Origin of the sequence: Methylobacterium sp. WL119 (assembly GCF_008039875.1) — a bacterium.
Classification (GTDB): Bacteria; Pseudomonadota; Alphaproteobacteria; order Rhizobiales; family Beijerinckiaceae; genus Methylobacterium.
The window spans coordinates 1-55,949 of sequence record NZ_VRUU01000003.1; the positions used below are offsets into that span (position 1 = coordinate 1).

Below are 55,949 nucleotides of genomic sequence, written 5' to 3' on the forward strand. Positions count from 1 at the left end.
GGGCGGGTCGGGTCCGGAGGGGCGGCGACCCATCGCATTCCTTGGCCGGCCCGTCACCCTCTCAACCCGTCACCTCATCAGCCAAGCAGGGCCGCCTCGGCGCCGGCCGGCACGCGCAGATCGGCCGCCTGGGCGTGGGCGCTCTCGATGTTGCCGAAGAACTCGCGGGCGCTCTCGGCCCAGGTCCGGCGGAGGGCCTCCGCGCGGCATTGCCCGCGCGGAACGGCGAGGGCGGCGAGGCATGCCGCGCGCAGGTCGGCGTCGAGCACCCCGGCCCCGGTCCCGGCGACCACGTCGAGGGGGCCGGTGACCGGGTAGGCCGCCACGGGCAGGCCGCAGGCCATCGCCTCGAGCAGCACGATGCCGAAGGTGTCGGTGAGGCTCGGGAACACGAACACGTCGCTCGCCGCGTAGAGCGCGGACAGCTCCGCGCCGGTGCGGGTGCCGAGGAAGCGGGCCTGCGGGTGGGCGGCCGCGAGCCGGGCGCGGTCGGGCCCGTCGCCGATCACCACCTTGCTGCCCGGCAGGTCGAGACTGAGGAAGGCGGCGACGTTCTTCTCGACCGCGACGCGGCCGACGAAGAGAAAGATCGGGCGCGGCAGCCCCGCGAGCGCAGGGGGAACCTCCGCGGAAGGATCGGCCGGGCGGAACAGGTCGGTGTCGACGCCCCGCGTCCAGCGCATCAGGTTGCGGAAGCCGCGGCCGGCGAGCTCGCGCTCGAGCGAGGCGGTGCTGACCATGGTGCCGCTGGCCGCCCGGTGAAAGCGCCGCAGCCAGGCGTAGCTCCACGCCTCGGGGATCGGCGCCCGGGCGGCGAGATATTCGGGAAACCGCGTGTGGTAGCTCGTGGTGAAGGGGCGGCCCTTCGCGCGGCAGAGCCGCCGCACCGCGTGGCCGATCGTGCCCTCGGTGGCGATGTGGACGTGGGTCGGCTCGATCCGCGCCCAGGCGGCGGCGATGCCGCGCGCGCCCGCCAGCGCCAGCCGGATCTCGGGATAGCCCGGCATCGGCAGCGAGCGGAAGTCGCGCGGGGTCACGAAGAACGGCTCGAAGCCGTGGGCGGGGGCGGCCTCGGCCATGCGCTCGAGCGAGCGCACCACGCCGTTGACCTGCGGCGCCCAGGCATCGGTCGCGACCAGCAGCCTCACGCGACCGCCCGGCGGTCCTGCGCCGGAAGCGCACCGGCGCGCTCGGCCTCCGACGCCTCCGCCGCGCGGGCGCGAAGCACGCTCGGATAGTGCAGCACCTCCATGCGGCCGTCGTAATGCTCGACCAGCGCGGTGCAGGATTCAACCCAGTCGCCGGTGTTGAGGTAGCGCAGGCCGTCGATCCGCCGGTCGGCGGCGTGATGGATGTGGCCGCAGATCACCCCGTCGGCACCCTGGCGCCGGGCCTCGTCGGCGAGAAAGGTCTCGAACGCGCCGATGAAGTTGACCGCGTTCTTCACCTTCAGCTTCGCCCAGGCCGAGAGCGACCAGTAGGACAGGCCGAGCCGGCGGCGCAGCTTGTTCAGGCCGGTGTTGACGAACAGCGCGAAGGTGTAGGCGCCGTCGCCGAGATGGGCGAGCCAGCGGGCGTGGCGCACCACCATGTCGAACTGGTCGCCGTGGATCACCAGGTAGCGCCGCCCGTCCGCCGCCTCGTGGATGCGGCTCTCGGCGATCTCGATCCCGCCGAAGGTGGTGCCGATGTAGTCGCGCAGGAACTCGTCGTGGTTGCCCGGCACGTAGACCAGGCTCGAGCCCTTGCGCACCTTGCGCAGGAGCTTCTGCACCACGTCGTTGTGCCCCTGCGGCCAGTACCAGCCCGATCGGAGCTGCCAGCCGTCGACGATGTCGCCGACGAGGTAGAGCGTGTCGGCGTCGTAGTCCTTCAGGAAGTCCAGGAGCAGCCCGGCCTGGCAGCCGCGGGTGCCGAGGTGCAGGTCTGAGAGGAACAGGGTGCGGACGCGGGTCGTCCCTTCCGTGTCGTCGGCCACGAGCATCTCCCGGCGGTCTTCGGCCGAGCCAAACCGGAAACGCGTCTCAGTTTGATGACGGTGGCGCGCATCCGATGCTGCGATGCAGCAAGCAATGCGAAGATCCTTCGCCGGTTTGCTGCAGTGCACGACAATTTTTTTTCGTCGTCCGGGAAGTTTTTCCAGTTTTGCTTGTGGAGCTTCGGCGTTCATAATGGATTCAAAGCGATCGCCTGCCGTAAGGCCGGCGCCGGCGACGGCCAATGGATCGCCGACCTGGATGGTCGACTTGGATCGTGAACCACTTGGATCGTGAGCCGGGGCGGGACGACGGGGAGGAAGGTGTCGAGGGTCGGCGCAGCGCCGGCGTGCAGGATCCGCATTCCGCGGCTTGCGCGACGGCCACGGCCGACGCATGGAAGACGAGGCTTTTCGGAGGCGACCGGCATGGATCCATGCCGCGACCGCGAGCGGTGCCAGACCGTTCCGCCGCTCCGCATCGCCCGGTGAAGCGACCGACCGACGACGCGGAAGTTCCGCGCGGGACAGCCCTCCCGCGCGCTTCCGGCCGCGCCGGTTCGGCGTCCCCCTCACCAGACCGCCCACGGATCACCACACGCCCATGCGTCGCAAGCCGGCGCATCGTTCCTGAAGCCGGCTTGCCGGCCAACGTTTTTTGGTAATCGGAGGACACACCCCATGGCTGCAACGCGGCGCCCCGGACGCAATCACCTCTTCATTCCCGGCCCGACCAACATCCCGGACCGCGTGCTGCGCGCGATGCACGTCCCCTCGGAGGACCACCGCTCGCCCGACTTCCCGGCGCTGGTGAAGCCGCTGTTCCAGGACGCCAAGATGGTGTTCGGCTCCGAGGCGGGCACGATCATCTTCTATCCGTCCTCCGGCACCGGCATCTGGGAATCGGCCCTGGCGAACACGCTCTGCCGCGGCGACAAGGTCCTGACCGCCCGCTACGGCCAGTTCAGCCACCTCTGGGTCGACATGGCCCAGCGCCTCGGCCTCGACGTCATCGTGCAGGACGAGGCTTGGGGCACCGGCGCCGACCCGGAGAAGATCGGCCAGGCGCTGCGCGCCGACACCGAGCACAAGATCAAGGCCGTGATGGTCGTCCACAACGAGACGGCGACCGGCGTCACCAGCGACATCGGCGCGGTCCGCAAGGCGATCGACGCCGCCGGCCACCCGGCGCTGCTGTTCGTCGACGGCATCTCGTCGATCGGCTCGCTGCCGTTCGAGATGGACGCGTGGAAGGTGGATTGCGCCATCGCCGGCTCGCAGAAGGGCTTCATGCTCCCCGCCGGCCTCGGCGTGCTCTGCGCCAGCGCCAAGGCGATCAAGGCCTCCGAAGGCACCGCCGGCGGCAACGACCGCCTCGGACACGTCTACTTCGCCTGGTCCGACCAGCTGAAGCAGAACCCGACCGGCTACTTCCCCTACACCCCGCCGCTTCCGCTGCTCTACGGCCTGCGCGAGGCTCTCGAGTGCATCAAGGAAGAGGGGCTGCAGAACGTCTACCACCGCCATCACGTGCTCGCCGAGGCGACCCGTCAGGCCGTGGCGGCGTGGGGCCTGAAGACCTGCGCCAAGGAGCCCAAGTGGAACTCCGACACGGTGACGGCGATCCTGGCGCCCGAGGGCGTTGATGCGGCCAAGATCATCAAGCACGCCTACGACCGCTACAACCTCTCGCTCGGCGCCGGCCTCAGCCAGGTCGCCGGCAAGGTGTTCCGCATCGGCCACCTCGGTGATCTCAACGAGCTGTCGCTGCTGGGCGCGATCGCCGGCGCCGAGATGGCGATGATCGATTGCGGCGTGCACGTCACCCCGGGCTCGGGCGTCGCCGCCGCGTCGAGCTACCTGCGCGAGCATCCGCTCACCCGGGGCTGACGCTAAGGCCGACACCATCGCGCGGGGGCGGCGACGCCCCCGCGCCATCCCGGACGAGAGGGGATCATCTCGAACCGGATCGGGATCGCCGCGACCGGCGCGTCGCGGGCAGGGCCCGATCCGGCCGTCGCATGAAAGGCGTTCCATGACGAAGAAGATCGTATTCCTCGACCGCGAGTCCCTCGACGCCACGGTCCGGCCGTTCAACTTCCCGCACGACTACAAGGAATACGATTCGACCTGGACACCGGAGGAGATCGTCTCCCGGCTCCAGGGCGCCGAGATCGCGCTGATCAACAAGGTGCCGATGCGCGCCGACACTTTGAAGCAGCTGCCCGACCTCAAGCTCATCGCCGTCGCCGCCACCGGCACCGACGTGGTCGACAAGGAGCAGGCGAAGGCGCAAGGCATCACCGTCGTCAACATCCGCAACTACGCCTTCAACACCGTGCCCGAGCACGTCATCGCGCTGATCTTCGCCCTGCGGCGCGCGATCGTGCCCTACGCCAACTCGGTGCGCCGGGGCGATTGGAACAAGTCGACCCAGTTCTGCTACTTCGACTACCCGATCCACGACATCGCCGGCTCGACGCTCGGCATCGTCGGCTACGGCGCGCTCGGCAAGTCGATCGGCAAGCGGGCGGAAGCGCTCGGCATGAAGGTCATCGCCTACGACGTCTTCCCGCAGGAGGGCCTCGTCGACCTCGAGACGATCCTGACCCAGTCCGACGTCATCACGCTGCACGCGCCGCTGACGCCCGAGACCCGGAACATGATCGGCGCCGAGCAGCTGGCGAAGATGAAGAAGCACGCGATCCTCATCAACACCGCCCGCGGCGGGCTGGTGGACGAGGAGGCCCTGGCCGAGGCGCTGAAGGCCGGCACGATCGGCGGCGCCGGCTTCGACGTGGTGGTGCAGGAGCCGCCCAAGAACGGCAACATCCTGTGCGACCTCGACCTGCCGAACCTGATCGTCACGCCGCACGTGGCCTGGGCCAGCAAGGAGGCGATGCAGATCCTGGCCGACCAGCTCGTCGACAACGTCGAGGCCTTCGTCGCCGGCAAGCCGCAGAACGTGGTCTAGGTCGAACTCTCCCTCCCCCCGCTGCGGGGGAGGGTGGGCCTCGCGTCAGCGAGGGTCGGGAGAGGGGAGCCACGTTTCCGAACGTCGCGCTGCCCCTCTCCCGACCCGCTTCGCGGGCCACCCTCCCCCGCAGAGGGGGAGGGTGGCTGAGCGACCGACGAGCCCGAACCCAATTTCCAACACGAACGCCATCCGCGCCGAGACGCGGGCGAGAGGACGCACCATGAAGAAGCTTCTGTTCCTGTTCGACACCGATGCGATGCCGTCCGTGTTCGACACCGTCGTCGGCTACGACGGCGGCGCCGACCACATCACCGGCTACGGCGGCGTGACGCCCGAGAACGTCGGCGCGCTCGTCGACGGCACGATCTACACCCGCGGCGGCTCGGAGAAGAAGTCGACGGCGATCTTCGTCGGTGGCGGCAACATGGCGGCCGGCGAGGCGGTGCTCGAGGCGGTGAAGAAGCGCTTCTTCGGCCCGTTCCGCGTCTCGACCATGCTCGATTCCAACGGCTCGAACACCACCGCCGCCGCCGGCGTCGCTCTGGTGGCGAAGGCCGCCGGCTCGCTCGAGGGCAAGAAGGCCGTGGTGCTCGCCGGCACCGGCCCGGTCGGCATGCGCTCGGCGGCGCTGCTCGCCCAGGAGGGCGCCGAGGTCGTCCTCGCCGCCCGTCAGCTCGACCGCGCGCAGGCGGCGGCGGACGCCGTCAACAAGCGCTTCGGCGTCGCCGTGACGGCGGCCGCGACCCCGGACGAGGCCTCGCGCGCCGAGATCGTCAAGGGCAAGAACCTGGTGTTCTCGGCCGGCGCCATCGGCATCGAGCTGCTGCCCGAGTCGGCCTGGAAGGACGAGGCCTCGATCGAGTTCGTGGCCGACTACAACGCCCAGCCGCCGCTCGGCTTCGGCGGCATCGACGCCATGGACAAGGGCAAGGACCGGCACGGCAAGAAGTCGTTCGGCGCACTGGGCATCGGCGGCCTGAAGCTGAAGCTCCATCGCGCCTGCGTCGGCCAGCTCTTCGACAGCACCGAGCAGGTGCTGGATGCCGAGGAGATCTACGCGCTCGCCAAGAAGATGGCCTGAACGGGGGAGTGGGGCGCATGGCCGAGCACGATACGATCGCGACCTTCCTCGACGGGCTGGCCAGCGCCGCCCCGACCCCCGGCGGCGGCGGTGCCGCCGCCATCTCCGGCGCCATGGGCGCGGCCCTGGTCTCGATGGTGTGCAACCTCACCATCGGCAAGAAGAAGTACGTCGAGGTCGAGGCCGAGCTGAAGGACATGCTCGTCCAGTCCGAGGCGCTGCGGGCGCAGCTCACCGGCATGATCGCCGAGGACGTCGCCGCCTTCGACGCGGTGATGGGGGCCTACGGGCTGCCCAAGGCCACCGACGACGAGAAGGCGGTCCGCGCCGAGCGGATCCAGGCGGCGCTGAAGGTGGCGACCGACGTGCCGCTCGCCTGCTGCCGCGCCTGCCGCGCGGTGATCGACCTCGCCGAGGTCGTCGCCGACAAGGGCAACCTCAACGTCATCTCGGATGCCGGCGTCGCCGTGCTCTCGGCCCATGCCGGCCTGCGCAGCGCGGCGCTGAACGTCTACGTCAATGCCAAGGGCCTCGACGACCGCGATTTCGCGCAGGGGCGCCTGACCGAGCTCGAGGCGCTGCTCGGCGATGCCGGCCCGCTCAACGAGAAGGTCTACGACGTGGTCAAGGCCAAAGTGAGCTGACGCGAAGCCCGTCGGCGGTCCCCGATCGGCGGCGATCGGGGACCGCCGACGGGCGAATTGCGAAGTCGGGAAACGATCGTCGCCAGAAGATTGTGCGACGCAACAAGAAGACCGCAAGCATTCCTTCGCCGATCAAGGCGAACTCAACGAGAATGCAAAAAAATTTAATGCGACACTGCTCTCCCCCAAAGTAAAATGAGGGCGTAGAAACGCAGCCAAGAACAGTACCGAAGGAGGCGCCCGATGGACGTGCACGAGTATCAGGCCAAGGAGCTGCTCGCGAGCTTCGGCGTCGCGGTTCCCAAGGGCGCCGTCGCCTTCAGCGCCGACCAGGCCGTCTACGCCGCGACCGAGCTCGGCGGCTCGTTCTGGGCGGTGAAGGCCCAGATCCATGCCGGCGCCCGCGGCAAGGCCGGCGGGATCAAGCTGTGCCGGACCTACAACGAGGTCCGCGACGCCGCCCGCGAGCTGCTCGGCAAGCGCCTCGTCACCCTCCAGACCGGGCCCGAGGGCAAGCCGGTGCAGCGGGTCTACGTCGAGACCGCCGACCCGTTCGAGCGCGAGCTGTATCTCGGCTACGTCCTCGACCGGAAGGCGGAGCGCGTCCGCGTGATCGCCTCCCAGCGCGGCGGCATGGACATCGAGGAGATCGCGGCCAGCGAGCCCGAGGCGCTGATCCAGGTGGTGGTAGAGCCGGCCGTCGGCCTGCAGCAGTTCCAGGCCCGCGAGATCGCGTTCCAGCTCGGCCTCAACATCAAGCAGGTCTCGGCCGCGGTGAAGACGATCATGAACGCCTACCGGGCGTTCCGCGACTGCGACGGCACCATGCTGGAGATCAACCCGCTCGTCGTCACCAAGGACGACCGCGTGCTGGCGCTCGACGCCAAGATGTCGTTCGACGACAACGCGATGTTCCGCCGCCGCAACATCGCCGACATGCACGACCCATCGCAGGGCGACCCGCGCGAGGCCCAGGCCGCCGAGCACAACCTCAGCTACATCGGGCTGGAGGGCGAGATCGGCTGCATCGTCAACGGCGCCGGCCTCGCCATGGCGACCATGGACATGATCAAGCACGCGGGCGGCGAGCCGGCGAACTTCCTCGACGTCGGCGGCGGCGCGAGCCCCGAGCGCGTCGCCACCGCCTTCCGCCTCGTCCTGTCGGACAAGAACGTGAAGGCGATCCTCGTCAACATCTTCGCCGGCATCAACCGCTGCGACTGGGTCGCGGAGGGCGTGGTCCAGGCGGCGCGCGAGGTGAAGATCGAGGTGCCGCTGATCGTCCGGCTCGCCGGCACGAACGTCGAGGCCGGGCAACGCATCCTGGCCGAGAGCGGGCTCGACCTGATCACCGCCGAGACCCTGTCGGAGGCCGCGCGCAAGGCCGTCGAGGCCTGCAACGGCACCAAGCACTGACGTCCGTGAGATAAGCGAAGGATACCGCCATGAGCATTCTCATCGACGAGACCACCCCGATCATCGTCCAGGGCATCACCGGCGACAAGGGCACCTTCCACGCCAAGGAGATGAAGGATTACGGCGCCAACGTCGTCGGCGGCGTCACCCCCGGCAAGGGCGGCAAGACCCATCTCGGCCTGCCGGTGTTCAACACCGTCAAGGACGCCGTGGAGGCGACGGGCGCCACCACGTCGATCACCTTCGTCGCCCCGCCCTTCGCCGCGGACGCGATCATGGAGGCGGCCGATGCCGGGCTGAAGCTGGTCTGCTCGATCACCGACGGCATCCCGGCCCAGGACATGATGCGGGTGAAGCGCTACCTGATGCGCTACCCCAAGGACCGCCGCACCATGGTGGTCGGCCCCAACTGCGCCGGCATCATCTCGCCCGGCAAGTCGATGCTCGGCATCATGCCGCCGCACATCTACCTGAAGGGCAACGTCGGCGTGATCTCGCGCTCGGGGACGCTCGGCTACGAGGCCGCCTCGCAGATGAAGGCGCACGGCATCGGCATCTCGACCTCGGTCGGCATCGGCGGCGACCCGATCAACGGCTCGTCCTTCCTCGACCACCTCGCGCTGTTCGAGCAGGACCCGGAGACCGCGGCCGTGCTGATGATCGGCGAGATCGGCGGCCCGCAGGAGGCCGAGGCCGCGGCCTGGATCAAGGCGAACTTCTCGAAGCCCGTGATCGGCTTCGTTGCCGGGCTCACGGCGCCGAAGGGCCGCCGCATGGGCCATGCCGGCGCGATCATCTCGGCCACCGGCGACAGCGCGGCCGAGAAGGCCGAGATCATGCGGTCCTACGGGCTGACCGTGGCGCCCGATCCCGGCTCGTTCGGCGACACCGTCGCCGAGGTGATGCGGCGGGCGGCGTAGCGCCCGAAGCGCGAACCTGAAGCGCGGGTCCCCTCTCCCGTTCGGGAGGGGGACAGGGTGAGGGGCGTGACCTCTCCGGAATGACCTAGCCCCTCACCCCGACCCTCTCCCGCTCGGGAGAGGGGGCCGCGCGGTGCCACCCCCGCCAAAACGATATCCGCCCCAGGTGGCTTGATCCGATGCCAAAGACCCTTCACGCCTCCCTCGGCCATGCCGACGAGAACGCCTTCGCGCCGCCGGTGATCACCGGCACCTCGTCGAAGGAAGCCCTCGACATCCTGTTCCACGCGCTGCTCGACGTGGCGCGGCGGCACGAGCCGGAGCTGGAGGCCGTGCTGCACGGCACCGCCGACATCTCGACCTTCACGCCCGAGATGCTGGCCCGGGCGCTCCAGGTGCAGGGCATCTGGTTCCAGCTGCTGTCGATCGCCGAGCAGAACGTCGCCATGCGCCGGCGCCGGCACGTCGAGCGCACGGAGGGCCGCTCGGCCCTCGGCGGGTCCTTCGCCAAGGTGTTGGCGGAAGCCTCGGCCGGCAGCATCCCGGCGCCGCAGATCCATGCCCTGCTGAAGGACCTGCGCATCCGCCCGACGATCACCGCCCACCCGACCGAGGGCAAGCGCGTGACCGTGCTGGAGAAGTTCCGGCGCATCTACCTCGTGCTGCGCGAGCTCGAATTGCCGCGCTGGACCACGCGCGAGCGCAACGGCCTGATGAACGAGCTGCGCGACCAGATCGAGCTGGTCTGGATGACCGGCGAGCTGCACCTGGAGAAGGCCACCGTCGAGCGCGAGGTCTCCTGGGGCCTGCACTTCTTCGACGAGACCTTGTTCGAGATGCTGCCGGAGGTGGTCTACTCGCTCGAGGAATCCCTGGCGCAGTACTATCCGGACGAGAAGTTCGAGGTGCCGGCCTTCTTCCAGTTCGGCTCCTGGATCGGCGGAGACCGCGACGGCAATCCCTACGTCACCGCCAGCGTCACCCGCGAGACGCTGAAGTGGAACGCGCTCGCCTCGCTCAGGCGCTACCGCGACGGCGTGCTCCATCTCGGCCGGGTGCTGTCGCTCACCGAACGCTCGATGCCGGTGCCCGAGACCTTCCGGGCCGAGCTGGCCCGGGCCCTGTCCGAGAGCGGCGACGCCAAGGCGATCGCCGGCCGCAACCCCGGCGAGGCCTATCGCCAGTACCTGTCCTGCATCCTGCGCAAGATCGAGGCGACGATCCGGCGCAACGAGGGCGGCCGCACGAGCGGGCCGGACTACCCGAGCGCCGACGGGCTGATCAACGACCTGCGCACCCTGGAGCAGGGCCTCGCGGACGCCAAGTGCACCTCGCTCGCCACCGACCTCGTGCGGCCGGTGCGGCGCATGGTCGAGATCTTCCGGTTTTCCACCGTCCGCCTCGACCTGCGCGAGAACACCACCCGCACCACGAAGACGCTGCACGCGCTCTACGCCCGCCAGAGCGGCGGCAAGGCGCCGCCGGACCTCGAGTCGCCCGAGTGGAAGGTCTGGCTCGTCGCCGAGCTGGCGCGGCCGCGGACCGGCGAAACCTCGTTCGAGGGCCTACCGGACGACGCCCGCGAGACCCTGGCCACCTTCGCGCTCGTCGGCGAGATGCGCGACACCCTCGACCGCGAGGCGTTCGGCGCCTTCGTCCTGTCGATGACCCGCTCGGTGCCCGACATCCTCGGCGCCTACCTGCTGGCCAAGGAGGCCGGCCTCTACCTCGACGCCGCCGGCACCGAGATCTGCCCGCTGCCGATCGTGCCGCTGTTCGAGACCATCGAGGACCTGCGCGCCGCGCCGGCGATCATGAAGGAGCTCGTCGGCATCCCGGTGGTCCGCCGCTCCACCCGCTGGCAGGGCGGCGTGCAGGAGGTGATGATCGGCTACTCGGATTCGAACAAGGACGGCGGCTTCGTCGCCTCGAACTGGGAGCTGTACAAGGCGCAGGCGAAGCTGACGGCGCTCGGCAAGGAAGCCGGCGTGCCGATCGCATTCTTCCACGGGCGCGGCGGCTCGGTGAGCCGCGGCGGCGTGCCGACTCAGCGCGGGATCGACGCGCAGCCGCCCGGCTCGATCAACGGCCGCTTCCGCACCACCGAGCAGGGCGAGGTGGTCTCGTTCAAGTACGCCAACCGCGGCACCGCCGCCTACCAGATGGAGCTGCTGGCGGCCTCCGTGTTCGAACACGCGCTGCAATCCGAGCGGCAGCGTGCGAACCAGCCCCGGCACGAGTTCGACGATGCGCTGGAGGCGCTGTCCGGCGCCTCGCGCGCGGCCTACGTCAACCTGCTCCAGGCCGACGGCCTCGTGGACTACTTCCAGGCCGCGAGCCCGCTCGACGAGATCGCGCTGCTCAACATCGGCTCGCGCCCGGCGCGGCGCTTCGGGGCGAAGTCGCTGAGCGACCTGCGCGCGATCCCCTGGGTGTTCGCATGGTCGCAGAACCGGCACGTCGTCACCGGCTGGTACGGCGTCGGCTCCGGCATCCGCAGCTTCCTCGACGTGCGCGGCGACCAGGGCGAAGCGCTGCTCAAGCGCCTGTTCCAGGAATGCCGGCTGTTCCGCCTGATCCTCGACGAGGTCGAGAAGACGCTGCTGATGGTCGATCTCGGCATCGCCCGGGATTACGCCGGCCTCGTCGCCGACCCGGAGATCCGCGACCGCATCTTCGGGATGATCGAGGCCGAGTACGCGCTGACGCGCGAGATGGTGCTGCGGATCACCGGCGGGCGGGAGCTGGCCGAGCGCGCGCCGCTGTTCCGCGACCGTCTCACCGGCCGCCTGCCGACGATCAACCAGGTCGGCCGCGAGCAGGTCGAGCTGCTGCGCCGGTTCCGCGCCGAGACCGACGAGGACAAGCGCGAGGCGGTGAAATCCGCGCTCCTGCTCTCGATCAACTGCATCGCCGTCGGCTTCGGTGCGACCGGCTGATGCAAACGTATCGCCTAGGCCTGTCGCCGAGAACGCGCAGGCCCATGTTGAAACCGACGGTTCGGGCGGCCTAGCTGAGCCCGCGCTCTGACGGCGGCACCGCAAGCCGCTCGACCTCCCAGGGAAACAGGAGACCCCCCATGAGCTTCACCCTCGTCCAGCAGGCCACCCCGCGGCTCCACCGCTCCGAACTCGCGGTGCCGGGCTCGAACCCGACCTTCATGGAGAAGTCGGCCACCTCGAACGCCGACGTGATCTTCCTCGACCTCGAGGACGCGGTCGCGCCGGACGACAAGGAGAAGGCCCGCACCAACATCATCGCTGCCCTCAACGATATCGATTGGGGCTCGAAGACCATGATGATCCGCATTAACGGTCTCGACACCCACTACATGTACCGCGACGTGGTCGACATCGTCGAAGCCTGTCCGCGCCTCGACATGATCCTGATCCCGAAGGTCGGCGTGCCGGCCGACGTCTACGCGATCGACGTGCTAGTGACGCAGATCGAGCAGGCCAAGAAGCGCGAGAAGAAGCTCGGCTTCGAGGTGCTGATCGAGACCGCGCTCGGCATGGCCAACGTCGAGGCGATCGCGACCTCCTCGAAGCGCCTCGAGGCGATGTCCTTCGGCGTCGCCGACTACGCTGCGTCCTGCCGCGCCCGCGCCCAGGTCATCGGCGGGGTGAACCCCGATTACAGCGTGCTCACCGACAAGGACGAGAGCGGCAAGCGCGAGACCCACTGGCAGGATCCGTGGCTGTTCGCCCAGCAGCGCATGCTGGTGGCCTGCCGCGCCTACGGCCTGCGCCCGATCGACGGCCCGTTCGGCGACTTCTCCGATCCCGACGGCTACACCTCCGCGGCCCGGCGCTGCGCGTCGGCCGGCTACGAGGGCAAGTGGGCGATCCACCCCTCGCAGATCGACCTCGCCAACGAGGTGTTTACCCCGTCCGAGGCCGAGGTCACCAAGGCGCGCCGCATCCTCGTGGCGATGGAAGAAGCCGCCAAGGCCGGCCGCGGCGCCGTCTCCCTCGACGGCCGCCTGATCGACATCGCCTCGATCCGCATGGCCGAGGCGCTGATCGAGAAGGCCAACGCGATGTCGGCCAAGTAGGCCGGCAGAGGCAGGTCGACCGACGCGATCGATCCGCGGCCGCCCCGGGACATCCGGGGCGGCCGTCCTTGTTCTCGGCACCGGGCGCAACCTCGACCGTTGTCGATCGGTATCCCCGCCGAGGCTGCGGGGACGACGCGCCCCGGTCCGGCGGCGCCATCAGGGAGATGACACCATGCACGTCACCATCGAGCAGGCGGAGACCGCGATCGCCGCCGCCAAAGCCAAGGCCGCCGAACTCGGCACGCAGATGTGCATCGCCGTCGTCGATTCCGGCGGAAACCTGAAGGCGTTCTACCGCATGGACGGCGCCTGGGTCGGCTCGATCGACATCGCCCAGAAGAAGGCCAAGACCTCGGTGTTCTTCGGCATGATGACCGGGCAGATCGGCGCGCTGTCGCAGCCGGGCGGCCCGCTCTACGGCATCGAGCACTCGAACGACGGGCTGATCACCTTCCCCGGCGGCATCCCGATCGTCGACGCGGACGGCGAGATGTCGGGCGCCATCGGCGTCAGCGGCTCGACCGTGGAGAACGACCACGTGGTGGCCGAGGCCGGCGCCAGCACGATCGGCAAGACCGAGCTGCCGGCCCACCCCTGGCGGACCTGAGCCGCGCCACGGCCACGCCGATGCCCGGCGCCGAGGGCGCGACCCGCGGACGGGTCGCGCCCTCGGCCCGCAGGAGATACACCGGCGCCGACGCGCGCCGGTCTACTGTTTTCGCGCGTTTCGAATGCTCGATTTCGCGCTTGAAGATTCGACGAAATCGATGGAAGCTGCCGTCCATCCCGGCTGCTTCGACCATGACTTGTCGAGCCACGGATCCATTTGCAACGGACGTGCGCACGCCTTGCCGCCGCGCGCGGGCCTTCGCTTGATCGTCGAGGCGCGACCGATGGCATTGCTTCGCTCCGTATTCGCTGCGTCCCTCCTCGCCGCGATCGGGTTGGCGGCGACGCCCCAGCAAGGGCGCGCCTGCGGCGACGGGGAGGCGCCGGTCTCCTGCGGCGATGCCGGCTCGGAAGCCTCCGCCAAGTGGATGCTGAAGCACGTCGTCGCGGCGATCGCGGCCGACGCGCCGGCGGCGCTCACGCATTTCACCAAGGGGGAGGCGGGGTTCCGCACCGCCGACACCTACGTCTTCTGCGTCGGGCCGGACGGCGTGATGAGCGCGCATCCCAACCCGATCCTGCAGGGCCAGAACGTGCGCGACCTGCACGACAGCAACGGCACCTACTTCATCCGCCAGATGTTGGAGACGGCCAAGGCCGGCACGGTCGCCGAGATCCGCTACCTGTTCCCCAAGCCGGGCAGCACCGTCGCGCTCCAGAAGACCACCTACTACACCCGCGCCGGCGACCAGGTGTGCGGCGTCGGCGTCTACGATTCGGACGGGGCGGGGCCGGCGGACAGCCCCGTCGCCCGGATGGCGCAGCTGCGCGACCGTCTCGACGCCGAGATGCCGCCGGCGCTGCGCGGGAACTGGACCGCCTTCCTCGAAGCGCTGAACGCCGAGACCGGCGCCAAGGCCGCGGCGATGGCGAAGGCGCGGGCCGGCCTGCAGGCGGCCGAGGCCGCGCTGGCGCCGCCCCCGCCGACCGCGCCGGACGACTGATGCGGGCCCGCGCGCGAGGAGGCCCGCACACCAACGGTTAAGCCTGTCGACCTATCACCGAGCATCCCTCATGCGTCGTGCCGGGAGAGGCGCCGTTGACCCGTGACCAAGTCGCCACCGCAATCCGGCGCCTCGCCGCCTCGCAGGTCGAGGACATCGAGCGTGCCGTCAAGGACGGGCACAAGACGATCGCGCTGAACGAGCTGGCGGACCTGAACCGCCAGCTGAAGGCCTTCGCCGCCGCCCTCAAGAAGGCGCCGGTCCGGGCGTGACGTCGATCCCGTGATCCCTGGATCGCAGGATGATCGTCGACACGGCGGGACGTCGCGTTTTCCGCCACGGAGATCTCATTCATCTCAGGCGGGGGCGTCCTCGCCCCCTGGGCTACCAGCGCGGGCCGCCCCAATCGCGATCCGGGATGTCGACCGGCGGCCGCGGCGGGTGATCGAAGACGACCGGGCGACGGGGGCCGTCATCGTATCCGCCCGGCTCGTCGCAGACCCGGACACGGCGCACCACCTCCTCGCCATAGGCGTCGATGCGGCGCTTCACGAAGCTGCGGCAGCGCTCGGGCGGCTCGAAATCCGGGCCGGCGGTGAAGCGCGGGCGGCGGAAGGCCGGCTCGGGCGGGGGCGGCTCCCGGTGGGCGTAGCCGCCGTATTCCGGGTGCGGCGGCGGATAGGGCCCGTCGAAATCCGCGGCCCGTGCGGCGCCGACGGAGGCTTGGCCCGCGAGGACGAGCGCGCAGAGCCCGGCAAGACGGAAACGGTGGAGCGACACGACATGTCCTCGCGCAATGCGTGGCCGGCGGCCATCGAAGCCCGGAGGATGATCGAGGGAGGCTGAACCGTTCGCGAGCGGACGCGTCGGGATCCGTTCAGCTTCGATCCGCGGCGGTCACAGGTCCTTCGGCACCGTGCCGCGCACGGCACAGCGCCACTTCGCGACGTGGAGGTCGGGGTGCGCCGCCTGCCATTCGGCGAGGACGCTCTGGGCGTGGCGCAGGCAGATGAACGGGTTGCTGCCCTCGTAGGACATCGGGATCTGGTCGTCGTGGCACTGCGTCGGTTGCGACAGCAGGCAGGCGGACAGCAGGATCAGCATCGGCAGGACGTCCTCGCAGGGTCCCGGCTCCGCGGCCGGGTTGAGAGGATCTTAAGACGACGCCGAGGTCCGTGGGAAGTGCTGCGGCGAGGACGGCACGTGAGCCTGCCTCCCCCCCCCACTGCGAGGGGAGGCAGGAGCGGCTCTCAGGCCGCCGCCCAGATCTCGCCCTTGGCGATCGTCGCGAGGTCGCCGGAATAGCGCCGCAGCGGGCCGGCGGCGATCTCGGCGTGGCGCGGGCTCAGGGTCTTGAGCGAGCGCGCCAGCAGCCGCAGGAAGACGAGGTCGTGCTCGCCGGTCTCGACGAAGGTCGGCGTCAGGCGCCCGTGGCTGCCGAGGAGGAGCGTGCCGCGGCGCATGCCGTAGCCGGCGTCGTCGCCGACGGACCCGGCGGCGATCGTGCCGGCGATCATCCGCGAGCCGGCGTAATCGCCCGCGCGCTCGACCAGGATCAGCCCGCGCCGCATGCGGTCGCCGAGATGGCGGCCGGCGGTGCCCTTGATGACCAGCGTCGCGCCGTCGAGCCCGGCCTTGGCCGCGTAGACCGCGCCGCCGGCGTAATCGCCGGCATCGCCCGCGATGGTGATGGTGCCGCCGGTGGCGCCGGTGCCGGCGAACGGGCCGGCCGTGCCGGTGACGGTCAGCGTGCCGCCGGCCATGCCCTCGCCGAGCCGCTGGCCGACGTCGCCGACGACGCGGATCGTGCCGGCTGCGAGCGCGCCGCCGACGCGGTCGAGCCGCTCGTGGCCACCCTCGATGGTGAGGCTGTCGCCGCCGTCGAGCGACACCTGGAAGCAGTCGCCGAGCACCAGGCCGCGCCGGGTGGTGCCGATCGGCAGGCGCTCGGCCTCGGCCGGCGAGAGCGCGGCCAGGGTCGCCGGCGCGATGTTGAGGAAGTCGAGGCGCTCGGGGGGCGCCTGCCGCAGGGAGAGGACGCTCACGCTACGGTCTCCTTCGCGGCGGGATTCTTGTCGAGCAAGTCGCGCAGGCGGTAGTGGTGCCGCCCGAGGTTGCCGCCGTAATTGCCGGCGGTGACCGCGACGAGGCCGTGCTGCGCGCCGATCTCGGTCGCGGCGTGGAGCGCCGCCCGCATCGAATCGGAGACGCCCTGCGAGGTCAGCGCGTCGATGACGATCTCCAGGACCACGCCGCATTCGGGCGGCAGCGCCGAGCCGGCCCGGCCTTTCAGCGTCGGGCAGTAGGCGTCGTTGGTCGAGGCCATCATGCCCTTGGTGCGGCCGCCGACCTTCGAGCCGGAGCGGACGATGCCGCCGGGGAAGGGCAGGATCGCCCCGGGGATGGCCTTGGCGGCCTCCACGGCGACCTCGGCCACCGTCAGCGTCTCGGCGTGGGTGCGGCCGAGGAACAGCAGGTTGCCGCCGCCGACCGCGCCGTCGACCGCGAGCACGGAATCCTCGCACAGGAACTCGCCGTCCATCACCGGGATGCGCCAGTAGCGCCGCATCCTGCCGGTGTGGTCCGGCAGGCGCTTGGCGATGGCGAAACCATCGCCGAAGTAGCGGATCGCGCCGCCGAGCTTGATCTTGGTCGGCCCCTCGACGCCGGCGAAGCACGCCGTCCCGGGGCAGGTGAGGATGCACTGCCCGACGCGCTTCAGCAGCTGCTCCTTGAGCCCGTTCGGCTCGAAGCCGAACAGCAGGATGCGCACGCCCGGGCGCCCATCCGGCGTCTCCTCGGGCGACAGCTCGGCGTCGATCCCGGCCTCGGCGCCGCAGCCGATCACCGAGGTGGCGAAGCCGGTCATGGTCGTGGCCGCGATCATCGCCCACTTCGCGGTGTCGTTGGTGACGACGATCGCGGTGCCGGCGACGTCGAACGCCTCCGCGAAGGTGTCCTCGACGCGGATGCCGTTGAGGGTGAGGTCAGACATTCCGGTTCCCGTCCCTCGCGCAAAGCCGCTCGCTCATGCCCGGCATGCCACGTCCTCGAACACCTCAGCCTCGGGGAAGGCCGCGTCCGGCACGGCGAAGCTGTCGAGCCCCTGGCCGAACCGGTCCTGCAGGTAGGCGTCGGTGCGGCGCTCCATCGCCTTGTCGGACTCGACCGTGAGCGACAGCGAGCGGCCGACGTGCCAGTGCACGACCTCGCCGTCCTCGACGATCGCCACGCCGTCCTTGAGCACGAGCTTGGCGCTCGCAAACATCGCGGTGCGGTTCCTGTCCTCGCGGTAGACCGCGATGTCGGCGCGCGCGCCGGCGCGCAGGTGCCCGCGATCGGAAAGGCCGAGGAGCTTGGCCGGCCCCGAGCGGGTCAGCTCGGCGATCTCGGAGAAGGAGTATTCGCGCTCGATCTCGGGCAGCGACGAGCGCTCGCCGACGACCTTGGGCAGCGTCGCGATCTCGCGGTCGCGCTCCTCCTTGTCCATCAGCAGGTGGATGATGCGCGGATAGGCGGTGAACGGGCCGCCGTTCGGGTGGTCGGTGGTCAGGATCGTGCGCTCGGGCTCGTTCGAGAGCAGCATGATCTCGAGGCCGATCGCCCATTGCAGCGAGCTCGTCGGCCCGCGCGGCTTGTACAGGAACGGCACCACGCCGCCGCCCTCGGCATCGCCCGCGTTCAGCACCCACTTCTTCGGGTTGGCGCCCTTGCGGCCGCCGAACTGGCGCAGGATGTCCATCGAGACCGTGACGGTCTGGCCGAACACCACCTGCCCGATGTCGAGGGTCGCGTTCGGGTTCGCGTGCATCGCGTCGACGATGCGGCGCGCCGCCGAGCGGAAGCCGCCTGTGCCCGGGTTCGCGGGGTCGGCCGCGCCGTAGGCGTAGAACTGGGCGTGGGCGAAGTGGATGCGCCGGCCCTCGGCCGCATCCAGCGTCTCGACGAAGCTGTCGTCGGCGCCGGGCAGCCCGAGGTTGTTGCAGTGGACGTGCAGCGGGTGCGGCACGCCGATCGCCTCGACCGCGTCGAGGAGCGAGCCCATGATCGTGCGGGTCGAGAGCCCGTAGACCGGGATCTCGTCGTCGAGGCTGAGCTTGAGCACGCCGTCCTTGAAGGCCGAGGCGCCACCGGCGTTGATGCACTTGACCCCGAGCGCCCGGCTTTGCGCCACGTTGAGCGCCACGAGGTCGCGGACCGCGTCCCGGCTCTCGCCCGCGCGCAGCAGCTGAAGCAGCTGGTCGTCGTTGCCCATCACCGCGAGCGCGCCGCGGTCGAGCAGCGGGATGTCGGCCAATTCGAGCTGCGTCGCGAGCGCGTGGGTCGGCGGCATCGCCGGCTCGACCGCCGTGGTGTAGCCCATCTTGGCGTAGGCCGCGCCGATCCAGGCCGCCGCGCCGCCGGCATGGGCGAAGGGGTGGCCGTTCGGCGCCGTCTCGCTGACGTAGAGGTCGGGCAGCAGCAGCCGCGAGGTGATGACGTTGCCGCCGGCGATGTGCGAGTGCACCTCGACGCCGCCGGCCATCACCACGCAGCCCGTCGCGTCGACGGTGCGGTCGGGGGTCCGCTCGGAGGGGGCGACGACGCGGCCGTCCTCCACCCAGACGTCGCCGACGCCGTCGCGGCCGGCCGTCGGGTCGACCACCCGGCCGCCCTGGATCCGGATCAGCATCAGGAATCCTTCCCAGCGAAATGGTGTTCGATGCGGGCCAGCACGTCGGCGGCCGAAGCGCCGCCCCCCGTGCCGGGTCGGTAGGTGAGGGCGGCGCGGCCCTCGTTCCAGAGGACGCCGCCGGCGCTCGCGCCGGGCACGCCGACCGCGATCACGACCTCGGCGGTGCCGGGGGCGGCCTCGGGGCTGCCCGTGCCGACGATCGCGATCGAGGGCAGGGCGCCGAGCCAGTCGGGGCGCGCGGCCGGAAGCGTCGAGAGCCACAGCGCGGCGTCGGCCTCGCCGGTCGAGACCTGCCGCGCGGCGTCGAAGCGCCAGGGATCGTGCTCGGGGACCTTGCGGCCGAAGCCGGTGCGCGGGGCCTGGCCCGTGGTCCAGGCCGCGACCTGCACCACCGAGCGGTCCTGGTCGGGGCCGCCGAGCGAGAGCGCGAAGCAGCGCGTGATCTCGTTCACGTCGCGCACCAGCCCCTGCACCGTCTCGACGCCGAGCTCGCCGAGCTCGGCCGGGTCGTAGAGCACCGCGCCGTACCGGGCGGCGTAGAGCGCGCGGGCGATCTCGTTGAGCGGGGTGGCGTCCGCGAGGTGCCCCTTGGCATGGGCGCGGAGCAGGGCGAGGTCGGAGGCCAGCGCCTGAGCGGATGCGCCGGCGACGGCGAGCACCTGGCGGTCGGCCCCGGCCGCGAGTCCGCGCACCGGCTTGCTGCCGCGCAGGGCCGAGGCAAGGGTGCTGGTGCCGGCCTTGGCGCCGACGACGAGCACCACGTCGGCGCGCCCCTGGACCTCGGCCGGCGTCGACGTCATCGCGCCGACGCGGCTGAGCGCTCCGAGGTCGGCGTAGGTGCCGGCGGCGCCCTGCGTATCAAGGGAGGCGCCGATCGTGCCGGCGAGGCGGTAGGCAGCGCGAATCGCGGCGACGTCGGCGTTCAGTCCGGCGAAGACCGGTGCATGCGCGGCGGCGAGCAGAGCGGCGGCGGCCGCGATGGCGCCCTCCGCATCGGTCGCGTCACCCTTCACCCAGGCTGTCATGCGTCCTCACCCGAACCGTTTCTTGAGGCGTCGCAGATCGTCGCCGTAAGACCGGGGAGGACGGCCGAAGGACCGTCGCAGCCGGAATGGCCTGCCCGGACGGGATACGATCCCGACCCGGCGGCACTCGGAATGCCTGCGCTGGAGGGCACGTTTGCATCGCTCGGACGCCGCAGGCAACCCTGTCGCCGCGATTTGCGGCCGCTTCGCCCCGACAGGCGGTTGCCCGGCGGGGCGCCTCCATGGGAGAAGCCGGCTCCCGCGGGGACCGATTTCCCGAGAGGTCCGCCGCGACGGCAGGATGAAGCGGCGTGGCGAAGGCGGAGGGGATCGACGTGTCTGAACCCGCACGCGGCCGCTCCGAGGCCGCCTCGCGCTCCGTCCACGTCCACGCGCCGGCGCGCCTGCATTTCGGGTTCCTCGACCTGCATGGCGGCCTCGGCCGCCGCTTCGGCAGCATCGGCCTGGCGATCGACGCCCCCGGCGTCCGACTCACCGCGAGCGCCGCCGACGGGCTGTCCGTCTCGGGACCGGAGGAGGGCCGCGTCCGCGGCTACGTCCACGCGGCGGCGAGCCATCTCGGCGTCGCCGAATCGGTCGCGATCCGGGTCGAGGAGGCGATTCCGGCTCATGCCGGGTTCGGCTCGGGCACGCAGCTCGCGCTCAGCGTGGCCGCGGCCCTGGCCCGCCTCTGGGGCAAGCCGTTCTCGGCCGAGGATTTCTCGAACGCGCTCGATCGCGGCAACCGGTCCGGCGTCGGGCTGTCGGCCTTCACCGAGGGCGGGTTGATCGTCGACGGCGGACGCGACGCCACCGGAGCGCCGCCGCCGGTGATCGCCCGCCTGGCCTACCCCGACCCGTGGCGCGTCGTGCTGATCCTCGACCGCGACGCCACCGGCATCCATGGCTCGCGCGAGCAGCGCGCCTTCGCCGAGCTGCCGCGCTTTCCCGAGCGCCAGGCCGCCGAGATCTGCCGGATCGTGCTGATGCAGGTGATGCCGGCGGCGGTGCTCGCCGAGCCGCAGGGCTTCGGCGCCGGCATCACCCAGATCCAGCGCCTGATCGGCGACCACTTCGCGCCGCACCAGGGTGGGCGCTACGCCAGCCCCGCCGTCGCGGAGGCGCTGCGGACGATCGCCGACCAGGGCGTCGCCGGCTACGGCCAGAGCTCCTGGGGGCCGACCGGCTTCGCGCTGATGCCGTCGGAGGCCGACGCCCGCGCGCTCGTCGCCGGGCTGGACCGGCCGGGCCCGCTGCGCTTCCTCATCGCGCGGGGCCGGAACACGGGCGCCGAGATCACGACCGCTTGAACCGGCACGCTTGACCGCGGGCATCGATTGCGACTCTCAACGACACCGACCGACGATCCTCGCACCAGACAGGGAATCCCCATGGCCCGCTCGATCCTGCACATGCTGACGCCGCTCAAGCACATGAGCCCGTTCGACGTGAACATGGCCGTCGATGCCGGGTTCGAGACCATCGTCACCTACACCGACGTGACGCTGCCGGACGTGGTCTCGCTCACGCAGGATTCGATCTTCTCGCGCGCGCCCGGAGACGGCGTCCGCACCGGCATCTTCATCGGCGGCAAGAACGCCGAGGACGCCCTCGACATGGTCGACCGGGCCAGGAAGGCCTTCGTGCCGCCCTTCGCCAACCACCTGTTCGCCGACCCGGCCGGCTCCTTCACCACCGGCGCGGCGATGGTGGCGCAGGTCTCGCGGGCCTTGCGCCAGAAATTCGGCACCGGCCTGAAGGACAAGCGCATCGTCATCTTCGGGGGCGCCGGCGTCGTCGCCTACGTCGCCGCGGTGATCGGCGCGCTCGAAGGCGCCAGGACGGTGCTGGTCGGCCATGACGGCGAGGAGCGGGTCTCGAAGATCGCCTTCACGATGAAGTGGCGCTTCGGGATCGAGGTCGGCGCCATCGACGGCACCATGCCGGACGACCGCCGCAAGGCGATCGCGGATGCCGACGTGATCCTTTCGGCCGGCCCCGCCGGCATCCCGATCCTCTCGGCCGAGGACCTGCGCGCGGCCCCGAACCTGCTCGTCGCCTCGGACGTCAACGCGGTGCCGCCGGCGGGCATCGCCGGGATCGACGTCAACGCGGTGGACGTGGCGCTTCCGGTCGGCAAGGGCGTCGGCATCGGCGCGCTCGCCGTCGGCAACGTGAAGTACCAGACGCAGAAGCAGCTGTTCGGGCGGATGCTCGCGGCCGAGGCGCCGCTCTGCCTCGATTTCCGCGACGCCTACGCCCTCGCCGTCGAGATTGCCGGCTGAGACCGGCGAGGCCGGCGGGGCGATCATGGCCGGCGCGGCGATCCTGATCGCGGCCCAGTCGGGGCGGGCCCTGGCCGAGGCCGCCCGCCGCGCCGGGTTGCGCCCGTTCGTCGCCGACCTGTTCGCCGATTCGGACACCCTGGAACTCGCCGCGGCGCATCGCCCGCTCGAGGGCCGGTTCGGCACGGGACGGCTCGCGGAGACGGTGCTCGCCCATCTCGACGCGCTGTCGGCGATGGCCGGCGGTGCTCCGCTCGGCGTGGTGCTCGGCAGCGGCTTCGAGGCCGCACCCGCGCTGATCGCTGCGATCGCGCGGCGCCATCGCCTGGTCGGCGCGGGGGCCGAGACCGTGTCCGCGCTGAAGGACCCGCTGCGCTTCGCGGCCCTGTGCGCGACGCTCGCCATCCCGCATCCGGCGGTGACGCGGGCGCGGCTCGACGACCCGAAGGCCTGGCTGCTCAAGCGGGCCGGGGGCTCGGGCGGGAGCCATATCCGCGCGGCGACAAGCGGGCCGGCGCCGGCGGGCGCCTATTTCCAGGCCCGGGTCCCGGGCCGCGCCTTCGCGCTCAACATCCTGGCCGACGCCTCGGGCGCGCGCATCCTGGCGCTGACCGAGCAGTGGAGCGCGCCGTCTCTCCTGCGCCCGTTCCGCTATGCCGGCGCGCTGGCGCCGGGGCGGCGGGAGACCTCCGCGCTCCCGGACGCCATCGTCGCCGCCGTCGCGGAGGCGGCCGACGAGCTGGTCCGCGCGACCGGGCTGCGCGGGCTCGCGAGCGTCGACTTTCTGTCCGACGGCGAGGCATGGTGGCTGACCGAGATCAACCCGCGCCCGGGCGCCACCCTCGACGTGCTCGACCGGCGCGGCGTGCCGCTGCTGCACGCGCATGTCGAGGCCTGCCTCGACCACGCGCCCGAGATCGGGCCGGCGCCGGAGGATGCGGCGGCCTCGCAGATCTGTTACGCGGCGCGGGATCACGCCGTCGTCCCGGCGGTCGCATGGCCGGACCACGTGCGGGACCGGCCCCGCGCCGGGACACGGGTGATGCGGGACGCCCCGCTCTGCACGGTCCTGGCGGGGGGGCCGGACGGGCCGGCGGCACGACAAGAATTGGGGACCCGGATCGCCAGCTTGCGCGACCGGCTGTCCGAGGAGGAAACGCATGAGCACCAACCAGCCGAGCCTGAACGCCATCGCGACGCCCCTGGTGGAGCGCTTCGTCGCTGACGCCGACGTTCTGCGCCTGTCCGTGACACAGGCGCCGGGCGGCGCGCGCATGGTCGACGCCGGCGCCTCGGCGCGCGGCTCGATCGAGGCCGGCCGCCGGATCGCCGAGATCTGTCTCGGCGGCCTCGGTACCGTCTCGATCAGCCCGTCGGGCCCGATCCCGTCCTGGCCGTACTCGGTGGTCGTCCACGCCGCCGACCCGGTGCTGGCCTGCCTCGGCAGCCAGTATGCCGGCTGGTCGCTCGCCGACGAGGACGGCGATTCCGGCTTCTTTGCCCTCGGCTCCGGCCCGGGCCGCGCCGTCGCCGTGGTCGAGGACCTCTACAAGGAGCTCGGCTACCGCGATTCGGCCACGAAGACCGCCCTGGTGCTCGAGGCCGCCGGCGGGCCGCCGGCCAGCGTCGTCGCCAAGGTCGCCGAGGCCTGCTCCCTGCGCCCGGAGGACCTGACCTTCATCTTCGCGCCGACCCAGAGCCTCGCCGGCGCGACACAGGTCGTCGCCCGCGTGCTCGAGGTCGCCCTCCACAAGGCGCACACGGTCGGCTTCGACCTGCACCGGATCGTCGACGGCATCGGCTCGGCGCCGCTGTCGCCGCAGCACCCGGACTTCATCAAGGCGATGGGCCGCACCAACGACGCGATCATCTACGGCGGCCGGGTCCAGCTCTTCGTCGACGCCGACGACGCGGAGGCCAAGCAGCTCGCCGAGCAGCTGCCCTCGACCACGTCGAGCGACCACGGCGCGCCCTTCGCCGAGATCTTCTCGCGGGTGAACGGCGACTTCTACAAGATCGACGGCGCGCTGTTCTCACCGGCCGAGGCGATCGTCACCTCCATCCGCACCGGCGCGACCTTCCGCGGCGGCAAGCTGATGCCGGAGCTGGTCGAGGCGTCGTTCTCGTAGCGGCAGTCGAGGCCGGCTTTCACGACACGAAGGCCATCGCCCGCGGCTCTCCCGGGGTTTCCCCACCATCGTCATTCCGGGGCGCCGCAGGCGAGCCGGACTCCAGATCCGCCGTGGGGGCAAGCTCGGGCACCGTTGGCGGCTCTGGATCCCGGGCTCCGCTTCGCGGCCCCGGGATGACGGCGTGGAGCGGGAGGGCAATGCGTGTCGGCGGAACCGGCGGCTTGAACCATCCTTGGGGTGACCGACAGAATGCGCATCGCGCTCGCGGCCGACAACGGCAATTGGCACAAGGCCCGGCTCCTGGCGGCGCTTCGCGCGCAGGGCGTCGAGCCGGTGCTGTTCTCGCTCGCCGACGTGGCGATCGTCACCGGCGGCGGCGAGCCCCTGCAGGTGCCGGGCTTCGCCGGGACGCTGCCCGACGGCGTGCTGCTGCGGACCATCGCCGGCGGCACCTTCGAGGCCACGACGATGCGTCTGGGCGTGCTGCATGCGCTGGTGGCCTCGGACGTCACCGTCTGGAACGGGCCGGTCGCGATCGAGCGCTCGGTCGACAAGGCGGCGACCAGCCTGATGATCGCCCGCGCCGGCCTGCCGACGCCCGACACCTTCGTCTGCTCGAAGCGCACGGCCGCCGCCGAGATCGTCGCGCGCGAGGCCGGCCCCGGGCGTCCCCTGGTGCTGAAGCCGCTGTTCGGCTCGCAGGGCGAGGGGCTGCAGCTGATTGAGCGGCCGGACGACCTGCCGCCGGAGGATGCGGTCTCGCGGGTCTACTACCTCCAGCGCTACGTGCCCCGCAGCGACGGTCTGTGGCGCGACTACCGCGTCTTCGTCTGCGAGGGCAGGGCCATCGCCGGGATGATCCGCGAGGGCGACGGCTGGATCACCAACGTCCACCTCGGCGGCCGCCCGCTGCCCTGGGCGATGCCGGCGCGGGCGGCCGAGCTCGCCGAGGCCGCCGCCGCCGCGGTCGGCGTCGACTACACCGGCATCGACCTCGTCGAGGACGGGGAGGGCGGCTTCCTCGTGCTCGAGGTCAACTCGATGCCGGCATGGTCGGGGCTGCAGAAGGTCTCGGAGGTCGACATCGCCGGGGCGGTGGTGCGCGGCTTCCTCGCCGCCGTCCGGTCCGCGCGCCGGCCGCGGCTCGTGGTCGCCTGATGCGCCTCGCGCCGGAGGCGATCGCGGCCTCGTACCAGGCGGCGTGCCTGGCCGAGCTCGACGCCCTGAAACCCGGCAACGTCCACGCCTACGCCGCCGGCCATCGCATGGCGGTGGCCGATTTCACGACGAGCGCCGCGGTGTCGGCGCCCGCCCTGGCACGCGGCGGAGCCGCGCTCGGCGCACGGGTCCGCGACTCGGTCGCGGCGACGGTCGCGGCGGTAGGACAGAACACTAACCTCGGCATCCTCCTGCTCTGCGCGCCCCTGGCGCTGGCCGCCGAGCGGGGAACCACCGTGGCCGAGGTGCTGGCCGGCCTCGAACCGGCGGATGCGCAGGGCGTCTTCGACGCGATCTGCCTCGCCAACCCGGGCGGGCTCGGCCGGGCCGGACGGCACGACGTAGCCGCGCCGGCCCCGGATTCTCTGGTGGCGGCAATGCAGGAGGCTGCTCCGCGCGACCGCATCGCCCGCGCCTATACCGACGGCTTCGCCGACCTCGTCCGGGTCGGCCTCCCGGCTCTGGCGGCCGCGCGCGAAAAGGATCTCGAACCGGCCTGGTGCACCACCGCCGTGCACCTCGCCTACCTGCAGGCGTTTCCCGACAGCCACGTGGCGCGCAAGCACGGCGCCGACCGGGCGGAGGCCGTGCGGTCCGAGGCCGTGGAGGCGCTTACAGGCCTCGACCTGCGCGCCCGACCTGTGGAGCGCCTGCTGGCGCTGGACGCGGCGTGGAAGGCCGCCGGGATCAATCCCGGCACCAGCGCCGATTTCACCGTCGCCACGCTGTTCTGCGATGCCCTCGCATCCGCGGGCGCCCGCGTCGCGGACCCTGTGGGCGTCCTCTGAAAAAGTTCCCGCCGTCAAGCGCCGGGCCGCACTTTTAATATCGATTTCAGCGCGTTGCCATGGGTTGTGACGGGCCGGACCGCGCTGTAGGGTCCGCGCCGCTATCCGGGCTAACCGGCCCGGCTTTTCCAAGGCCGGGCGTCGCGAACAAGGATGGCTTCCGGCCGCGCCCGTTTCGACGGGCCGCGGTCCTTGAGTTTGGAATCCAGGGAGAAAACCCGAATGGCAAAGATCACCAAGGTCCAGGTCGGCGAAGCCCTCGTCGGCGACGGCAACGAGGTCGCCCACATCGACCTGATCATCGGACCGCGCGGTTCGCCGGCCGAGACCGCCTTCTGCAACGGCCTCGTGAACAACAAGCACGGCTTCACCAGCCTGCTCGCGGTCATCGCGCCGAACCTGCCGTGCAAGCCCAACACCCTGATGTTCAACAAGGTGACCATCAACGACGCCCGTCAGGCCGTCCAGATGTTCGGCCCCGCCCAGCATGGCGTCGCCATGGCCGTGCAGGACGCCGTCGCCGAGGGCATCATCCCCGCCGATGAGGCCGACGACCTGTTCATCCTGGTCGGCGTGTTCATCCACTGGGAAGCGGCCGACGACGCCAAGATCCAGAAGTACAACTACGAGGCCACCAAGCTGTCGATCCAGCGCGCCGTCTCCGGCGAGCCGAAGGCCGCCGCGGTCACCGAGCAGCGCAAGTCCGCGACCCACCCCTTCGCCGCGAACGCTTAGATCGGGGACAGTCCTGGGCAGAGCGCGCCTCCGCCCGCACCGCGGGGCCTGCTCCAGCGACTGGCCTCTATCTTCCTCGGACGATAGAAACACGAAGGCGGGACGGCGAAAGCCGCCCCGCCTTCTTTCGTTCGTCGCGTTCCCTTGCGATCCGCCTGCCCCGGGCGAGCCAGATCCGGGCACGCCGACCCCGACCACCCCGACGCGAGGCCCGGCATGAGCGAGACGAGCAACACCTTCAAGAAAGCGCCCAAGCGCAAGAAGGAGAAGGCCCGCACGGTTTCCGTCTCCCCGGAGATGCGGCAGGCCTACGCCGACCTGATCACCGAGAAGGCGACCAAGCAGGAAAGCTACGGGCGCCACCTGCCGGGGACCGAGACGAAGCGGTAGCGCGGACGGCACGCTGCATGACCGGCTCGAACCCTCGTCGGGTCGCCCGTCGCGGACGTGCGGTGCATCCCCTCTCCCGACCCTCGCTCACGCGAGGCCTACCCTCCCCGCGGAGGGGGGAGGGTGGGCGCAGGCGCCTCGACGCGATGCGTGACAATGGCCCGGACGGGAGCGTGCCACGACGCGCCGCGCGCGAATCCCTCGGCCAAAGAAAGACCCGCGCCCCCTGAGGGACGCGAGTCTTAAAGCTTCGAAGAGTTCGCGTCAGCCGCGCGGAAAACCCGCCGCCTCGATCACGTCCTCGACCGTCCGCAGGCCGGCGCGCGGAGAATTGACGAGGCAGGCCATGTTGCCGGGCGGGTGCTGGTTCTTCCACATCTTGGTATGCGCCTGCGGGATCTTCTCCCAGGGGAACACCTCGCTCATGCACGGGTCGACCCGGCGGTCGATCACGAACTGGTTGGCTGCCGAGGCCTGCTTGAGGTGGGCGAAGTGCGAGCCCTGGATGCGCTTCTGGCGCATCCAGACGTAGCGGGCGTCGAAGGTAATGTTGAAGCCGGTGGTGCCGGCGCAGAACACCACCATGCCGCCGCGCTTCACCACCAGCGCCGAGACCGGGAAGGTCGCCTCGCCCGGGTGCTCGAACACGATGTCGACGTCGTTGCCCTTGCCGGTGATGTCCCAGATCGCCTTGCCGAACTTGCGGGCTTCCTTGGTCCAGGCGTTGAACTCCGGCGAGTTCACCTTGGGCAGCTGGCCCCAGCAGTCGAAGTCCTTGCGGTTGATGACGCCCTTGGCGCCGAGGCTCATCACGTAGTCGCGCTTCGACTCGTCCGAGATCACGGCGATGGCGTTGGCGCCGGACGCGGCGCAGAGCTGGACGCCGAACACGCCGAGGCCGCCCGAGGCGCCCCAGATCAGCACGTTCTGGCCGGGGCGGACGGTGTGCGGCGCGTGGCCGAACAGCATGCGGTAGGCGGTGGCGAGCGTCAGCGTGTAGCAGGCGGCCTCCTCCCAGGTGAGGTGCTGCGGCCGCTTCATCAGCTGGCGCGACTGCACCCGGCAATACTGGGCGAACGAGCCGTCGGGAGTCTCGTAGCCCCAGATCCGCTGCGAGGACGAGAACATCGGGTCGCCGCCGTTGCACTCCTCGTCGTCGCCGTCGTCCTGGTTGCAGTGGACGATGACCTCGTCGCCGACCTTCCAGCGCTTCACCTTGGCGCCGACCGCCCAGACGATGCCGGACGCGTCGGAGCCGGCGATGTGGTACGCGGCCTTGTGCACGTCGAAGGGCGAGATCGGCTCGCCGAGGCCGGCCCAGACGCCGTTGTAGTTCACGCCGGCGGCCATGACGTAGACCAGGACCTCGTCGTCGCCGATGTCCCAGACCGGCAGCACCTCGAGCTGATGCGAATCCTCCGGCGGCCCGTGGCGCTCGCGGCGGATCGCCCAGGCATACATCTTGGCGGGCACGTGACCGAGCGGCGGGATCTCGCCCATCTCGTAGAGGTCCTTGACCTCGCCCGTCCCGGCGCTGGCCGGTTGCAGTGCCGCGCTGGCAGCCATCGTCTCTCTCCTGAATCCGTTTCGTGCCCGCTCGCGGTTCTGACGACGCCGCGGTTCCGGCCTAGCGCTATAACGGCGAAGGATGAGGCGTCCAAGGGTCTGCAAGTCGTCCGAAAGGCCAGGAGTACGGTGTCCGACAAGAAAAAAGGCGCCGGCTCATGCCGACGCCTTCTGGATACAAAATTAACTTGGCGGCCACCCAAAAACTATTCGGCGGCGGCCTTGCTCGTCTCGATGCCGAGACCTTCCGCGACCCCGCGGCCGAAGTCGGGATGCACCCTGTACCAGTGCCCGATCATCCGATCCTGGATGTGGCGCGGCGAGTCGCCCATCGAGGTGACGATGTTCTCCACGAGCCGCTTGCGCTCGCCGTCGTCGAATACCTTCGTCCATAGGTCCCGCGGCTGGCCGTAGAGGTCGGCGTCGTCGCCCGGCCAGCCGTAGCGGCCGGCATCCCCGGTGATCCGCAGCGGCGGCTCGGCCACCGACGGATCCTCGACCGGCCCGCCGAAGGAGTTCGGCTGGTAGTCGACCTGCGCGCCGTGGTTGCCGTCCGTGCGCATCGCGCCGTCGCGATGGTAGGTCTGGACGGCGGCCTTCTTCGCCTGGTTCACCGGGATCTGCTGGTAGTTGATCCCGAGGCGGTAGCGGTGCGCGTCGCCGTAGGAGAGCAGGCGGTTCTGCAGCATCTTGTCCGGCGAGAAGCCGATGCCGGGCACGACGTTCGAGGGCTCGAAGGCCGACTGCTCGATTTCGGCGAAGTAGTTCTCCGGGTTCCGGTTGAGCTCCATCTCGCCGATCTCGATCAGCGGATAGTCGCCGTGCGGCCAGACCTTGGTGAGGTCGAACGGGTTGATGCGGTAGGTATCGGCGTCGAGCTCGGGCATCAGCTGCACCGAGACCCTCCACTTCGGGAAGTCGCCCTTCTCGATCGCGGTCGAGAGATCGGCGGCCGAGTAGTCCGGATCCTCGCCGGCGATCTTGTCGGCTTCCGCCGCAGAGAAGTTCTGGATGCCCTGCTGGGTGTGGAAGTGGAACTTCACCCAGTGCCGCTCGCCAGCCTCGTTCCAGAGCGAGAAGGTGTGCGAGCCGTAGCCGTTCATGAAGCGGGCCGACTTCGGCGTGCCGCGGTCCGAGTACAGGATCATGACTTGGTGGATCGCCTCGGGGGAGAGGCCCCAGAAGTCCCAGCGGCGCCAATGGGGTTTCAGGTGGGTGCGCGGATCGCGCTTCTGGGTGCGGATGAAGTCGGAGAACTTGATCGCGTCGCGGACGAAGAAGATCGGCGTGTTGTTGCCGACGAGGTCCCAGTTGCCTTCCGAGGTGTAGAACTTCAGCGCGAAGCCGCGCGGATCGCGGGCGGTGTCGGCCGAGCCGGATTCGCCGCCGACCGTCGAGAAGCGCGCCACCATCGGCACGTCCTGCCCGACCTCGGTCAGCACCTTGGCACGGGTGTACTGCGACAGGCTCCGGGTCAGCCGGAAGGTGCCGTAGGCGCCGTAGCCCTTGGCGTGGACGACCCGCTCCGGGATCCGCTCCCGGTTGAAATGCGCCATCTTCTCGATGAGATGGTAATCCTGCATCAGCACCGGGCCGCGGGTGCCGGCGGTGAGCGAGTTCTGGTTGTCGGAAATCGGGTTTCCGAACGCCGTCGTCAGACGGGGCGAGGTGTCTGCAATCGTGCAGGGCTCCTTTGATTGGTGATCCGCGTGGTCGGGCGCGCACGCCGCGCGTCCAGGTCCGAATGCGGCCAGCCAACGCGCGTCGAGCGGTTTGGAACCGTTCGAAACCGCGGCGGTGCCACCGATCCCCGTCAAATTTCCTTGATGTCGACCCTGAGATTTTTGCGGGCGCCTTGCCGTCCGGTGACGGGCGCCGGCCCTTCGCATGAGATGACGGCCCGCGACGGCTTCGCTACGGTGCGCCGCAAGGGGCGGGGCGAGCGAGCCGCGCGACGAACGGATCAGCGGAGACGGGTGACATGAGCGCGAGCGCGAGCGTCGACGGGGTGAAGCGCGACAAGCCTTGGATCATCCGCACCTATGCGGGCCATTCGAACGCCAAGGAATCGAACGCGCTGTACCGGGGCAACCTCGCCAAGGGGCAGACCGGCCTGTCGGTCGCCTTCGACCTGCCGACCCAGACCGGCTACGACCCCGACCACGAGCTGGCGCGCGGCGAGGTCGGCAAGGTCGGCGTCTCGATCGCCCATCTCGGCGACATGCGGACGTTGTTCGACGACATCCCGCTCGTCCAGATGAACACCTCCATGACGATCAACGCCACGGCGCCGTGGCTGCTGTCGCTCTACCTCGCGGTGGCGGAGGAGCAGGGCGCGCCGTTCTCGGGGCTGCAGGGCACCACCCAGAACGACATCATCAAGGAGTATCTGTCGCGCGGCACCTACGTGTTCCCGCCGGCGCCGAGCCTTCGGCTGACCAAGGACGTGATCCTGTTCACGACCAAGGAGGTGCCGAAGTGGAACCCGATGAACGTCTGCTCCTACCACCTGCAGGAGGCCGGGGCGACGCCGGTGCAGGAGCTGTCCTACGCGCTCGCCATCGCGATCGCGGTGCTCGACACCGTGCGGGACGACCCGAACTTCGATGCCGAGAGCTTCCCGGAGGTGTTCGGGCGGATCTCGTTCTTCGTGAACGCAGGCCTGCGGTTCGTCACCGAGATCTGCAAGATGCGCGCGTTCTCCGAGCTGTGGGACGAGATCGCCCAGGAGCGCTACGGCATCGACGACCCGAAGAAGCGGATCTTCCGCTACGGCGTGCAGGTGAACTCGCTCGGCCTCACCGAGCAACAGCCTGAGAACAACGTCCACCGCATCCTGATCGAGATGCTGGCGGTGACGCTGTCGAAGCGGGCGCGCGCCCGTGCGGTGCAGCTGCCGGCCTGGAACGAGGCGCTCGGCCTGCCGCGCCCGTGGGACCAGCAGTGGTCCATGCGGATGCAGCAGATCCTCGCCTTCGAGACCGACCTGCTCGAGTACGACGACATCTTCGACGGCTCGAAGGTGATCGACGCCAAGGTCGAGGCGCTCAAGGTCGAGACACGGGCCGAGCTTGAGCGCATCGGCGGGATCGGCGGCGCGGTCGCCGCGGTCGAGACCGGCGCGCTCAAGCGGTCGCTCGTCGAATCCAATGCCCGCCGCATCTCGGCGATCGAGGCCGGCGACCAGATCGTCGTCGGCGTCAACAAGTGGCAGCAGGGCGAGCCCTCGCCGCTCACCGCAGGCGAGGGCGCGATCTTCACCGTGTCCGAGACGGTCGAGATGGAGGCCGAGGCCCGCATCCGGGACTGGCGCGCGAAGCGCGACGACAACGCCGTCGGCAAGGCGCTCGAGGAGCTCGAGGCGGCGGCGCGCTCGGGTGCCAACATCATGCCGGTCTCGATTGCCGCCGCGAAGGCCGGCGTCACGACCGGCGAGTGGGGGACGCGCCTGCGTGAGGTGTTCGGCGAGTACCGCGCGCCAACCGGCGTCACTCTTCAGACCGTTTCGTCCGGTGCCGCCGAGGAGGCCAAGCTGCTGATCGCCGATCTCGGCGAGCGCCTCGGCGAGCAGCCGCGCCTCGTCGTCGGCAAGCCCGGCCTCGACGGCCACTCGAACGGCGCCGAGCAGATCGCGCTGCGCGCCCGCGACGTCGGATTCGACGTGACCTACGACGGCATCCGCCAGACCCCGGCCGAGATCGTCGCGAAGGCGAAGGAGACCGGCGCCCACGTGGTCGGCCTCTCGATCCTCTCCGGCAGCCACGTCCCGCTGGTGCGCGACGTGAAGGCGAAGATGCGCGAGGCCGGCCTCGACCACATCCCGCTCGTGGTCGGCGGCATCATCTCGCCCGACGACGAGCTGGTCCTGAAGAACATGGGCGTCTCGGCGGTCTATACGCCGAAGGACTACGTGATCGACACGATCATGATCGGCATCGCCAAGGTGGTCGAGCGCGCGATCGACAAGACCAACCGCACCGACGGCGCCGCGAAGGGCAAGGACGCGGCGGCGCAGGTCTATTGAGGCGCGAGGCCGCCGGCTGCAGCGACACGCGCGCACCCGACGGCTTCACCCGGGCGGCCCGGGAGCGTAGAGCGGCACCATGCTCGCCCCCCTCATCGCGGTTCCGCTCGCCGCGGCCCTCAGCGCCGGCCTGATCGTCCGGCTCCGGCCGCTGCTGGTCCGCTACGCGCTGGCCCGCCCCAACGCGCGCTCGAGCCACACCGAGCCGACGCCGCAGGGCGGGGGGATCGCCGTCGTCGCGGCGACCCTCGCGGTGACGGGGCTGCTGCTCGCCGCGCCGGATGCGGGCCGCGACGTGCTGGTGCTCGGGCTCGGCGCCGTGGTGCTCGCCCTGGTCGGCGCCGTCGACGACATCCGCCCGCTGCCGGCGTCGCTTCGCCTCGTGCTGCAGGCCCTCGTCGTCGCCGCCCTGGTGGCGAGCGTCGACGGACGGCTGGTGCCGACCCTGCCGCTCGCGGTGGAACGGGTGCTCGCGGTGCTCGCCGGGATCTGGTTCGTGAACCTCGTCAACTTCATGGACGGGCTCGACTGGATGACGGTCGCCGAAACGGTGCCCGTTACCGGCGCGCTGATCCTGCTCGGCGGGTCCGGCGCCTTGCCGCCGGCGGCGATCCTCGTCGCCGCGGCCCTGCTCGGGGCGATGCTCGGCTTCGCGCCGTTCAACCGGCCGGTGGCGAAGCTCTTCCTCGGCGATGTCGGCTCGCTGCCACTCGGGCTGATCCTGGCCTGGCTGCTGTACCGGCTCGCCCTCGCGGGCGGCCTCGCCGCGGCGATCCTGCTGCCGCTCTACTACCTCGCCGACGCCACCCTCACGCTGATCCGGCGCGCCGCCCGGCGCGAGCCGGTGTGGCAGGCGCATCGCAGCCACTTCTACCAGCGGGCCACCACGAACGGCATCGCGGTGACCGGCGTCGTCGGACGCGTGCTCGCGCTCAACGCGTGCCTGGCCGCGCTCGCCGGAGCGACCTTGTTTTGGCCCTCGCCGGCCATCACCCTCGGTGCCCTGGCGGTCGGATGCGGTCTCGTCGGATCGGTGCTGGTTCGATTCGCGCGGGCGCCGGCCAAGCACGGAGTGACGACGTCTTGAGCCAACTGATCGCGCTCACCGGGGCGACCGGCTTCATCGGCCGGCACGTCCTGAGAGATCTGACGGCGCGCGGCTACCGCGTCCGCCTGCTGCTGCGGCGGCCGGTGGACGCGATGCCGGAGGGTGCCTCGAGCGCCATCGTCGGCGACCTGACCCGGCCGATGAACATGGCGGCGGCGCTCGCCGGCGTCGATGCGGTGGTGCATTCGGCCGGCCTCGCGCACGCGATGTCGGGCGCACCGGAGGACGATTACCGCACGCTCAACACCGAGGCGACGCGGCGCCTGGCCGAAGCCGCCGCGCGGGCGCGGGTGCGCCGCTTCGTGTTCCTGTCATCGATCCGTGCGCAGACCGGCCCGACCGCCGCCGGGACCGTGACGGAGGCCGACGATCCGGCTCCCACCGACGCCTACGGCCGCTCCAAGCTCGAGGCCGAGCGGGCGCTCGACGCGATCGGCCTCGATTGGGTCGCCCTGCGGCCCGTCCTAGTCTACGGCGCCGGCGTGAAGGGCAACATGGCCGCGCTGGTGCAGCTCGCCCGCTCGCCGTATCCGCTTCCGCTCGGATCGCTGGCCGGCCGCCGGTCGCTGGTCTCGGTCGAGAGCGTGTCGGCGGCGATCGACACGGTGCTGCGGACCGACGCCGCGCTGGACCGGCCGCTGGTCGTCGCCGACCCCGACGCGCCGACGCTCCCGGAGATGCTGACGGCCCTGCGCGCCGGGCTCGGCCGACGGCCCGGCCTGGTTCCGATACCCTCGGCGGCGATCGGGCTGGCCTGCCGCCTGACTGGGCGAGAGGCGACCTTCTCGCGGTTGGCCGAGAATCTGGTCGCGCGCAGCGACGGTTTGGCGGCCCTCGGCTGGGCGCCGGCCGGCACGACGCGGGACGGCCTCGCTCGGCTCGCGCGCCTGTCGGCCTGATCGGCGGATCAGTCGTCCCGGCAGAACGACGGCGCGGTGCCGTCGTCGATCATCCCGCAGCCCCGGGCGATCTCGGATTCGATCAGGGCGCAGGCATTGTCCGCGTTGCAGGGCGGATGGGTCGCCGGGGAGACCGACATGCAGCGCTCGACCAGCCGCTCGGCCTGACGCGCCCCGACGGCGGCGCGGCAACTTTCGGCGCTTGCGGATAAGGCCCCGGGCAGGACGATCGCGAACGCCGCAGCGGCGACGATGGAGCTTCGGCGAAGCGATGCGGCGGCGCGGGACGGCATCATCGAAGGCAGGCCTCGGCCGAAAGAACGCCCCGGCCGCGAGGCCGGGGCTCGATCCTACGACACCGAGGCGATGGCGTCAGCGGCGAACGTCGATCACGTCGCCCGAGCGGCTGTCCACCACCACCGTGATGTCGTCGCCACGACGATCCGATCCGCGAACGATGATGCGCGGCCCGCGGCGGTCGACGTTGTCGACGTCGGCGAGGCCCTCGCGACGGGCGATCCGGATCGCCTCGCCGCGGCTCAAGTCGATGTCGTCGCGGGGCCCGCGGTCGCGATAGCCGGGATCGACGCGAACGCCGCCCGGTCCGATCTGGATGCCCTGCGCCGAGGCCGGCGCAGCGACGCCGAGCCCGGCCACGCCGAGACCGGCGACCATCGTGAGGCCTGCGAGAAACGTCTTCGTCTGCATGAATTCGTCCTTCCTTCGGCACACTCCCTGTACGGAAACTGCGCTCGGTTCGGTCGTCGCCTCAATCGGCGGGGCGTCGAATGGTTCCCGACCGGGAAAGCTCGCGAATCAACAGAGGCCGGCGTCGGCGGTTCCGAGCGCCGGCGCATCCGGGCTCGCCGGCGCCGCCGCGACCGGCTTGTCGAAGCGCTCGCGGAAATGCGGGATCGCCGCCTCGAACACCGCCTCCGCGGCGGCCCGGTCGCCGGCCTCCACCGCCTCGCGCAAGGCCGCCGTCCAGGCATCGAGCCGGGCGCGGTCGGCGAAGACCGGCTTGGCCGCCATCACGCCGTCGATCCCGTCGAGGCTGACGCGGGGCTCCTCGCGCGCGAACAGGATCTCGTTCAGGCGCTCGCCCGGCCGTGCGCCGGAGAACACCAGCTCGATCTCCGCGCCGGGCTCGAAGCCGGCGAGCCGGATCATGCGCTCGGCCAATTCGGCGATCTTCACCGGCTGGCCCATCTTGAGGACGTAGACCGCGGCGCGCTGGTCGGCCGCGCCCGGCGCGAGGCTGCGCGCCTCGCGGTCGGCATGCGAGGCCGCGGTGAGGACGAGGTCGGCCGCCTCGCGCACGGTCATGAAGTAGCGAACCATGTCGGGGTGGGTCACGGTGACGGGGCCGCCGCGGGCGATCTGCGCCTTGAACACCGGCACCACCGAGCCGACCGAGCCGAGCACGTTGCCGAAGCGCACCGCGATCAGCCGTGTCGGGTGGCCGGGGATCGCGGCCTGCTCGGCATCGCGCGCCTGCGCCACCATCTCGGCGAAGCGCTTGGTGACGCCGAGCTGCGACACCGGCTCGATCGCCTTATCGGTCGAGATCATCACCAGCGCGCGGGCGCCGGCCGCCACCGACGCGTCGGCGACGTTGATCGAGCCGAACACGTTGGTCTTGATGCCCTCGCTCCAGTCGCGCTCGAGATAGGGCACCTGCTTCAGCGCGGCGGCATGGAACACGTAGTCGGGCCGGAATTCGGCGAAGACCGCGTGCAGGCGCTCGCGGTCTCGGATGTCGGCGAGCGTCCCGCCGACCTCGGCCTGCGCGTTGAGCAGCGCCGGCTGGCTCAGGATGCCGTGCAAGGCCGGCTCGGAGCTTTCTACCACCATCAGCGCCGAGGCGCCGAAGGCGAGCGCCCGGGCGCAGATCTCGGAGCCGATCGAGCCGCCGCCGCCGGTCACGAGCACGCGCTTGCCGGCGAGGAACCGCTCCAGCCGCGGCCTGTCGATCGCGACGGTGGGGCGCAGCAGCAGGTCCTCGATCTCGAGCGGCGCGAGCTCGGCGTCGCGCATGCCGTCGCCGAGGCTGACCACCCGGGCGAGCGGCAGGCCGAGCCGCCGGGCGCGGGCGATCAGGTCGTCGGGCTCGGCCTCGGGCGCCAGCGCGCTCGGGGTCGCGACGAGCCGGCGCACCGGCTGCCCGCGGGCGGCGAGGTCGCCGACGACCCGCTCCAGGTCGGCGAAACCGCCGAGCACGGCGACCTCGCGCATCGTCTGCCCGGCCTCGTCGGCGCGCGGCGAGAGGATGCCCTTCGGCGCGAGCTTGCGCACCGAGCCGGATTCGATCGCGCGCAGCAGCGTCTCGATGTCGGCACCGCGGCCGAGCAGCAGCGTCGGCACCGTGGCCGAGCGCGCGCTCGACTGCTTGGAGCGGGCGTATTTCAGGTAGCGGAAGGCGAGGCGCGTGCCGCCGAGCAGGAAGATCTGTAGCACCCAGTACAGGACGATGGCGATCTTGCCGAAGAAGTAGAACCCGTACAGGTCCGACGAGACCAGGACGTAGTCGAGCACCAGCAGCCCGAAGGCGAGCACGCTCGCGGCGCGAACGATGCCGGCGAGATCGGGCAGGGAGGCGAAGCGCCACTTGGTGCGGTAGAGCCTGAACCGTCCGTAGACGAGGCCGGCGACGACGAGGAACGGCGGCAGCAGGACGGGAAGCGCGTGCACGCGTTCGGCGAGGGCGTCGCCGGTGAAGCGGAACACGAAGGTGAGGACCACGGCCAGCGCGGTCGCCACGAGATCGTGGACCACCATCACCGCGGTCTTGTAGGTGCGCTGCTGCATGATGTTCCGCGGCGGTATCGGCTCCGCCTCGGGCGGTGTCAACGCGATCGGTCAGCCGGTCGGGCGGACGGCCCGCGCCACCGCATCGTCGGCCTGGTCGATGTCGGGCGCGTCGATCCGGCGATAGCGGGCCTGGATCAGGCCGAAGGCCCCGAACGCCACGTGGCCGGCCGCGACGATCGCGAGCAGGATCCGGCCGTAGGGCTGGGCGCGCAGGGCCTGGAACGCCCCGGACAGGCCCTTCACCTCCGACGAGGCCTGATACCAGGCCGCGACAACGACGAAGCCGCCGATGATCAGGAACGCGATGCCGCGGGCCGCGTAGCCGAACCGGCCGACCGGCTCCGCCCAGGCCTGGCGCGCCGCGTTGAGGGCGAGGCGCTCGGTCACGTCGCCGCGAACGGCCTTGACCAGGAAGCCGACGCCGCCGCCGGCGACGCCGAGGCCGATCAGCGCCACGGCGAAGCGGCCGAAGGGTTTGGCCAGCAGCCACGCGGTCCAGTCCTGCAGGCCGTCGCCGTCCGACTGCAGGCCGAGCCCGAGGGCGAGGCTCGCGGCCGTGAGCCCGAGGCCGGCATAGATGCCCGCGCTGACGAGGTGGGCGCCCCGCACCACGAGCCCCTTGGGCGAGGTGCCGCGCCGGTCGGCGTCGGTCACCGCCTCGACGAGGCGCCAGGCGGCGAAGCCCCAGAGCCCGAGGGCGATCAGGCCGACGATCCAGGGGCCGAGGGGTCCGAGCAGCACGAAGCGGAGCGCGTTCTCGCTGTCGCCGGCCTTGCCGCCGGCCCCGACCGCCGCGAGCACCGCCAGCACGCCGACGACGCAGTAGACCGCGCCGCGGGCGCAGAACCCGAAGCGCGCCAGCCGCTCGATGGTGTTGCGCCCGGCGAACACGGTGGACGGACCTTGGGCCGAGCCGGTCACGCCGGCTCGCGTTGCGGCTTCCCGGCCAGCGCCACGTAGAACCCGAGCCCGTCCCCGGCCGGGAGCGTCTGCAACCGGTCGACGAGGCCGCGGCGCTTGGCGTCCAGCAGCAGGCGGCCCGCCGGTTGGAACAGGGTCTCGCCGCCGCCCTCAGGCGGCGGATCGAGGCGGATCGCCACGGTCTTGCCCTTGGCGAAGCGGCTCCGCTCCAGCATCTCGTTCAGCGACGCCTCCGCGGTCGCCCGGTTGGCGCCGCGCAGGTCCATCACCGATTCCGCATCGGTGACGCCGAGGCCGCCGCGCAGCTTGTCGGCGTAGAAGTCTTCGAAATGGGGCAAGGGCTGCGACCTGGTGGGTGTTGGCTAGAACGACAGACCGGCGAAGACGGTTGCGACGGGCGAGGCGCTGCCGAACTCGGGAAGCTCGATCGCGCCGTCGAGGCCGAGCGCCTGCTTGCGCCGGGCGTCGCCCTCCTGCCGGCGCCAGACCTTCACCCGCGGCTCGTCCTGATACACGATCAGGAAGACCTGCAGGCTCTCGACGGCACGGTAGAAGTCGGTCTTGCGGCCGCGGTCGGCGCTCATCGTCGAGGGGGACAGCACCTCCGCGACGAGGATGGGATCGGACGCGTAGCCGTCCGGCAGCATCGGGCCGCAACGCACCACCACGTCGGGGATCGGCGCGAAGTCGTCCATGTCCCGGCCGACGACCGCGATGCCGGGGACGACGCGGCAGCCCCGCACATCGGCGAGGTCGCCGAGGCGACGGATGAGGTTGGAGACGATGGTCTGGTGCCGCTCGGTCGGTGGCGACATCAGCACCGGCTCGCCGTCGAGCAGTTCCCAGCGCTCGTCGTCCGGGCGGCCGGCGACCCAAGCCCGGTAGTCCGGGACGCTCATGCGGTCGTCCCGCTTCGCCGCGACTGCCATGCGGGCCTCTCCGAACTGCCTGGGCGAGCGTACCATAGATGGGTCCGCCCGCGACCGGCGTCAGCCGCGGGCGTTCAGAATTCCACCCGGGCGTAGATGTCGGCTACAGCGAGCGTGCCGCCGAGCTCGGGCAGGTCGATCACGTCGCCCCGTCCCAGCATCCGCATCGCCCATCCGGCGTCGCGCCGCCAGACCTCGACCCGGGCATCGTCCTGATAGACGATCAGGAAGACCTGCAGCGCCGCGACCGTGCGGAAGAAATCGGTCTTGCGGCCGCGATCCATGCTCATCGTCGAGGGGGACAGCACCTCGGCGACGAGCAGCGGGTCGCGGGTGTAGCCGTCGCGGGGCAGCGGGCCGCACTGGACCACGATGTCGGGGATCGGCGCGAAGTCGTCCATCTCCGCGCTGAGCACGGCGAGGCCGGGGAGGGCGCTGCAGCCCCTGCGCTCGGCGAGTTCGTCGAGGCGCCGGACCAGGTTCGCGACGATGCGCTGGTGACGCCCGCTCGTCGGCGACATCAGCGTCGGTACGCCGTTGAGCAGCTCCCAGCGCTGGTCGTCCGGCTTGGACGCGACCCAATCCTGGTATTCGGCGACGCCCATGCGCGCGTCGCGTCGTCGGGCAACGGCCATCGCGGCCTCCTCCGGTGAGGCCGCGATGGTAGCAGTCCGGGGCCGGTCCGCAACGGCGCGGACGCTCGGGTTCAGCCGTGCACGAGCACGTTGCGGAACTGCCAGGGGTCGCTGGCGTCGATGTCCTCCGGGAACAGGCCCGGGCGGCCGGCCAGCGGCGTCCAGTCGGTGTAGACGCCGACGACGGGGCCGAGATACGGGGTCTGGACTTCGAGGCAGCGGCGGAAGTCCATCTCGTCGGCCTCGACGATGCCGGCCTCGGGGTTCTCCAGCGCCCAGACCATGCCGGCGAGCACCGCCGAGGTCACCTGAAGGCCGGTGGCGTTCTGGTAGGGCGCGATCCGGCGCGTCTCCTCGATCGAGAGCTGCGAGCCGTACCAGTAGGCGTTCTTCTTGTGGCCGTAGAGCAGCACGCCGAGCTCGTCGATGCCGTCCTCGATCTCGTTCTCGTCGAGGATGTGGTGCTTCTCCTGCACCTTGCCGGCATTGCCGAACATCTCGTGGAGCGACAGCACGGCGTCGTTGGCCGGGTGGTAGGCGTAGTGGCAGGTCGGGCGGTAGGCCGCGCGCTCGCCCTCGAGAACCGTGTAGTAGTCCGAGATCGAGATCGCCTCGTTGTGGGTCACGAGGAAGCCGAACTGCGACTGCGCAGTCGGGGTCCACGAGCGCACGCGGGTGTCGGCGCCGGGCTGGAGCAGGTAGATCGCGCAGCGCGAGCCCTTCTCCTGCTCGCGGGCGTTCTCGGGCATCCAGGTCTCGTGCGTGCCCCAGCCGAGCTCGGCCGGCTGGTTGCCCTCCGAGACGAAGCCCTCGACCGACCAGGTGTTGACGAACACGCCCTGCGGCTTCGGATGCTTGGCGCGCTGGGTGTCGCGCTCGGCGATGTGGACGCCCTTGACGCCGACCTCGCGCATCAGCGCGGCCCATTCGGCGCGGGACTTCGGCTCGGGCGTGGTCACGCCGGTGTCCTTCGCGATGTTCAGCACCGCCTGCTTGACGAACCACGAGACCATGCCGGGATTGGCGCCGCAGCACGAGACCGCGGTGGTGCCGCCGGGGCTGGCGGTGCGCGCGTCCAGGATGTCCTGCCGCAGCGCGTAGTTGGTGCGGTCGCCCTGGCTCTTCTCCTTGTCGAAGTAGAAGCCCGGCCACGGCTCGGCGACGGTGTCGATGTAGAGGGCGCCGAGCTCGCGGCACAGCTCCAGGATCGCGCGCGACGAGGCGTCGACCGAGAGGTTGACGCAGAAGCCCTGGCCGCCGCCCTCGGTGAGAAGGGGCGTGAGCACGTCGCGATAATTCTCGCGGGTCAGCGCGACCGTCTCGAAGCGCAGGCCGTGCTTGTCGGCGAGAGACCGGTGCGAATCATCCGGATCGATCACGGTGAAGCGGGCACGGTCGTATTCGAAATGGCGCTCGATGAGCGGAAGCGTGCCGCGACCGATCGATCCGAACCCGATCATCACGATGGGTCCGCTGATGCGACCGTGGATCGGCCCTCTGTTCGGCCCTTGGTTCGGCGTGTCGGTCATGGCTCGGGCGGTCCTTCGGATGTGCGCGGCGCGCAGGGGCGGCTCGGGTTAGGCGGCCGATGTGACGATGGGGCGACAGGCCGGGCTCGTCCGCGAACGGACGTCCGCGACGGCCCCCCGGCCCGGGCGCCGATCCCGGTCGGCGATCGATCGCGGCGCAGGGTATGTCCGGCCCTAGTGCCGCCTCGTGCCGTGAGGGTCAACCGCGCAACGCCCGCGCGGCGAGCAGAGTCGTTGACGAAGTGTTGCCGCGGCATGCGATGACTGCATGCGAGCCCCACCAAACCTCATGTTGCGTGCATCGCACAACGCTCTCATGCTGCACTGCGAAATCGACCACGATCCGTGCCGGATCATCGATCGAACGGAGTCCGCCATGCTGTCCGTCCTCACCGCCCGCGTTCCGGTACCCGCCGACGAGCCGCAGGACCGCGATCCCGGTTTCCTGACCCTCGCCTTCACGGTCGTGCGGGTCCTCCGGCGCGAGGGCCGCAGCGCCTTCGAGCGGCGTTGCGCCCGCGCCGCCGAGACGCTGCCGCACGCTTGATCCTGTTGCGGCGCCGGTCGAATCCACCGGCACCGGATTGCGCAGCCTCGGCTTGACCGCTAGGCGGCTTCCTCAACGCCACATCGGCCGGGGGGGCCGTTCTTCGCATGTCGCCGATCCGCGCATCCCGCCGTCCCGCGATCCTCGCCGCCGTCCTGATCGCGCTGTCGATCGGCACAGTCCCGTGCGCCGCACAGGAAGAGGCGCCGGAGGCTCAGCCCGAGGCCGCGCCGAAGGTCAAGCCGAAGCCGCGCCCGCCCGCGCCGAAGCCGGCCCCGAAGGCGACGCCGGCCGCCCCCCCTGCCGCGCAGGCCGCGCCTGCCAAGACCGCGGCGGTCTGGCCGGCCGGCGCACTCTCCATCACCGAGAATTACGGCGACTGGACGCTGAGCTGCAGCCGTGCCGAGCCGGCGACGTCGTGCATGCTGATGCAGTCGCAGGGGGACAACAAGACCGGCAAGCGCTTGTTCGCCTTCGAATTGCAGGCGCCCAAGGACGGGCGGTCCGAGGGGCTGATCCTGATGCCGTTCGGCCTGGCGATCGACCCGGGCATCACCTTCAAGCTCGACGACGTGGTGCTCGGCAAGGGCGCGCCCTACATCTCGTGCGGATCCGAGGGCTGCCTGGTGCCGATCAGCTTCCCGACGCTCGCCACCGACGCGATGCGGACGGCCAAGACCCTTCAGGTGATCGGGGTGAAGTCCGGGACCAACGATCCGCAGCCGATCGCCGTGCCGCTCGGCGGGTTCGCACCGGTCTGGGACCGGGCGATCGCCCTGAGCAACTGACGCGCGGCGATCAAGGCGACGCGCGGGACATCAACCCGCCGCGCCACGACACTGGCGAGCGAGACGACGAGGAGAGGCCGAGCATGCGCGACCCGATGATCCTGGCGGCCCTGCTCGCCTGCCTCGCCGGCCCGCTCGCGGCGCAAGAGTCGAGCCCGCCCGGTGCGCCGCCGGACTCGATGCCCGACGCACCGCCGATGGACAAGAAGCGGGTCATGGCCGCGCGGCTCGCCGGGCTGGTCGGCTTCGCCAACACCTCGTGCCCGGACATCCAGGGCGATCCCGCGCTTCTGAAATCGGCCGTCGAGCGCCTCGGGATCGATCTGCAGGACCTGGAGCAGGGCGAGCTGGCGGCGATCTCGCGCTCGTATGTCGAGACCTATCGCAAGGACGTTCCGGCCAATTGCCAACGCGCGATCGAGACGTTCGGCCCGTCGAGCCGAATCGTCCCGAACCTGATCGTCAGGCGCTGAGCGTCGCGCGGCCTCCCATCGAGAATGCCGTTGGGACGGCGGCGGCGACCACGATTAAGCGCACGTTAGCCGCGATCCGGCAGTGTCGGCCCTCAGCGGCGTCGGAGCGTTGCGTCCCTCGTCCGGGGCGCCCGCCGCCCTGGGTGCGGCGTATCGATGGGCGCGAGGCTTGAGACGGGACCAGGGGTCCGCCGCACGCCCCGCAGCGCGGGCCTCGCGCTCGCCGTCCTGATCGGCCTCGGGCTGCCGGCCCAGGCGGCGAAGCTCCTCGCCGTCGCCGGCACCGATGCGCAGGGCTATGCGCGAATCGCCTTCACCTTCGACAGCGCGGTCTCGATCAAGGCGCGGCTCTCGAACGGCGTGCTGGTGCTCGGCTACGGCGAGCGGACCGAGGCCGGGCCGGAGCGGCTGGTCTCGCAGCTGCCCGATTACCTCACCGCCGTCCGGCGCGATCCCGACGGCAGCGGCCTGCGGCTCGCCGTGCAGCGGACCGTGCGCGTCAACGTGCAGGAAGCCGGCGAGAAGGTCTTCGTCGACCTCCTGCCCGAGAGCTGGACGAGCCTGCCGCCGCCGCTGCCCCCGGAGATCGTCGCCGACCTGGCCCGGCGTGCGCGTGCCGCGGAAGCGATCCTGAAATCGCGCAACCCCGCACCCGTGCGCCGGCCGCTCGGCGTCGAGGTCGCGAAGCTGCCGACGCTCACCCGCCTGACGGTGCGGCTGCCCGAGGGCGCCGAGGCGACGGTCGGCCCGGAGGGTGGCGCAACGCGGCTGCGCATCATGGGTGCCTACAGCTTCGACCTGTCCGAGACCCGTGGCCGGCTGCGCCAGGACATGGCCCGCCTGACCGCGTCGGCCGACGATGCCACGGCCGGGCTCGTGGTGGCGGCGGGCGATGCTTTCACGGTCTCGACCGACCGCGACGACGACACCGTGGTGTTCGACATCGTCGCCAAGAAGGACGCCGCCGCCAAGGCCGAGGCGGCTGCCAAGGCGGAGCAGGCTGCCAAGGCCGAAGCCGCGACCAAGGCCGAACCTGCGACCAAGCCCGAACCCGCGAGCAAGAGAGAGCCGCCGAGCCGGGTCGCGCCCAGGACCGGGGATGCCAAAGCCTCCGCCACGGCCGATGTTCCGGCGGCCGCCGGACCACCGGGCACCGCGGCGCCGAACCGGCCACCGGCGCCCGAGCCGCCCGAGCGGCAGGCCGGGTCCGGCCTCGTCTTTCCGTTCGCCAAGCGCCCGGCGGTCGCATTGTTCGAGCGCGGCGGGGTCGCGACCCTGGTCTTCGAGACCGGCGAGCCGGTCGCCCTCCCGACCGGCGGGTCGGGCGGCCTACGCGCCCTCGGCGAGCCGGTGCGGACGGGTGCGCTGACGGCGTTGCGCTTCGCCGTCCCGGCCGGGACCTTGCTCGATCTCGTGCCGGTGCGTGCCGGGTCCGCCGCCGGCGCCTGGGAGCTGACCGCGGGGGACGACCTCGGCCCGAGCGACACCCTCGCGCCGACGCGCCTGCCCGACGCCGCCGGGCACGGGCGCGTCGCGGTCGGCCTGCCGCAACCCGCCAGCGCGGCATGGCTCGATCTCGACGGCGAGCGCATCGCCGTCGTCACCGCGCGCAGCTGGAAGCCCGCCGGCATCGCGAAGCGCCAGCGCTTCGTCGATTTCGAGCTGCTGCCGAGCCGCTTCGGCCTCGCCATGCTGGCTCAGGCCGACGACCTCACCGTGCGTCCCGACCTCGACGGAGTGGTCATCGGGCGCGAGGGCGGCCTCGCGGTCTCGTCCGTGGCGCGGCCCCCCGAAGCGCCGCTCGCCGAGGCCTCGAACCTCGCGATCCAGCGCGAGCCCTGGGAGCAGGCGCGCCTCGGCGACGTGCGCGAGACGATCCGGGCACAGTTCGGCGCCTCGATCGCGGCGTCCGCCGGAACGCGCGGCCCGCTGCGGCTCACCCTCGCGCGCACCCAGCTCGCCAACGGCCTCGCGCCCGAGGCCCTGACCACCCTCGACGCGGCCTCGGCCGACGACCCCCTGGTGGCGAGCGGCCGCGACACCGCGATCCTGCGCGCCGCGGCGCTCGCCGCGATCGGCCGAAATGCAGAGGCGCGTCGGGTGCTCGCGACCGAGGCGCTGCAGCGCGATCCCGAGGCAGTGCTGTGGCGCGCCGTCGCCGACGGGCAGGTGGGACGCTGGCACGACGCCGAGGCCGGCTTCCAGCGGACCTTGCCGGTGATCGAGCGCTACCCGCTCGCCCTGCAGGCGACGATCCGCACGCTGGCGGCCGAATCCGCGCTCGAGACCGGCGACCTCGACACCGCATTGCAGCGGGTCGCGCGGCTCGCGACCGCCGAGCCGACACCGTTGGAGCGGGACCGCGTCACCCTGGTCCGGGCCCGCGTCGACGAGGCGACCGATCGGACCAAGGCCGCGCTCGACGCCTACGATCGCCTCGCCGAATCGGGCGAGCGACCGGCGGCGGCGGCGGCGGCTCTGCGCGGCACGCTGCTCGCGCGCGAGACCGGCAAGATCACCCCCGACGAGGCGATGGACCGGCTCGAGCGGCTGGCGATCACCTGGCACGGCGGCGAGATCGAGAACGCGATCACCGCCGGGCTCGCCCGGCTCTACATGGCGGCCGGGCGCTACCGCGACGCCTTCACCGCCGTGCGGGCCGCCGATGCCATCGGCTCCGATGCACCCGAGACCCGCGCGCTGCACGACGAGGCGATGGCGCTGTTCGACGAGCTGTACCTCTCGCCGCGGGGCGATTCGCTCAGCGGGATCGACGCGGTGGCGCTGTACTTCGACTTCAAGGACTTCGCGCCGATCGGGCGGCGGGGCGACGCCGTGGTGCGTCGGCTGGCCGAGCGGCTCGTCGGCCTCGACCTGCTCGATCCCGCCGCCAACCTGCTCCAGTACCAGATCGACAACCGCCTCACCGGACCGAGCCGATCGAGCGTCGCGACGCAGCTCGCCTCGATCCGTCTCATGGACGGCAAGCCGCTGATGGCGCTGGAGGCGATCGAGGGAACCTACCTGCCCGAGCTTCCCCGCGACCTGCGCCGCGCCCGGTCGCTGCTGCGCGCGCGTGCCCTGTCCGACCTGTCGCGGACCGATCTCGCGCTCGAGACGATCGAGGGCGAGGCCGGCCCGGACGCGGCGCGGCTGCGGGCGGACATCCTGTGGTCGGCGCGGCGCTGGCGCGAGGCCGGGGAGGCGCACGAGGCGCTGCTCGGCGATGCGTGGCGCTCCGGCAAGGTGCTCGACGACGCGGCCCGCGCCGACGTGATCCGCGCCGGCATCGCCTACGACCTCGCGGTCGAGCCGATCGGGCTCGAGCGGCTGAAGGCCAAGTTCTCGGATGCGATGGCCGACAGCGCCGATGCCCGCACCTTCGCGCTGCTGACCAGCGCCGACGCGACCAAGAAGCCGGGGTTCCGCGAGATCGCCCAGAAGGCGACGAACGCCGAGACCCTGGCGGCCTTCCTCGCCGAGTACCGCAAGCGCTACCCGGACGCCTCGCTCCCCGCCCGCGGCGAGCCCGAGAAGCGCGCGGACGGGCAAGCGACGCCGCCAGGCTGAGCATCGTCGGACCTGGCGGTGCGGCCTCGCCGGATGGCGATGCGTCCGCCGCATGCATTCGTCATCGGAGCGGTTGCCGTGATCGCGGCCTTCGCTTCGTCGGGTCGATGGGCGAAGGCATCAGCGCGTCAGCGGCACCGCGGTGATGAGGCGCCAAGCGATCGCCGCTTGTTGCTGCCAGACGACGCGGACGCGCGGGCGCCGTCCATCCGGGGCAGCGATCGGCCCCTCGACGACGAGGCGCACGCGACCGTCGACCTGGACCAAGCGAAGGGCTTCCGTGCCGTAGAGTGCGTCGGCCTGTGCCAGCAAGGCTCGGCCGAGCTCTTGCGGCCGGGACCGATCGAACCCGAAAGACAGGAAGAAGCGCGCCTTCGGGCCGCCTGTCGGATGTTCGGGGTTTAGGAGGTAATCGACCAGCTTGCCGTCCGGAATCTCGAGGACCGGCCACCAGCCTTCGTCGATCAAGGAACCGAGCGCCCCGTTCGCACGAGCTGCGCTGCCTCGACGGTGGCGAGCGCGCCGGGTGGTTCCGGGAACTCGACCTCGTAGGCCTCGCCGGCCCCCCAGACCGCGACCACGGTTCCCGCGGCGCCGGCCGGGATCATGTCGCCGTCCATCGTCACGACACTGGCAAGCACGCGCACGTCGTCGAGATCCCGCAGCGGAGCGCCGGGATCGGTCCGCCGCATGAGGTGGATGGTGTCGACCGACATGGGCTCAGGATGGGCCGCGCCGGGCGGCTCGTCAATGTGAGCTTTCCGCGAACGAAGCCTGCGTCAGCTTCCCCCGTAGCTCTGCACCAGCGACCCGGCGACGAGCGTCCAGCCGTCGACCAGCACGAAGAAGATCAGCTTGAACGGCAGCGCCACGGTCGCCGGCGGCACCATCATCATGCCCACCGCCATCAGCACCGACGCGACCACGAGGTCGATGATCAGGAACGGGATGAACAGCAGGAAGCCGATCTCGAAGGCGCGGCGCAGCTCCGAGATCATGAAGGCCGGCGTGACGATCTCGAGGCCGACCGCCTCGGGCCCGGAGGGCACCGGCACCTTGGCCATGTCGAGGAACAGCTTCAGGTCCTTCTCGCGGACGTTCTTCAGCATGAACGCCTTGAACGGCGCCGACGCCCGCTCGAAGGCCTGCCCCTGCGTGATCTGGTTGGCGAGCAGCGGCTCGATGCCGGCGCGGTAGGCTTCGCGCCCGGTCGGCGCCATCACGAAGGCGGTGAGGAACAGCGCGAGGCTGACGATCACCGTGGTGGGCGGCGCGGTCTGGGTGCCGAGCGCCGAGCGCAGGATCGACAGCACCACCACGATCCGCGTGAACGCGGTCGCCATCACCAGGACCGAGGGCGCCAAAGCCAGCACGGTGATGAGCGCGACGAGCTGCAGCGCGCGCTCGCTGGCGCCGCCCGCGCCGAGATCCACGGTGAGGCTCTGCGCGGCGGCCGGACCCGCGCCGAGCGCGAGCGCGAAGACGGCGAGCCCGAGACGACGCGGGATCCGGAAACGAGCATGGATGTCGGCGGGCTTCATGGCGGCGGCACCCTGGGGCGGGTTCTCGGGCCGTGCAAGCCTGGAGGACGGGTCGAGCCTTGCGGACGGGCTGCGTGCGCTCATGGCGTCGGCGAGCCCACGGTGCCGCGGCGCGATTCGAGGTTCTGCCACACGATCAGGGAGGGTAGGCCGAGCACCACGTCGGGGACGCGCTTGGCGAGCGACAGGGCGATGGCGGTGCCGGGATCGATGCCGAACAGCGCGCCGACGATCACGAAGCCGCCCTCCTGCACGCCGAGCCCGCTCGGGATCGGGAAGGCCGCCGACTTGATCGCCTGGCTCAGGGCCTCGATCACCAGGACCTCGGACACAGTCACGCCCTCGACGCCGATGCAGGCGAGCACGATGGCGATCTCGGCCGCGCCCAGCGTCCAGGCGAGCGCGTGCAGCAGGACCGATTGCAGCAGGCGCAAGTGCCGTCCGCGGCCCCAGACCGCATCGAGCGCATCCTGCACGCTGCCGCCCTCGCTGCGGGCCGGCTCGGCCTCGCGCACGAAGCGCCGCGAGAGCGCGCCGAGCTTGCGCTCGACGAAGCGCGCCGCACCCGTGCGCTGGAAGGCGAAGAAGGCGGCGAGCACGAGGCCGGCGACCGCGAGCGCCCGCAGCACCCAGCGCGCGAGCTCGGCGGCCGGCTCGCCCTCCACCTGCATCAGCAGGCCGGCGCCGAGCAGCGCGAACAGCGCCTGCGTTCCGACCTGGAACAGCATGTCGGCGAGGATTGAGGCGGCAGCGAGCGGCCCGGCGACGCCCCAGAAGGTCAACAGCCGGCCGCCGACCACGTCGCCCCCGACGGAGGCGACCGGCAGCAGCACGTTGATGCCCTCGCGCACGAAGCGCAGGGTGGCGAAGGCGGGAAGGCCGGCCGGCGACAGGCCGTCGAGGATGCGCTGCCAGGCGACCGCGCAGATCGTCACGATGGCCGCCCGCATCATCACCACGGCGGCCAGGCCCAGGAACCCGATCCGGCCGAACGCGTCGGCGACGGCTCCGAGGTCGTTGGTGGCGACGAGCCAGACGGCGAGGCCGAGGCCGAGCACGGTGCCGGCCAGCGGCAGGCGGCGCAGGATCGCCCGCGCGACCCCGGGCCGGCCCGCGCGGGAGGCCCCCGGCGCCGTCACGCGGCCGCGTCCCGATCGTCTCCGGCCTCCGGATCGTGCGACGGCGCGGCCGGTCTCCGGCACGGCAGCAGCTGGGCGGCGATCTCGGCCGCGGGCGCCGTCGGGTCGATCAGCAGGATCCGCCCGCCCGCGACGCTGGCCCCGGTGGCGACGGCGACGAGGCGCTTCGGGCAGGGGCCGAGGCATCCGGTCTCGACGATCCGAAGCTTCGCCCCGGGCCGGGCCTGCTTCAGGCCGGCCTTCACCCGGTCGCGGATCGCCCGCTTGGGCAAGCCCTGGCGCTTGGCGCACTTCGTGCAGACCGCCACCACCTCGGAGAACTTCGCCTTCGCCGTTCGGACGGGTCGGGCAGGTGCGACGTCGGCGGGATCCGTTTTCATCGCACATCGGGTAGGACGGGGACGGGCGGCGCGCAACCGCGGCGGATCGTGCCGGCCGCCGCCGGCCGCGCACCGCCGACGCCTTAAAAAGGGCCGAAAAGAACGGGATTGCGGCACCGCTCCGATCGCGAGCGGGCCTCGTCTCGAAAGCGAGCCGGCGAGGTCGCACGGCGCGGCCGTCTCCGTCACGGCGCGGTCGAACGAGCAGAGCGCAGGAAACCGGATCGGATGAGCGTCGACGAGGTCAGGCAAGGCGATCGGCTCCGCGGCCTTCTGCAGGTCGCGCAGCGGTCTGTGACCGAGCTTCGGCGCGGTGCCGAGACGATCGAGCCGATCCGCGATCCGGCCCGGCGCTCGCTGGTCCAGCGCACCCGCGAGAGCCTCGCCTGGACCCGCTTGCCGGGCCTCAGCCCGGTCGACGCGGAGCCGAAGAGCTACGTCGCCCGGCTGGTCCAGCGCTTCAGCCTGTTCGTCCTGCTGCCGACCGCGGTCGTCGGGTTCTACCTGTTCGCGATCGCCTCGGACCAGTACATCGCCGAGGCGCAGTTCGCCGTGCGCGGCAACGTCGAGCCGATGGAGAACGTGTCGCTCGGCGAGTACACCAGCCTGATTCAGAAGCACAACAGCCAGGACAGCTACATCGTCCGGGACTTCATCAACAGCCAGGCGATGGTCGACGCCGTCGAGAAGAGCCTCGGCGTGTCGCAGATGTTCTCTCGCAAGGAAGCCGACTTCTGGGCGCGCTATCGCACGCCGCAGCCGATCGAGGAGCTGACGAAGTACTGGCAGGAGCACGTCCAGGCGCGGATCGACGCGATCTCGGGCGTGATCCAGCTGTCGGTCCGCGCCTTTACGCCGGAGGACGCCCTGGCGATCGCCAAGGACGTCGTCGCCCGCTCCGAGGTGCTGATCAACGAGATCTCGCGGCGCGCGCAGGCCGACATGGTCAAGCAGGCCGAGATCGATTCGGCGGCGGCGCAGGAGCGGCTGCGCAAGGCGACGCTGGACATCCAGCGCTACCGCAACCACTGGGGCATCATCGATCCGATCAAGTCGGCGGAGGGCACCCTGCTGACGATGATGACCCTGCGCAAGGAGAAGCTGAAGGCGGAGAACGACCTCCAGGTGCTGCGCGGCTCGAACCTCGACGAGAAGTCCCGCTCGATCCAGGTCCTCGCCGCGACAGTGGCGGCGATCGACGGCCAGATGAAGACGCTGCAGGACCAGCTGACCACTGACGGGGGCGCCGCCGGCGGCGCGACCATGACCAACGCGCTGCTCGAATACGAGGGCCTGATGGTCGAGCGCACCATCGCCGAGAAGCTCAACGAGATGGCGAACACGCTGCTCGACCGGGCGCGCGTCTCCGCCGGCAAGCAGCACATCTTCCTCACGGCCTTCGTGCCGCCGATGATCCCGACGGATTCGCTCTATCCCAAGCGCTGGCGCCAGCTCGCGGTGCTGTTCTTCTGCTTCGTGGTGCTGTGGAGCTCGGTGTCGCTGATCGTCGGCGGGATCAGGGACCAGCGGATCTGAGCGGGCGCAGCGCCCGATAGGGCCGGCCCGCATCCGGGTCCGGCCGCCCCCCCTCGAGCGGACCCGATCGCACGCCCATGCCGGACTTCTCCGACCTCGTCGCCCAGGCGATCAAGCCGACCATGAACCGGGCCGAGCGCGAGGCGGTCTACGGGGTGGTGCGGCAAGCGGTGCTGCGCCTGCGCGAGCGCGAGGGCATGGCGCCCGACGATCCCCGCCTCGCGATCCAGCATCACCTCGTCGAGGAGACGATCCGCGACGTCGAGGCCGACATCGCGCGCTTCGAGGCGATGCGGAAACTGGACGCGGCTCTTGCGGCGCAGACGCTCGCCCACAACGACGGCGGATCGGGGCGCCGCCGCTGAGGCGATACGCCGTCGCTCCCGCGTTGACCGGAGCGTTGGCCCCCTGTTTGCTGGTGGGACCTGCCGGCCGCGACGACCGGAGCCGAAGGCCTACCGATCCATGCCGTTGCCGCACCCGTCCGCCGAACCTGCGATCGCCCGCGATGCCCACGTCCGCGGCGCGGCCGCCGAGGACCGATTCACGGGCGGCCTGCCGGAGATCCGGCGCTTCGCCGACGAGATGGCCGCTTGGCGGCACGACCTGCACGCCCATCCCGAGCTGCTCTACGACGTCACGCGCACCGCCGGCTTCGTCGCCGACAAGCTCGCGGCCTTCGGCTGCGACGCGGTCGAGACCGGCATCGGCCGGACCGGCGTCGTCGGCGTGATCCGGGGCAGGGGAAACGGGGCCGGACACGGTGCGGGCCAAGCCGCCGCCCGCACCCTGGGTCTGCGCGCCGACATGGACGCCCTGCCGATCCAGGAGGTGCGCGACCTCGCCTACCGCTCGACCGTGCTGGGCAAGATGCACGCCTGCGGGCACGACGGGCACACCGCGATGCTGCTCGGCGCCGCGAAGTACCTCGCGGCCACCCGCAACTTCGACGGGACGGCGGTGCTGATCTTCCAGCCGGCGGAGGAGGGCGGCGGCGGCGGCGAGGCGATGGTCGAGGACGGGCTGATGGAGCGCTTCGGCATCGATGCGGTCTACGGGATGCACAACATCCCCGGCCTGGCGCTCGGATCCTTCGCGATCCGTCCCGGCCCGATCATGGCCTCGACCGACCGCTTCACCCTGATGATCGAGGGACGCGGCGGCCACGCCGCCCTGCCGCACAACGCGATCGACAGCGTCGTGGTGGCGAGCCACGTGGTGATCGCCCTGCAATCGATCGTGTCGCGCACCATCGACCCGCTGCAATCGGCCGTGGTCTCGGTCTGCGCGCTCGAGGCCGGCGAAGCCTTCAACGTGCTGCCGCAGACGGTGACGATGCGCGGCACCATGCGCGCGCTCTCGACCGCGGTGCGCACAACGACGAAGGCGCGGATCGTGGCGATCGTCGAGCAGGTCTCGGCCGGGTTCGGCGCGGTCGGCAGCGTCGACTTCGGATCGAGCTACCCCGTGACCGAGAACCACCCGGCGGAAGCCGCCTTCATGGCCGACGTCGCCGCCGGCCTCGTCGGCGAAGCGCGGGTCGACCGCGCCGTCGCGCCGATGATGGCGGCCGAGGACTTCTCCTACATGCTCGGCCGGCGCCCCGGCGCCTACCTGTTCCTCGGCAACGGCGACAGCGCCGCGCTCCACCACCCGCACTACGATTTCTGCGACGCCGCCGCCCCGCTCGGCGCCTCGCTCTGGGCACGGCTGATCGAGACGGGGCTGCCGCTGGCGGGATGAGACGTGGACGCGCAAGCGTCTCCGGGTCGCGGCTGTCGACGCGGGAAGACGAGAGCGCCGCCATTGCTCGATCATCGCGGTCGCGGCGACCGTCGCCGACACGCGCGCTGGTGGAAACCTCGGCGCGCAGGCGCGTGCAGCCTCGTGATCACGCGGCGTAAGGATGTCGGGCATGCGGCAAGCCTGCATCGCGGGCGTCGTCCAGGTTCGCGAGCGGACCGTCGACCGCTACGGCCATCCGGTCGGCGACGAGACTTGACGCTGTTCGCCGAGACCGTACGCGAGGGGACGGGGTCCGATGCGCTCCTCGTCCGTCCCGGCGGCGAGGCGTTCGCCGCGCTCCTGCCCGGCTGCGACCGGCAGCCGGCGCTCAGCCGCGACGCGGCGATCGCGCGCCGGTTCGCTTCGGCGCCGGCGGGGGCGGACGGCCTCGCGATCCACGCCACCGTCAGCGGCGGGCTCGCGGCCCCGGAGGGCCGCGGTCTCGCCGAGAGGCTCGCGAGCGCCGACGGCGCGCTGTACCGGGCAAAAGTCCTCGGTGGGAACCGCATCGAGGCCGCCGGCCCGGAGGCGCTGGCCGCCGCGGCCTAGCGGCCCGGCTCCGGCCCGCGACGAGCCCGGCAGGCGAGCCGACGACGACGTGGGCCATCTTCCCCCACGAAGATCCCGCGTGTCACGCCGCCGGGTAGCGCTCCTTGAGCAGCGCGTAGACCAGGCGCGCGGTCTGCACCTCACCGCCCTCCGGCCGGCCGGGCTTGGCCGAGGGGTTCCAGCCGTAGAGGTCGAGGTGGACGTGGCGCTTGGTGCTCGGGGCGAAGCGGCGCAGGAACAGCGCGGCGGTGATCGCCCCGGCGAAGGGGCCGCCGGAGACATTGTTGAGGTCGGCCACCTTCGAGGCGAGCAGGCTCGCATAGGGCGCGTGCAGCGGCAGGCGCCAGACCGGATCGGCCGCGGCGCGGCCCGCCGCCTCGAACGCGGCGGCGAACGCGTCGTCCTCGGTGAAGAACGCCGGCAGGTCGGGGCCGAGCGCCACGCGGGCGGCGCCGGTGAGCGTCGCGAAGTCGATCAGCAGCTCGGGCGCGTCAGCATCGGCGAGCGCCAGCGCGTCGGCGAGGATCAGCCGGCCCTCGGCATCGGTGTTGCCGATCTCGACGGTGAGACCGGCGCGGCTGCGGATCACGTCGCCGGGGCGGAAAGCCTCGCCGGAGATCGCGTTCTCCACAGCCGGGATGAGCAGGCGCAGCCGCAGGCGCAGGCCGGCGCCCATCGCCATGTCGGCGGCGGCGAGGGCTGCGGCTGCGCCGCCCATATCCTTCTTCATCAGCAGCATGCCGGCCGACGGCTTGATGTCGAGGCCGCCGGTGTCGAAGGCGACGCCCTTGCCGACCAGCGTCACCCGCGGCGCGTCGGCCGGCCCCCAGGTGAGGTCGATCAGCCGGGGCGGCCGGGTCGAGGCGGCGCCGACCGCATGGACCAGCGGGAAATCGCGCTCGAGCTCGGCGCCGGCGATCACCGTGATCGTCGCCCCGTGCCGCTCGGCCAGCGCACGCGCCGCCGCCTCGATCTCGGCCGGGCCGAGGTCGTTGGCCGGCGTGTTGACGAGGTCGCGCCCGAGCGCGACCGCGGCGGCGATGCGATCGGTGTCGGCGGCGTCGATTCCCTCCGGCGCGACGAGGCGGGGGCGCTCCGGCCCGGCGGGGCGGTAGCGCGAGAAGCGATAGGATCCGAGCAGCCAGGCGAGCGCCGCCTCGGCCGGCGCCTCGGCATCCGCGAAGGCGTAGGTGCCGGGCGGCAGCAGGCCGGGGAGCTTGCCGGCGAGAAGCCGATCGTGGCCGGCCGCGTCGGTCTCGCCGAGGCCGAACAGCACGCGGGCGAGCGT

At 71.4% G+C, this 55,949-nt stretch carries 55 protein-coding genes (1 of these 55 running past the window's edge); 31 read left to right on the forward strand and 24 right to left on the reverse strand.

What is annotated here, in order from left to right:
- Positions 1-77: 77 nt before the first annotated feature.
- Together FV227_RS02185 and FV227_RS02190 are read right to left on the reverse strand one after the other, a co-directional pair.
- Positions 78-1,148 (reverse strand): glycosyltransferase family 1 protein, encoded by a 1,071-nt coding sequence (locus FV227_RS02185; protein WP_147858207.1) that lies wholly within the window; start codon positions 1,146-1,148, stop codon positions 78-80.
- Positions 1,145-1,978 (reverse strand): UDP-2,3-diacylglucosamine diphosphatase, encoded by an 834-nt coding sequence (locus FV227_RS02190; protein ID WP_147726354.1) that lies wholly within the window; start codon positions 1,976-1,978, stop codon positions 1,145-1,147. Before FV227_RS02190 ends, FV227_RS02185 begins: the two co-directional genes overlap by 4 nt.
- Before the next feature lie 54 nt (positions 1,979-2,032).
- On the opposite strand from FV227_RS02190, the gene FV227_RS02195 reads away from it, so the two are divergent.
- From FV227_RS02195 to FV227_RS28775, 12 genes are all read left to right on the forward strand, one after another.
- Positions 2,033-2,257, forward strand: coding sequence for a hypothetical protein (locus tag FV227_RS02195; RefSeq protein ID WP_147726355.1), 225 nt, complete (start codon positions 2,033-2,035; stop codon positions 2,255-2,257).
- A gap of 399 nt (positions 2,258-2,656) precedes the next feature.
- Positions 2,657-3,865, forward strand: coding sequence for an aminotransferase class V-fold PLP-dependent enzyme (locus FV227_RS02200; protein WP_147726356.1), 1,209 nt, complete (start codon positions 2,657-2,659; stop codon positions 3,863-3,865).
- A gap of 145 nt (positions 3,866-4,010) precedes the next feature.
- The gene (locus tag FV227_RS02205) at positions 4,011-4,949 is read left to right on the forward strand and encodes a D-2-hydroxyacid dehydrogenase (protein ID WP_147726357.1); all 939 of its coding nucleotides are present in this window, start codon (positions 4,011-4,013) and stop codon (positions 4,947-4,949) included.
- A 223-nt stretch (positions 4,950-5,172) separates the two neighbouring features.
- Positions 5,173-6,033: an NADP-dependent methylenetetrahydromethanopterin/methylenetetrahydrofolate dehydrogenase gene (locus FV227_RS02215; RefSeq protein WP_147726359.1), complete on the forward strand. Its 861-nt coding sequence runs from the start codon at positions 5,173-5,175 to the stop codon at positions 6,031-6,033.
- Positions 6,034-6,050: 17 nt separating this feature from the next.
- Complete coding sequence (gene fchA, locus FV227_RS02220; RefSeq protein WP_147726360.1) at positions 6,051-6,677, forward strand: methenyltetrahydrofolate cyclohydrolase; 627 nt, start codon at positions 6,051-6,053, stop codon at positions 6,675-6,677.
- Between the two features lie 243 nt (positions 6,678-6,920).
- Complete coding sequence (locus tag FV227_RS02225; protein ID WP_147726361.1) at positions 6,921-8,093, forward strand: malate--CoA ligase subunit beta; 1,173 nt, start codon at positions 6,921-6,923, stop codon at positions 8,091-8,093.
- A 29-nt stretch (positions 8,094-8,122) separates the two neighbouring features.
- The gene (gene sucD / locus FV227_RS02230) at positions 8,123-9,013 is read left to right on the forward strand and encodes a succinate--CoA ligase subunit alpha (protein ID WP_147726362.1); all 891 of its coding nucleotides are present in this window, start codon (positions 8,123-8,125) and stop codon (positions 9,011-9,013) included.
- 179 nt (positions 9,014-9,192) lie between these two features.
- Entirely contained in the window at positions 9,193-11,952 is a 2,760-nt protein-coding gene (locus FV227_RS02235; RefSeq protein WP_147726363.1) for a phosphoenolpyruvate carboxylase, read from the forward strand.
- A gap of 140 nt (positions 11,953-12,092) precedes the next feature.
- Entirely contained in the window at positions 12,093-13,067 is a 975-nt protein-coding gene (locus tag FV227_RS02240) for a CoA ester lyase (protein ID WP_147726364.1), read from the forward strand.
- 175 nt (positions 13,068-13,242) lie between these two features.
- Positions 13,243-13,677, forward strand: coding sequence for a heme-binding protein (locus tag FV227_RS02245; protein WP_147726365.1), 435 nt, complete (start codon positions 13,243-13,245; stop codon positions 13,675-13,677).
- A gap of 286 nt (positions 13,678-13,963) precedes the next feature.
- The gene (locus FV227_RS02250) at positions 13,964-14,683 is read left to right on the forward strand and encodes a cache domain-containing protein (RefSeq protein ID WP_147858208.1); all 720 of its coding nucleotides are present in this window, start codon (positions 13,964-13,966) and stop codon (positions 14,681-14,683) included.
- A gap of 95 nt (positions 14,684-14,778) precedes the next feature.
- Positions 14,779-14,955 (forward strand): hypothetical protein, encoded by a 177-nt coding sequence (locus FV227_RS28775; RefSeq protein WP_187274652.1) that lies wholly within the window; start codon positions 14,779-14,781, stop codon positions 14,953-14,955.
- A 112-nt stretch (positions 14,956-15,067) separates the two neighbouring features.
- Here FV227_RS28775 and FV227_RS02255 read toward each other — a convergent pair whose 3' ends face one another.
- From FV227_RS02255 to FV227_RS02280, 6 genes are all read right to left on the reverse strand, one after another.
- Positions 15,068-15,463, reverse strand: a complete 396-nt coding sequence (locus FV227_RS02255) for a hypothetical protein (protein WP_147729738.1) — start codon at positions 15,461-15,463, stop codon at positions 15,068-15,070.
- A gap of 117 nt (positions 15,464-15,580) precedes the next feature.
- A complete protein-coding gene (locus FV227_RS02260; protein WP_147729737.1) occupies positions 15,581-15,787 on the reverse strand; it encodes a hypothetical protein in 207 nt (68 codons plus the stop codon).
- Positions 15,788-15,933: 146 nt separating this feature from the next.
- A complete protein-coding gene (locus tag FV227_RS02265; protein ID WP_147858209.1) occupies positions 15,934-16,728 on the reverse strand; it encodes a formylmethanofuran dehydrogenase subunit C in 795 nt (264 codons plus the stop codon).
- Positions 16,725-17,678 (reverse strand): formylmethanofuran--tetrahydromethanopterin N-formyltransferase, encoded by a 954-nt coding sequence (gene fhcD, locus FV227_RS02270; RefSeq protein WP_147728229.1) that lies wholly within the window; start codon positions 17,676-17,678, stop codon positions 16,725-16,727. Before fhcD ends, FV227_RS02265 begins: the two co-directional genes overlap by 4 nt.
- Positions 17,679-17,711: 33 nt before the next feature.
- Positions 17,712-19,355 carry a formylmethanofuran dehydrogenase subunit A gene (locus FV227_RS02275; protein WP_147728228.1) on the reverse strand — a complete coding sequence of 548 codons (1,644 nt, stop codon included), beginning with the start codon at positions 19,353-19,355 and terminating at the stop codon, positions 17,712-17,714.
- Positions 19,355-20,383 carry a formyltransferase gene (locus tag FV227_RS02280; protein ID WP_147728227.1) on the reverse strand — a complete coding sequence of 343 codons (1,029 nt, stop codon included), beginning with the start codon at positions 20,381-20,383 and terminating at the stop codon, positions 19,355-19,357. The genes FV227_RS02275 and FV227_RS02280 overlap by 1 nt, the downstream gene beginning before the upstream one ends.
- 335 nt (positions 20,384-20,718) lie before the next feature.
- Here FV227_RS02280 and FV227_RS02285 point away from each other — a divergent pair, with 335 nt between their 5' ends.
- The 8 genes from FV227_RS02285 (at position 20,719) to FV227_RS28780 (ending at position 27,931) form a co-directional block, all read left to right on the forward strand.
- Positions 20,719-21,693 (forward strand): beta-ribofuranosylaminobenzene 5'-phosphate synthase family protein, encoded by a 975-nt coding sequence (locus FV227_RS02285; protein WP_147728226.1) that lies wholly within the window; start codon positions 20,719-20,721, stop codon positions 21,691-21,693.
- An 81-nt stretch (positions 21,694-21,774) separates the two neighbouring features.
- Entirely contained in the window at positions 21,775-22,668 is an 894-nt protein-coding gene (locus tag FV227_RS02290; protein ID WP_147728225.1) for an NAD(P)-dependent methylenetetrahydromethanopterin dehydrogenase, read from the forward strand.
- Positions 22,669-22,693: 25 nt separating this feature from the next.
- On the forward strand, positions 22,694-23,893 hold the full coding sequence (locus FV227_RS02295; protein WP_147858239.1) for an ATP-grasp domain-containing protein: 1,200 nt from the start codon (positions 22,694-22,696) through the stop codon (positions 23,891-23,893).
- Positions 23,829-24,797 carry a methenyltetrahydromethanopterin cyclohydrolase gene (mch, locus tag FV227_RS02300; protein ID WP_147729305.1) on the forward strand — a complete coding sequence of 323 codons (969 nt, stop codon included), beginning with the start codon at positions 23,829-23,831 and terminating at the stop codon, positions 24,795-24,797. The genes FV227_RS02295 and mch overlap by 65 nt, the downstream gene beginning before the upstream one ends.
- Positions 24,798-25,049: 252 nt before the next feature.
- Entirely contained in the window at positions 25,050-25,958 is a 909-nt protein-coding gene (locus FV227_RS02305) for a RimK family alpha-L-glutamate ligase (protein WP_147842520.1), read from the forward strand.
- Complete coding sequence (locus tag FV227_RS02310; protein WP_147726853.1) at positions 25,958-26,806, forward strand: triphosphoribosyl-dephospho-CoA synthase; 849 nt, start codon at positions 25,958-25,960, stop codon at positions 26,804-26,806. The genes FV227_RS02305 and FV227_RS02310 overlap by 1 nt, the downstream gene beginning before the upstream one ends.
- A 222-nt stretch (positions 26,807-27,028) precedes the next feature.
- Positions 27,029-27,541 carry a 5,6,7,8-tetrahydromethanopterin hydro-lyase gene (fae, locus tag FV227_RS02315; RefSeq protein WP_147726855.1) on the forward strand — a complete coding sequence of 171 codons (513 nt, stop codon included), beginning with the start codon at positions 27,029-27,031 and terminating at the stop codon, positions 27,539-27,541.
- 216 nt (positions 27,542-27,757) lie between these two features.
- Complete coding sequence (locus FV227_RS28780) at positions 27,758-27,931, forward strand: hypothetical protein (RefSeq protein WP_187274654.1); 174 nt, start codon at positions 27,758-27,760, stop codon at positions 27,929-27,931.
- A gap of 264 nt (positions 27,932-28,195) precedes the next feature.
- Here the strand turns inward: FV227_RS28780 and ccrA are convergent, their stop codons facing one another.
- Complete coding sequence (gene ccrA, locus FV227_RS02320; protein ID WP_147726857.1) at positions 28,196-29,497, reverse strand: crotonyl-CoA carboxylase/reductase; 1,302 nt, start codon at positions 29,495-29,497, stop codon at positions 28,196-28,198.
- Between the two features lie 206 nt (positions 29,498-29,703).
- Positions 29,704-31,176 (reverse strand): catalase, encoded by a 1,473-nt coding sequence (locus FV227_RS02325; RefSeq protein WP_147858240.1) that lies wholly within the window; start codon positions 31,174-31,176, stop codon positions 29,704-29,706.
- Between the two features lie 302 nt (positions 31,177-31,478).
- Between FV227_RS02325 and FV227_RS02330 the strand changes: the two genes are divergently transcribed.
- The 3 genes from FV227_RS02330 to FV227_RS02340 all read left to right on the forward strand — a co-directional run bounded on the left by FV227_RS02330 (position 31,479) and on the right by FV227_RS02340 (position 35,528).
- A complete protein-coding gene (locus tag FV227_RS02330) occupies positions 31,479-33,521 on the forward strand; it encodes a protein meaA (protein ID WP_147726860.1) in 2,043 nt (680 codons plus the stop codon).
- A 79-nt stretch (positions 33,522-33,600) separates the two neighbouring features.
- Positions 33,601-34,608 (forward strand): glycosyltransferase family 4 protein, encoded by a 1,008-nt coding sequence (locus tag FV227_RS02335; RefSeq protein WP_147726863.1) that lies wholly within the window; start codon positions 33,601-33,603, stop codon positions 34,606-34,608.
- Positions 34,605-35,528, forward strand: a complete 924-nt coding sequence (locus FV227_RS02340) for an NAD-dependent epimerase/dehydratase family protein (protein WP_246686378.1) — start codon at positions 34,605-34,607, stop codon at positions 35,526-35,528. The genes FV227_RS02335 and FV227_RS02340 overlap by 4 nt, the downstream gene beginning before the upstream one ends.
- An 8-nt stretch (positions 35,529-35,536) precedes the next feature.
- Here FV227_RS02340 and FV227_RS02345 read toward each other — a convergent pair whose 3' ends face one another.
- From FV227_RS02345 to FV227_RS02380, 8 genes are all read right to left on the reverse strand, one after another.
- Positions 35,537-35,821, reverse strand: coding sequence for a hypothetical protein (locus FV227_RS02345; RefSeq protein ID WP_147858210.1), 285 nt, complete (start codon positions 35,819-35,821; stop codon positions 35,537-35,539).
- Positions 35,822-35,900: 79 nt separating this feature from the next.
- Entirely contained in the window at positions 35,901-36,236 is a 336-nt protein-coding gene (locus tag FV227_RS02350) for a PepSY domain-containing protein (RefSeq protein ID WP_246686377.1), read from the reverse strand.
- Positions 36,237-36,344: 108 nt separating this feature from the next.
- Complete coding sequence (locus tag FV227_RS02355; protein WP_147858211.1) at positions 36,345-38,336, reverse strand: SDR family NAD(P)-dependent oxidoreductase; 1,992 nt, start codon at positions 38,334-38,336, stop codon at positions 36,345-36,347.
- Between the two features lie 51 nt (positions 38,337-38,387).
- The gene (locus FV227_RS02360) at positions 38,388-39,260 is read right to left on the reverse strand and encodes a DUF1206 domain-containing protein (protein WP_246686376.1); all 873 of its coding nucleotides are present in this window, start codon (positions 39,258-39,260) and stop codon (positions 38,388-38,390) included.
- Positions 39,257-39,598 (reverse strand): hypothetical protein, encoded by a 342-nt coding sequence (locus tag FV227_RS02365; protein ID WP_147728461.1) that lies wholly within the window; start codon positions 39,596-39,598, stop codon positions 39,257-39,259. Before FV227_RS02365 ends, FV227_RS02360 begins: the two co-directional genes overlap by 4 nt.
- A gap of 24 nt (positions 39,599-39,622) precedes the next feature.
- Entirely contained in the window at positions 39,623-40,189 is a 567-nt protein-coding gene (locus FV227_RS02370) for a Uma2 family endonuclease (protein WP_147728460.1), read from the reverse strand.
- 74 nt (positions 40,190-40,263) lie between these two features.
- Positions 40,264-40,824, reverse strand: a complete 561-nt coding sequence (locus FV227_RS02375) for a Uma2 family endonuclease (protein ID WP_147728459.1) — start codon at positions 40,822-40,824, stop codon at positions 40,264-40,266.
- 71 nt (positions 40,825-40,895) lie between these two features.
- Positions 40,896-42,353, reverse strand: coding sequence for a saccharopine dehydrogenase NADP-binding domain-containing protein (locus FV227_RS02380; RefSeq protein WP_147858212.1), 1,458 nt, complete (start codon positions 42,351-42,353; stop codon positions 40,896-40,898).
- 376 nt (positions 42,354-42,729) lie between these two features.
- Here FV227_RS02380 and FV227_RS28790 point away from each other — a divergent pair, with 376 nt between their 5' ends.
- The 4 genes from FV227_RS28790 (at position 42,730) to FV227_RS02395 (ending at position 47,731) form a co-directional block, all read left to right on the forward strand.
- Entirely contained in the window at positions 42,730-42,900 is a 171-nt protein-coding gene (locus tag FV227_RS28790) for a hypothetical protein (RefSeq protein WP_187274656.1), read from the forward strand.
- Positions 42,901-43,007: 107 nt separating this feature from the next.
- Complete coding sequence (locus tag FV227_RS02385) at positions 43,008-43,688, forward strand: invasion associated locus B family protein (RefSeq protein WP_147858213.1); 681 nt, start codon at positions 43,008-43,010, stop codon at positions 43,686-43,688.
- A gap of 83 nt (positions 43,689-43,771) precedes the next feature.
- Positions 43,772-44,161 (forward strand): hypothetical protein, encoded by a 390-nt coding sequence (locus tag FV227_RS02390; protein WP_246686375.1) that lies wholly within the window; start codon positions 43,772-43,774, stop codon positions 44,159-44,161.
- A 156-nt stretch (positions 44,162-44,317) separates the two neighbouring features.
- Positions 44,318-47,731 carry a tetratricopeptide repeat protein gene (locus FV227_RS02395; protein ID WP_147858214.1) on the forward strand — a complete coding sequence of 1,138 codons (3,414 nt, stop codon included), beginning with the start codon at positions 44,318-44,320 and terminating at the stop codon, positions 47,729-47,731.
- A 120-nt stretch (positions 47,732-47,851) separates the two neighbouring features.
- Here FV227_RS02395 and FV227_RS02400 read toward each other — a convergent pair whose 3' ends face one another.
- The 5 genes from FV227_RS02400 to FV227_RS29620 form a co-directional block, all read right to left on the reverse strand.
- The gene (locus tag FV227_RS02400; RefSeq protein WP_147728582.1) at positions 47,852-48,199 is read right to left on the reverse strand and encodes a DUF6883 domain-containing protein; all 348 of its coding nucleotides are present in this window, start codon (positions 48,197-48,199) and stop codon (positions 47,852-47,854) included.
- A complete protein-coding gene (locus tag FV227_RS02405; RefSeq protein WP_147728581.1) occupies positions 48,196-48,447 on the reverse strand; it encodes a DUF4926 domain-containing protein in 252 nt (83 codons plus the stop codon). Before FV227_RS02405 ends, FV227_RS02400 begins: the two co-directional genes overlap by 4 nt.
- Positions 48,448-48,510: 63 nt before the next feature.
- Positions 48,511-49,272, reverse strand: coding sequence for a flagellar type III secretion system pore protein FliP (gene fliP / locus FV227_RS02410; RefSeq protein ID WP_147858243.1), 762 nt, complete (start codon positions 49,270-49,272; stop codon positions 48,511-48,513).
- A gap of 80 nt (positions 49,273-49,352) precedes the next feature.
- Entirely contained in the window at positions 49,353-50,411 is a 1,059-nt protein-coding gene (locus FV227_RS02415) for a lysylphosphatidylglycerol synthase domain-containing protein (RefSeq protein ID WP_246686374.1), read from the reverse strand.
- Complete coding sequence (locus FV227_RS29620; RefSeq protein ID WP_187276811.1) at positions 50,408-50,791, reverse strand: hypothetical protein; 384 nt, start codon at positions 50,789-50,791, stop codon at positions 50,408-50,410. Before FV227_RS29620 ends, FV227_RS02415 begins: the two co-directional genes overlap by 4 nt.
- A gap of 228 nt (positions 50,792-51,019) precedes the next feature.
- Between FV227_RS29620 and FV227_RS02425 the strand changes: the two genes are divergently transcribed.
- The 4 genes from FV227_RS02425 to FV227_RS29625 all read left to right on the forward strand — a co-directional run bounded on the left by FV227_RS02425 (position 51,020) and on the right by FV227_RS29625 (position 54,661).
- Positions 51,020-52,327 carry a capsule biosynthesis protein gene (locus FV227_RS02425; RefSeq protein ID WP_147728783.1) on the forward strand — a complete coding sequence of 436 codons (1,308 nt, stop codon included), beginning with the start codon at positions 51,020-51,022 and terminating at the stop codon, positions 52,325-52,327.
- A gap of 77 nt (positions 52,328-52,404) precedes the next feature.
- Complete coding sequence (locus FV227_RS02430) at positions 52,405-52,692, forward strand: hypothetical protein (RefSeq protein ID WP_147728782.1); 288 nt, start codon at positions 52,405-52,407, stop codon at positions 52,690-52,692.
- A gap of 190 nt (positions 52,693-52,882) precedes the next feature.
- Positions 52,883-54,070, forward strand: a complete 1,188-nt coding sequence (locus tag FV227_RS02435; RefSeq protein ID WP_246686379.1) for a M20 aminoacylase family protein — start codon at positions 52,883-52,885, stop codon at positions 54,068-54,070.
- A gap of 255 nt (positions 54,071-54,325) precedes the next feature.
- Positions 54,326-54,661 (forward strand): diguanylate cyclase, encoded by a 336-nt coding sequence (locus FV227_RS29625; protein WP_246686373.1) that lies wholly within the window; start codon positions 54,326-54,328, stop codon positions 54,659-54,661.
- An 82-nt stretch (positions 54,662-54,743) separates the two neighbouring features.
- Here FV227_RS29625 and FV227_RS02445 read toward each other — a convergent pair whose 3' ends face one another.
- Positions 54,744-55,949, reverse strand: partial view of a leucyl aminopeptidase family protein gene (locus FV227_RS02445; protein WP_147858216.1) — the 3' portion only. The gene runs 192 nt beyond the window's last position; 1,206 of the gene's 1,398 nt are visible here — the last part of the coding sequence; its start codon lies off the right edge, out of view; the stop codon is at positions 54,744-54,746.

What these genes read in the sequence shown, in the direction of transcription:
- FV227_RS02390 (WP_246686375.1), top strand. Translation starts at nt 43,772, where the DNA reads ATGCGCGACCCGATGATCCTGGCGGCCCTGCTCGCCTGCCTCGCCGGC.
- FV227_RS02350 (WP_246686377.1), bottom strand. Translation starts at nt 36,236, where the DNA reads ATGCAGACGAAGACGTTTCTCGCAGGCCTCACGATGGTCGCCGGTCTC.
- FV227_RS02250 (WP_147858208.1), top strand. Translation starts at nt 13,964, where the DNA reads ATGGCATTGCTTCGCTCCGTATTCGCTGCGTCCCTCCTCGCCGCGATC.
- FV227_RS02335 (WP_147726863.1), top strand. Translation starts at nt 33,601, where the DNA reads ATGCTCGCCCCCCTCATCGCGGTTCCGCTCGCCGCGGCCCTCAGCGCC.
- FV227_RS02405 (WP_147728581.1), bottom strand. Translation starts at nt 48,447, where the DNA reads ATGTCGGTCGACACCATCCACCTCATGCGGCGGACCGATCCCGGCGCT.
- FV227_RS02200 (WP_147726356.1), top strand. Translation starts at nt 2,657, where the DNA reads ATGGCTGCAACGCGGCGCCCCGGACGCAATCACCTCTTCATTCCCGGC.
- FV227_RS02370 (WP_147728460.1), bottom strand. Translation starts at nt 40,189, where the DNA reads ATGGCAGTCGCGGCGAAGCGGGACGACCGCATGAGCGTCCCGGACTAC.
- FV227_RS29620 (WP_187276811.1), bottom strand. Translation starts at nt 50,791, where the DNA reads ATGAAAACGGATCCCGCCGACGTCGCACCTGCCCGACCCGTCCGAACG.
- FV227_RS02430 (WP_147728782.1), top strand. Translation starts at nt 52,405, where the DNA reads ATGCCGGACTTCTCCGACCTCGTCGCCCAGGCGATCAAGCCGACCATG.
- FV227_RS02395 (WP_147858214.1), top strand. Translation starts at nt 44,318, where the DNA reads ATGGGCGCGAGGCTTGAGACGGGACCAGGGGTCCGCCGCACGCCCCGC.
- FV227_RS02205 (WP_147726357.1), top strand. Translation starts at nt 4,011, where the DNA reads ATGACGAAGAAGATCGTATTCCTCGACCGCGAGTCCCTCGACGCCACG.
- FV227_RS02225 (WP_147726361.1), top strand. Translation starts at nt 6,921, where the DNA reads ATGGACGTGCACGAGTATCAGGCCAAGGAGCTGCTCGCGAGCTTCGGC.
- fhcD (WP_147728229.1), bottom strand. Translation starts at nt 17,678, where the DNA reads ATGTCTGACCTCACCCTCAACGGCATCCGCGTCGAGGACACCTTCGCG.
- FV227_RS02280 (WP_147728227.1), bottom strand. Translation starts at nt 20,383, where the DNA reads ATGACAGCCTGGGTGAAGGGTGACGCGACCGATGCGGAGGGCGCCATC.
- FV227_RS02260 (WP_147729737.1), bottom strand. Translation starts at nt 15,787, where the DNA reads ATGCTGATCCTGCTGTCCGCCTGCCTGCTGTCGCAACCGACGCAGTGC.
- FV227_RS02290 (WP_147728225.1), top strand. Translation starts at nt 21,775, where the DNA reads ATGGCCCGCTCGATCCTGCACATGCTGACGCCGCTCAAGCACATGAGC.
- FV227_RS02385 (WP_147858213.1), top strand. Translation starts at nt 43,008, where the DNA reads ATGTCGCCGATCCGCGCATCCCGCCGTCCCGCGATCCTCGCCGCCGTC.
- sucD (WP_147726362.1), top strand. Translation starts at nt 8,123, where the DNA reads ATGAGCATTCTCATCGACGAGACCACCCCGATCATCGTCCAGGGCATC.
- fchA (WP_147726360.1), top strand. Translation starts at nt 6,051, where the DNA reads ATGGCCGAGCACGATACGATCGCGACCTTCCTCGACGGGCTGGCCAGC.
- FV227_RS02330 (WP_147726860.1), top strand. Translation starts at nt 31,479, where the DNA reads ATGAGCGCGAGCGCGAGCGTCGACGGGGTGAAGCGCGACAAGCCTTGG.
- FV227_RS02380 (WP_147858212.1), bottom strand. Translation starts at nt 42,353, where the DNA reads ATGACCGACACGCCGAACCAAGGGCCGAACAGAGGGCCGATCCACGGT.
- FV227_RS02425 (WP_147728783.1), top strand. Translation starts at nt 51,020, where the DNA reads ATGAGCGTCGACGAGGTCAGGCAAGGCGATCGGCTCCGCGGCCTTCTG.
- FV227_RS02295 (WP_147858239.1), top strand. Translation starts at nt 22,694, where the DNA reads ATGGCCGGCGCGGCGATCCTGATCGCGGCCCAGTCGGGGCGGGCCCTG.
- FV227_RS02215 (WP_147726359.1), top strand. Translation starts at nt 5,173, where the DNA reads ATGAAGAAGCTTCTGTTCCTGTTCGACACCGATGCGATGCCGTCCGTG.
- FV227_RS02375 (WP_147728459.1), bottom strand. Translation starts at nt 40,824, where the DNA reads ATGGCCGTTGCCCGACGACGCGACGCGCGCATGGGCGTCGCCGAATAC.
- FV227_RS02240 (WP_147726364.1), top strand. Translation starts at nt 12,093, where the DNA reads ATGAGCTTCACCCTCGTCCAGCAGGCCACCCCGCGGCTCCACCGCTCC.
- FV227_RS02310 (WP_147726853.1), top strand. Translation starts at nt 25,958, where the DNA reads ATGCGCCTCGCGCCGGAGGCGATCGCGGCCTCGTACCAGGCGGCGTGC.
- FV227_RS02355 (WP_147858211.1), bottom strand. Translation starts at nt 38,336, where the DNA reads ATGCAGCAGCGCACCTACAAGACCGCGGTGATGGTGGTCCACGATCTC.
- FV227_RS02245 (WP_147726365.1), top strand. Translation starts at nt 13,243, where the DNA reads ATGCACGTCACCATCGAGCAGGCGGAGACCGCGATCGCCGCCGCCAAA.
- FV227_RS02275 (WP_147728228.1), bottom strand. Translation starts at nt 19,355, where the DNA reads ATGCTGATCCGGATCCAGGGCGGCCGGGTGGTCGACCCGACGGCCGGC.
- fae (WP_147726855.1), top strand. Translation starts at nt 27,029, where the DNA reads ATGGCAAAGATCACCAAGGTCCAGGTCGGCGAAGCCCTCGTCGGCGAC.
- fliP (WP_147858243.1), bottom strand. Translation starts at nt 49,272, where the DNA reads ATGAAGCCCGCCGACATCCATGCTCGTTTCCGGATCCCGCGTCGTCTC.
- FV227_RS02235 (WP_147726363.1), top strand. Translation starts at nt 9,193, where the DNA reads ATGCCAAAGACCCTTCACGCCTCCCTCGGCCATGCCGACGAGAACGCC.
- FV227_RS02305 (WP_147842520.1), top strand. Translation starts at nt 25,050, where the DNA reads ATGCGCATCGCGCTCGCGGCCGACAACGGCAATTGGCACAAGGCCCGG.
- FV227_RS02345 (WP_147858210.1), bottom strand. Translation starts at nt 35,821, where the DNA reads ATGCCGTCCCGCGCCGCCGCATCGCTTCGCCGAAGCTCCATCGTCGCC.
- FV227_RS02195 (WP_147726355.1), top strand. Translation starts at nt 2,033, where the DNA reads ATGACGGTGGCGCGCATCCGATGCTGCGATGCAGCAAGCAATGCGAAG.
- mch (WP_147729305.1), top strand. Translation starts at nt 23,829, where the DNA reads ATGAGCACCAACCAGCCGAGCCTGAACGCCATCGCGACGCCCCTGGTG.
- FV227_RS28790 (WP_187274656.1), top strand. Translation starts at nt 42,730, where the DNA reads ATGCTGTCCGTCCTCACCGCCCGCGTTCCGGTACCCGCCGACGAGCCG.
- FV227_RS28780 (WP_187274654.1), top strand. Translation starts at nt 27,758, where the DNA reads ATGAGCGAGACGAGCAACACCTTCAAGAAAGCGCCCAAGCGCAAGAAG.
- ccrA (WP_147726857.1), bottom strand. Translation starts at nt 29,497, where the DNA reads ATGGCTGCCAGCGCGGCACTGCAACCGGCCAGCGCCGGGACGGGCGAG.